This is a genomic window from Aeromonas lacus (assembly GCF_000764665.1).
Lineage (GTDB): Bacteria > Pseudomonadota > Gammaproteobacteria > Enterobacterales > Aeromonadaceae > Aeromonas > Aeromonas lacus.
Map to the genome: position 1 here is coordinate 1 of NZ_JRGM01000020.1, position 56,339 is coordinate 56,339.

At 60.3% G+C, this 56,339-nt stretch carries 54 protein-coding genes (1 of these 54 running past the window's edge); 21 read left to right on the forward strand and 33 right to left on the reverse strand.

Translation table 11 applies throughout. The features are described 5' to 3' along the window. Positions 1-596: 596 nt before the first annotated feature. The 9 genes from LG31_RS0103105 to LG31_RS0103145 form a co-directional block, all read right to left on the reverse strand. A complete protein-coding gene (locus LG31_RS0103105; RefSeq protein ID WP_033113047.1) occupies positions 597-2,225 on the reverse strand; it encodes a methyl-accepting chemotaxis protein in 1,629 nt (542 codons plus the stop codon). 270 nt (positions 2,226-2,495) lie between these two features. Continuing rightward, positions 2,496-3,368 (reverse strand): TIGR03899 family protein, encoded by an 873-nt coding sequence (locus LG31_RS0103110; RefSeq protein WP_033113048.1) that lies wholly within the window; start codon positions 3,366-3,368, stop codon positions 2,496-2,498. 104 nt (positions 3,369-3,472) lie between these two features. Continuing rightward, the gene (locus tag LG31_RS0103115; protein ID WP_033113049.1) at positions 3,473-3,952 is read right to left on the reverse strand and encodes a DUF3299 domain-containing protein; all 480 of its coding nucleotides are present in this window, start codon (positions 3,950-3,952) and stop codon (positions 3,473-3,475) included. Positions 3,953-3,984: 32 nt separating this feature from the next. After that, positions 3,985-5,232, reverse strand: a complete 1,248-nt coding sequence (locus tag LG31_RS0103120) for an ABC transporter permease (protein WP_033113050.1) — start codon at positions 5,230-5,232, stop codon at positions 3,985-3,987. After that, on the reverse strand, positions 5,226-5,915 hold the full coding sequence (locus LG31_RS0103125; RefSeq protein ID WP_033113051.1) for an ABC transporter ATP-binding protein: 690 nt from the start codon (positions 5,913-5,915) through the stop codon (positions 5,226-5,228). Before LG31_RS0103125 ends, LG31_RS0103120 begins: the two co-directional genes overlap by 7 nt. Before the next feature lie 4 nt (positions 5,916-5,919). After that, the gene (locus LG31_RS0103130; RefSeq protein WP_033113052.1) at positions 5,920-6,522 is read right to left on the reverse strand and encodes a DUF2796 domain-containing protein; all 603 of its coding nucleotides are present in this window, start codon (positions 6,520-6,522) and stop codon (positions 5,920-5,922) included. Between the two features lie 30 nt (positions 6,523-6,552). After that, positions 6,553-6,852, reverse strand: a complete 300-nt coding sequence (locus LG31_RS0103135) for a DUF2607 family protein (protein ID WP_033113053.1) — start codon at positions 6,850-6,852, stop codon at positions 6,553-6,555. A gap of 44 nt (positions 6,853-6,896) precedes the next feature. Beyond that, complete coding sequence (locus LG31_RS0103140) at positions 6,897-7,439, reverse strand: YtfJ family protein (protein ID WP_033113054.1); 543 nt, start codon at positions 7,437-7,439, stop codon at positions 6,897-6,899. A gap of 209 nt (positions 7,440-7,648) precedes the next feature. Next, positions 7,649-8,527, reverse strand: coding sequence for a hypothetical protein (locus LG31_RS0103145; RefSeq protein WP_033113055.1), 879 nt, complete (start codon positions 8,525-8,527; stop codon positions 7,649-7,651). A gap of 138 nt (positions 8,528-8,665) precedes the next feature. Between LG31_RS0103145 and LG31_RS0103150 the strand changes: the two genes are divergently transcribed. Next, positions 8,666-9,016 (forward strand): hypothetical protein, encoded by a 351-nt coding sequence (locus tag LG31_RS0103150; RefSeq protein WP_033113056.1) that lies wholly within the window; start codon positions 8,666-8,668, stop codon positions 9,014-9,016. Between the two features lie 27 nt (positions 9,017-9,043). Here LG31_RS0103150 and ppa read toward each other — a convergent pair whose 3' ends face one another. The 3 genes from ppa to LG31_RS0103165 all read right to left on the reverse strand — a co-directional run bounded on the left by ppa (position 9,044) and on the right by LG31_RS0103165 (position 12,342). Beyond that, positions 9,044-9,574, reverse strand: coding sequence for an inorganic diphosphatase (ppa, locus tag LG31_RS0103155; protein WP_005335667.1), 531 nt, complete (start codon positions 9,572-9,574; stop codon positions 9,044-9,046). 198 nt (positions 9,575-9,772) lie between these two features. After that, positions 9,773-11,353, reverse strand: coding sequence for a DUF3369 domain-containing protein (locus LG31_RS0103160; protein ID WP_033113057.1), 1,581 nt, complete (start codon positions 11,351-11,353; stop codon positions 9,773-9,775). Positions 11,354-11,460: 107 nt separating this feature from the next. Further along, positions 11,461-12,342 (reverse strand): LysR family transcriptional regulator, encoded by an 882-nt coding sequence (locus LG31_RS0103165; RefSeq protein WP_033113058.1) that lies wholly within the window; start codon positions 12,340-12,342, stop codon positions 11,461-11,463. Positions 12,343-12,502: 160 nt separating this feature from the next. Between LG31_RS0103165 and LG31_RS0103170 the strand changes: the two genes are divergently transcribed. Together LG31_RS0103170 and LG31_RS0103175 are read left to right on the forward strand one after the other, a co-directional pair. Next, complete coding sequence (locus tag LG31_RS0103170; RefSeq protein WP_081849381.1) at positions 12,503-12,907, forward strand: SMR family transporter; 405 nt, start codon at positions 12,503-12,505, stop codon at positions 12,905-12,907. Continuing rightward, a complete protein-coding gene (locus LG31_RS0103175; RefSeq protein ID WP_033113059.1) occupies positions 12,895-13,215 on the forward strand; it encodes an SMR family transporter in 321 nt (106 codons plus the stop codon). The genes LG31_RS0103170 and LG31_RS0103175 overlap by 13 nt, the downstream gene beginning before the upstream one ends. Positions 13,216-13,284: 69 nt before the next feature. Here LG31_RS0103175 and gloA2 read toward each other — a convergent pair whose 3' ends face one another. From gloA2 to hrpB, 3 genes are all read right to left on the reverse strand, one after another. Next, complete coding sequence (gene gloA2, locus LG31_RS0103180) at positions 13,285-13,686, reverse strand: SMU1112c/YaeR family gloxylase I-like metalloprotein (protein ID WP_033113060.1); 402 nt, start codon at positions 13,684-13,686, stop codon at positions 13,285-13,287. Between the two features lie 59 nt (positions 13,687-13,745). Then, the gene (gene mrcB / locus LG31_RS0103185; protein ID WP_033113061.1) at positions 13,746-16,064 is read right to left on the reverse strand and encodes a penicillin-binding protein 1B; all 2,319 of its coding nucleotides are present in this window, start codon (positions 16,062-16,064) and stop codon (positions 13,746-13,748) included. Between the two features lie 73 nt (positions 16,065-16,137). Then, positions 16,138-18,585, reverse strand: a complete 2,448-nt coding sequence (gene hrpB, locus LG31_RS0103190) for an ATP-dependent helicase HrpB (RefSeq protein ID WP_033113062.1) — start codon at positions 18,583-18,585, stop codon at positions 16,138-16,140. Between the two features lie 178 nt (positions 18,586-18,763). Here hrpB and thpR point away from each other — a divergent pair, with 178 nt between their 5' ends. The 10 genes from thpR (at position 18,764) to LG31_RS0103240 (ending at position 27,758) form a co-directional block, all read left to right on the forward strand. Further along, entirely contained in the window at positions 18,764-19,336 is a 573-nt protein-coding gene (gene thpR / locus LG31_RS0103195; RefSeq protein ID WP_050513393.1) for an RNA 2',3'-cyclic phosphodiesterase, read from the forward strand. After that, complete coding sequence (gene sfsA / locus LG31_RS0103200; protein ID WP_033113063.1) at positions 19,333-20,076, forward strand: DNA/RNA nuclease SfsA; 744 nt, start codon at positions 19,333-19,335, stop codon at positions 20,074-20,076. Before thpR ends, sfsA begins: the two co-directional genes overlap by 4 nt. Before the next feature lie 119 nt (positions 20,077-20,195). Continuing rightward, positions 20,196-20,645 carry an RNA polymerase-binding protein DksA gene (gene dksA, locus LG31_RS0103205; RefSeq protein WP_005335644.1) on the forward strand — a complete coding sequence of 150 codons (450 nt, stop codon included), beginning with the start codon at positions 20,196-20,198 and terminating at the stop codon, positions 20,643-20,645. A gap of 110 nt (positions 20,646-20,755) precedes the next feature. Next, positions 20,756-21,664, forward strand: a complete 909-nt coding sequence (gluQRS, locus tag LG31_RS0103210; RefSeq protein WP_033113096.1) for a tRNA glutamyl-Q(34) synthetase GluQRS — start codon at positions 20,756-20,758, stop codon at positions 21,662-21,664. A gap of 434 nt (positions 21,665-22,098) precedes the next feature. Then, entirely contained in the window at positions 22,099-23,589 is a 1,491-nt protein-coding gene (pcnB, locus tag LG31_RS0103215; protein ID WP_033113064.1) for a polynucleotide adenylyltransferase PcnB, read from the forward strand. Between the two features lie 11 nt (positions 23,590-23,600). Further along, the gene (folK, locus tag LG31_RS0103220; RefSeq protein WP_033113065.1) at positions 23,601-24,110 is read left to right on the forward strand and encodes a 2-amino-4-hydroxy-6-hydroxymethyldihydropteridine diphosphokinase; all 510 of its coding nucleotides are present in this window, start codon (positions 23,601-23,603) and stop codon (positions 24,108-24,110) included. After that, positions 24,107-24,901, forward strand: a complete 795-nt coding sequence (panB, locus tag LG31_RS0103225; protein WP_033113066.1) for a 3-methyl-2-oxobutanoate hydroxymethyltransferase — start codon at positions 24,107-24,109, stop codon at positions 24,899-24,901. The genes folK and panB overlap by 4 nt, the downstream gene beginning before the upstream one ends. A gap of 104 nt (positions 24,902-25,005) precedes the next feature. Next, positions 25,006-25,863, forward strand: a complete 858-nt coding sequence (gene panC / locus LG31_RS0103230) for a pantoate--beta-alanine ligase (RefSeq protein WP_033113067.1) — start codon at positions 25,006-25,008, stop codon at positions 25,861-25,863. A gap of 24 nt (positions 25,864-25,887) precedes the next feature. Continuing rightward, positions 25,888-26,238 (forward strand): putative quinol monooxygenase, encoded by a 351-nt coding sequence (locus LG31_RS0103235; RefSeq protein WP_033113068.1) that lies wholly within the window; start codon positions 25,888-25,890, stop codon positions 26,236-26,238. Positions 26,239-26,387: 149 nt separating this feature from the next. Beyond that, positions 26,388-27,758 (forward strand): cation:dicarboxylate symporter family transporter, encoded by a 1,371-nt coding sequence (locus LG31_RS0103240; RefSeq protein ID WP_167334749.1) that lies wholly within the window; start codon positions 26,388-26,390, stop codon positions 27,756-27,758. Between the two features lie 66 nt (positions 27,759-27,824). On the opposite strand, the gene LG31_RS0103245 is transcribed toward LG31_RS0103240, so the two are convergent. The 8 genes from LG31_RS0103245 to hpt all read right to left on the reverse strand — a co-directional run bounded on the left by LG31_RS0103245 (position 27,825) and on the right by hpt (position 33,607). Continuing rightward, on the reverse strand, positions 27,825-28,352 hold the full coding sequence (locus tag LG31_RS0103245; protein WP_033113070.1) for a rhodanese-like domain-containing protein: 528 nt from the start codon (positions 28,350-28,352) through the stop codon (positions 27,825-27,827). Positions 28,353-28,356: 4 nt separating this feature from the next. Beyond that, on the reverse strand, positions 28,357-28,791 hold the full coding sequence (locus LG31_RS0103250) for a MauE/DoxX family redox-associated membrane protein (RefSeq protein WP_033113071.1): 435 nt from the start codon (positions 28,789-28,791) through the stop codon (positions 28,357-28,359). Between the two features lie 14 nt (positions 28,792-28,805). Continuing rightward, entirely contained in the window at positions 28,806-29,114 is a 309-nt protein-coding gene (locus tag LG31_RS0103255) for a putative Se/S carrier protein (RefSeq protein ID WP_033113072.1), read from the reverse strand. Further along, entirely contained in the window at positions 29,111-29,893 is a 783-nt protein-coding gene (locus LG31_RS0103260; protein ID WP_033113073.1) for an acyl-CoA dehydratase activase, read from the reverse strand. Before LG31_RS0103260 ends, LG31_RS0103255 begins: the two co-directional genes overlap by 4 nt. A 9-nt stretch (positions 29,894-29,902) precedes the next feature. Next, positions 29,903-31,054: a double-cubane-cluster-containing anaerobic reductase gene (locus LG31_RS0103265; RefSeq protein WP_033113074.1), complete on the reverse strand. Its 1,152-nt coding sequence runs from the start codon at positions 31,052-31,054 to the stop codon at positions 29,903-29,905. Between the two features lie 226 nt (positions 31,055-31,280). After that, positions 31,281-32,054: an ABC transporter permease gene (locus LG31_RS0103270; RefSeq protein WP_033113075.1), complete on the reverse strand. Its 774-nt coding sequence runs from the start codon at positions 32,052-32,054 to the stop codon at positions 31,281-31,283. Continuing rightward, entirely contained in the window at positions 32,051-32,968 is a 918-nt protein-coding gene (locus tag LG31_RS0103275) for an ABC transporter ATP-binding protein (RefSeq protein WP_033113076.1), read from the reverse strand. Before LG31_RS0103275 ends, LG31_RS0103270 begins: the two co-directional genes overlap by 4 nt. Positions 32,969-33,076: 108 nt before the next feature. Further along, positions 33,077-33,607, reverse strand: a complete 531-nt coding sequence (hpt, locus tag LG31_RS0103280) for a hypoxanthine phosphoribosyltransferase (protein WP_005343302.1) — start codon at positions 33,605-33,607, stop codon at positions 33,077-33,079. Between the two features lie 201 nt (positions 33,608-33,808). Between hpt and LG31_RS0103285 the strand changes: the two genes are divergently transcribed. Further along, entirely contained in the window at positions 33,809-34,423 is a 615-nt protein-coding gene (locus tag LG31_RS0103285; protein ID WP_033113077.1) for a TetR/AcrR family transcriptional regulator, read from the forward strand. Positions 34,424-34,489: 66 nt separating this feature from the next. Here LG31_RS0103285 and LG31_RS0103290 read toward each other — a convergent pair whose 3' ends face one another. Both LG31_RS0103290 and mpl read right to left on the reverse strand, forming a co-directional pair. After that, positions 34,490-35,101: a flavin prenyltransferase UbiX gene (locus tag LG31_RS0103290; RefSeq protein ID WP_033113078.1), complete on the reverse strand. Its 612-nt coding sequence runs from the start codon at positions 35,099-35,101 to the stop codon at positions 34,490-34,492. Then, positions 35,098-36,468: a UDP-N-acetylmuramate:L-alanyl-gamma-D-glutamyl-meso-diaminopimelate ligase gene (mpl, locus tag LG31_RS0103295; RefSeq protein ID WP_033113079.1), complete on the reverse strand. Its 1,371-nt coding sequence runs from the start codon at positions 36,466-36,468 to the stop codon at positions 35,098-35,100. Before mpl ends, LG31_RS0103290 begins: the two co-directional genes overlap by 4 nt. 196 nt (positions 36,469-36,664) lie before the next feature. On the opposite strand from mpl, the gene LG31_RS0103300 reads away from it, so the two are divergent. Next, positions 36,665-37,366, forward strand: a complete 702-nt coding sequence (locus LG31_RS0103300; RefSeq protein WP_033113080.1) for a phosphatase PAP2 family protein — start codon at positions 36,665-36,667, stop codon at positions 37,364-37,366. Between the two features lie 63 nt (positions 37,367-37,429). Here LG31_RS0103300 and galE read toward each other — a convergent pair whose 3' ends face one another. The 7 genes from galE to barA all read right to left on the reverse strand — a co-directional run bounded on the left by galE (position 37,430) and on the right by barA (position 46,317). Continuing rightward, entirely contained in the window at positions 37,430-38,446 is a 1,017-nt protein-coding gene (galE, locus tag LG31_RS0103305; RefSeq protein ID WP_033113081.1) for a UDP-glucose 4-epimerase GalE, read from the reverse strand. An 85-nt stretch (positions 38,447-38,531) separates the two neighbouring features. Next, complete coding sequence (locus LG31_RS0103310) at positions 38,532-39,539, reverse strand: FAD-binding oxidoreductase (RefSeq protein WP_033113082.1); 1,008 nt, start codon at positions 39,537-39,539, stop codon at positions 38,532-38,534. A gap of 103 nt (positions 39,540-39,642) precedes the next feature. Then, complete coding sequence (gene hcp / locus LG31_RS0103315) at positions 39,643-41,292, reverse strand: hydroxylamine reductase (RefSeq protein WP_033113083.1); 1,650 nt, start codon at positions 41,290-41,292, stop codon at positions 39,643-39,645. A 205-nt stretch (positions 41,293-41,497) separates the two neighbouring features. Continuing rightward, on the reverse strand, positions 41,498-41,965 hold the full coding sequence (locus LG31_RS0103320; RefSeq protein WP_033113084.1) for a Dps family protein: 468 nt from the start codon (positions 41,963-41,965) through the stop codon (positions 41,498-41,500). 152 nt (positions 41,966-42,117) lie between these two features. After that, a complete protein-coding gene (locus LG31_RS0103325) occupies positions 42,118-42,999 on the reverse strand; it encodes an N-acetylmuramoyl-L-alanine amidase (RefSeq protein ID WP_033113085.1) in 882 nt (293 codons plus the stop codon). 30 nt (positions 43,000-43,029) lie between these two features. Continuing rightward, positions 43,030-43,509: a YehS family protein gene (locus LG31_RS0103330; RefSeq protein ID WP_033113086.1), complete on the reverse strand. Its 480-nt coding sequence runs from the start codon at positions 43,507-43,509 to the stop codon at positions 43,030-43,032. 96 nt (positions 43,510-43,605) lie between these two features. Continuing rightward, complete coding sequence (gene barA / locus LG31_RS0103335) at positions 43,606-46,317, reverse strand: two-component sensor histidine kinase BarA (protein WP_033113087.1); 2,712 nt, start codon at positions 46,315-46,317, stop codon at positions 43,606-43,608. Between the two features lie 76 nt (positions 46,318-46,393). On the opposite strand from barA, the gene rlmD reads away from it, so the two are divergent. From rlmD to LG31_RS0103365, 6 genes are all read left to right on the forward strand, one after another. After that, entirely contained in the window at positions 46,394-47,716 is a 1,323-nt protein-coding gene (gene rlmD, locus LG31_RS0103340; protein WP_033113088.1) for a 23S rRNA (uracil(1939)-C(5))-methyltransferase RlmD, read from the forward strand. 211 nt (positions 47,717-47,927) lie between these two features. Then, positions 47,928-50,141 (forward strand): GTP diphosphokinase, encoded by a 2,214-nt coding sequence (gene relA / locus LG31_RS0103345; protein WP_033113089.1) that lies wholly within the window; start codon positions 47,928-47,930, stop codon positions 50,139-50,141. 178 nt (positions 50,142-50,319) lie between these two features. After that, entirely contained in the window at positions 50,320-51,117 is a 798-nt protein-coding gene (gene mazG / locus LG31_RS0103350; RefSeq protein ID WP_033113090.1) for a nucleoside triphosphate pyrophosphohydrolase, read from the forward strand. A gap of 141 nt (positions 51,118-51,258) precedes the next feature. Then, the gene (gene pyrG, locus LG31_RS0103355; RefSeq protein WP_033113091.1) at positions 51,259-52,896 is read left to right on the forward strand and encodes a glutamine hydrolyzing CTP synthase; all 1,638 of its coding nucleotides are present in this window, start codon (positions 51,259-51,261) and stop codon (positions 52,894-52,896) included. 89 nt (positions 52,897-52,985) lie between these two features. Continuing rightward, on the forward strand, positions 52,986-54,287 hold the full coding sequence (eno, locus tag LG31_RS0103360; RefSeq protein WP_005335583.1) for a phosphopyruvate hydratase: 1,302 nt from the start codon (positions 52,986-52,988) through the stop codon (positions 54,285-54,287). A 135-nt stretch (positions 54,288-54,422) separates the two neighbouring features. Beyond that, positions 54,423-55,562, forward strand: coding sequence for a hypothetical protein (locus LG31_RS0103365; protein ID WP_033113092.1), 1,140 nt, complete (start codon positions 54,423-54,425; stop codon positions 55,560-55,562). Between the two features lie 170 nt (positions 55,563-55,732). Here the strand turns inward: LG31_RS0103365 and LG31_RS0103370 are convergent, their stop codons facing one another. Then, on the reverse strand, positions 55,733-56,339 hold the 3' portion of the coding sequence (locus LG31_RS0103370; RefSeq protein WP_033113093.1) for an LTA synthase family protein. It continues 1,358 nt past the right edge of the window; the window shows 607 of its 1,965 coding nt (coding positions 1,359-1,965); its start codon lies beyond the right edge, outside the window — the gene reads right to left on this strand; its stop codon occupies positions 55,733-55,735.

The window sequence follows — 56,339 nt, forward strand, 5'->3', positions numbered from 1 at the left end:
AAGTTATAATTGCTACCACTGTATGAAATGTGATTTAAATTATCACTTATAGTGATGCCATCAATAAGCCCAATAAGTTTTGAAAATCTTTCAACCCCACTGAATTGAAAATTTTTCTTGTCAAATAAAATCAGATAATTTACTTCCGTGTTCATGTTAGTTTCCATTATATGGAGCTGTTGATAAAATTCTATACATTATGGATATATAATACATCTCGTATGTTGGGCTATGCTCTGCGCCAACCAACAAAAACCACGCTACCGCCCCTGAATGACAGCCTCCAGTCTGCTGCTTGTTACTTGCGATATGGCACTGGCTTGGCTCATGGCTGACTCCGGCAAGAGGGTTGTCAAACGGCTATGTTACCGAACGGGGCTGAGTGGGAAAGTGGGCGCTGGCTGTTTTATGAGCAAGATCAACAAATTAATTTGTAACGGGCTGCGATATGGCCGTGCAACATCGGCAGCTATCTGCACAGAGGGAGATCGGACGGGGAAACGGCAGTGTCGCCTCTTGTTGGCGGGCATTAAAAAACCACATGGGCCCTTGGGCCCATGTGGTTTTTCTGCAGTGATTGCTTGTCTTTATCTGGCTTAGCGAACCGGCACCACGCGGGCGGCCGGCATCTCGTAGCGGCTCTGGGTTGCCGGAGCCCCTTTCTGGAACTGACGCACCAGACGGTTGAGGTCGCTCAGCTGGGTCACCAGCTGGGTGATGCCGTGGACGGCGTGCTGGCTGCCGACACTGGAGTCATCGGCCAGGGTCTTGATACTGAGCACGTTGCGGTTGATCTCGGCAGTGACGTGGGATTGCTCTTGTACTGCGTGGGCAATCTGGCTGCTGCCGGAGGCAACCTGCTGCAGCATGCTGTTGATTTGCTGCAGGATGGCGCCGGTGGCCGATGCCTTCTGCTGGCAGCTGTCCGCCAGCAGGCAGCCCTTCTCCATCGCCTGCTCTGCTTCGCCGGAGCTGTTCTGCAGCTCGGTGATCATCTTCTGGATTTCGCTGGTAGAGGACTGGGTCTTGATGGCGAGCGAGCGGATCTCGTCGGCGACCACCGAGAAACCACGGCCCGCCTCGCCAGCACGGGCGGCTTCGATGGCGGCATTGAGGGCCAGCAGGTTGGTCTGGTTGGCGATGTTGTTGATGACATCGAGGATGCCGTCGATATCGCGGCAGTGGCCGACCAGCGCGCTGATGACAGTTCTGGAGGTGGTCAGTTCGCTGTTCATGCCAGCGACGGCGGCGACGGTTTCGGTGACGCTGCTGTTGCCGCTCTTGAACAGGTCGGCGGTCTCGTCCAGCAGGCTGGAGGAGTCGGTCGAACTCTGCGAGACCTCGCGAATGGACTCGGACATCTCGGTGATGGCGGTCGCCACCTGATTGGTCTCGGCCTGTTGCTGCTGCAGGTTCTCGGTGATGGATTCGGCATTGCGCAGATCCCCCTCGGCGGCTTGCAGGATCCGGCTGCAGGTCTGCTGGGTGCGGGCCAGCACGGCGTTGAACTCGGCCTGATTCATCACCATCGAGAGCTCGATGGCGGCGATGTTGTCCACCTTGTTGGTGTAGAGCAGCTGCATCAGCGGGTTGTCAAAGCGGCTGCGGGCCATCTTGTTGAGCTTGCCGAGGCGGCGAGAGAGGGCGTTCAGGGTGATGGCGGCCACGGCCAGCGGAATGGCGGCCAGCGACAACTGCCAGCCCAGCGGGTTGGTGAAGGAGAGGCTGAGAATGGTCGCCAGACTCAGCAGCAGGCAGAGGTTGATAGCCAGGGTGTGGGAGAAGGTCGGCAGTTTCAGCGCCAGCGGCAACTTGTTGTTGCGCAGGTCGGCATAGACCTTCTCGGCACGCTGTTTGATCTCTTCACTCGGTGCGGTGCGTACTGACTGGTATTCGACGACCCGGCCATTGGCATCCTTGATGGGGGTGACAAAGGCGCTGACCCAGTAGTGGTCGCCATTTTTGCAGCGGTTCTTCACCGGCCCCATCCAGCTTTTTCCATCCCGGATGTGACCCCACAAATCAGCGAAGGCTTGTTTTGGCATGTCCGGGTGGCGCACCAGATTGTGGTGTTGTCCCACCAGTTCGTCCAGCTGGAAGCCGGCAATCTCGCAGAACTCGTCATTGGCGTAAGTGATACGACTCTCCAGATCCGTGGTGGAGATGAGGCTCTGGTGTTCCGGATAGAGACGTTCGCGTTGGGTAACCGGTTGATTGACTCTCATGGCGTTGCTCCCGAACTATGGTGGTTGAATTTTGATCTACATCAAAAGTATCTGCAAAGGATGGGCCATGTTCCGTTTTTAATGATTTTTATGTCATTAAAGGGCTGGCGAGCGTGGTGGTGGGGATTTTGTTTTGCAAGTTGCAAAAAATGGGGGCGGTGAGGGGGGCTCGATCTGCATTTTGCACATCATTTTGACGATGAGACCAATGCAGAGCGCTCTATTCGCAATAAGGGAGGGCTTGCCTCCCCGGGGTATTCAGGAACGGGTTCAGGGATGGCTTGCGGGAGTGGGCTCGGTGGTGGAGGGGGGCGGCTCGCTCGGTTGTTGCTGCACCTCTATCTGCATCCCCTGCACCAGCACGGTTTTCAGATCCTGCAGGTACTCATCCAGCGGCGCATCGGTGAGCAGCTGGGCCAGCTCGTTGCCCACCGGGGTGAGCCGGTAGTAGAGCAGGGTGATGTTGTTCTGCTTGCGCTGCAGCCGCCAGCGCTGGTTGCCAAACTCCAGCTCCACCCCATCGGCGGGCAGCGGGCCGGATTCCAGCTCGCCCTTGTGCAGCAGACCGAGCTCGAACAGCTGCAACAGGGCGCTGTAGGGGAGGCGATATTTGCCGAGCCCCAGCCGGGTTGCCTTGGCGCGGCTCAGCAGGCTGGCGCCCTTGTGCAGCCCCAGCAGCAGGCGCTGCTCGTCACTGCCCGCATAGTGGCAGGTGAGGGAGCAGATGCGCTGGAACAGCTGGGCTTCGCGCTGGGTCATCTCCTTCAGGGTGGAGAGCGCCCGAATGGAGAAGCGACCCGGGGTGGCGACCTCCAGCGCGAAGATCCGCCCCCACAGCTGCTGCATCGGCACCATGCTGATATCTTCCGCCAGTTGCAGGAAGCGGGTCAGCCAGTCGCTGTCCATCTCGCCGCCGGCGGCGGTCTCTTCACAGTGACGGGAAGCCATCACCATGATGGCTTCCAGATTGCGCTGGCGGGCGGCCTGATCCGCCAGATGGCGAAAGGTAGCGCGCTGTTCGAAGGTGCTGTCGCTGTTGCGGGTGAGCATGCCGTCGATGCCGCGGCTGCGTGCCAGACGCAGAGTCTGCTCCTGACTGCTCAGGATCGAACTCTCTTTCTTGGGGGGGGGCAGATCGGCCATGCTGACTCCATTCGCACAGGTGCAGGAGGTGAATGTTACTCCAAGCCAAGTTTGAAGATAACAAAGCGGCCTCCGTGGAGGCCGCTTTTTTTGCAAAGGGAGGATTACTCCTCGTAAACGCTCACCTCCACCGCATCCATGGCGTAGGAGGCGGTGGCCATTTCGTGGCTGGAGCTGACGGTGCGCATCTTGCCCTTGACCCAGATGGCGTCCCACAGGTCATCCACCGGCGCTCCCTTGGGGTAGCTCACATAGACCACCTGATTGGTGGGCGGGGGCGGCACGTGGATGCAGGCGCCAAAGTAGGGCACCAGCAGGAAGGCGGTGATCTTCTTGGCATCTCCTTCCAGCGGCACCACGAAGCCCGGCAGCCGCACATTCTGCTCATTCAGCTTCTTGTTCACACCACCCACAGGTTGCGGCACCGAGGCAAAGTTGCCGTCATGGTTGATCGCCGGGGGCGGCTGGATCTTCTCTCCCTGCGGGATGAGCACGTCCCAGTCGATGGTCTTGTAATCGTCTGCGGCCATGGCGGGCAGTGCCAGCAGGCTGGCGAGCAGCGCCACTATTTTCCACTTCATCATCTGTCCTTCTGTTTCTATTTTTGGGCGTCTCGCTAGACGCGAATACTCATGCCATCGCTCAGGCTGTAGCGGTAGGCGCGGGCGGCGGGGAGCAGGCCGATCACCATGCCCGCCAGCCACACCAGCCCCAGCAACTGCCACTCGTAGGCGCTCGGCAGCCCCAGACTCAGTTGCAGGCCATAGTGGCTGAGCAGCCAGGGGGTAGCAAGCCCCTGCCCGAGATAGAGCACAGCCACCCCGAACGCGATGCCAACCGTGGTCAGCGCCATTGCCTCCAGCGCCAGCAGCAGGAACAGGTGGGCGGGGCCGGCACCGAGGGAGCGCAATATGGCGAGCTCGCGGCGCCGTTCGTTAAGCCCGGCGAGCAAGGTGGTCAGCATGCCGATAAGGCCTGCCACCACAACGAAACCGGCGATGACCGACAGGGCGGTTTCCGCCACGCTCATCAGGCTCCACAGCTCCTGCAGGGCGGTGCCCGGCAAGATCGCCATCAGCGGCTCTCTGGGATAGGTGTTGATGGTGCGTTGCAGCTGGAACGCCAGAATGCGGTTGCTCAGCCCCACCATAAAGGCGGTGATGGTTTTTGGGGTGAGATCCTGCGCCAGCGCCTGCTCCGGGGTGACGTTCTTGCTGTGGCGGCCGGTATCCCAACCGAGATGGATCGCCTCGATCCCCGCCAGCGGCACATGGATGGTGCGATCGATGGGCGTACCGGTCGGCGCCAGAATGCCCACCACCTTGAACGGTAGGTTGTCGTGCTGGCTGAAGGAGGTGTTGCCGGCGCCGTGGGCGATGACGATGGACTGGCCAAGGTGATAGCCGAGCTTCTCGGCCACCTGGGCGCCCAGCACAGCTTCAAACGGCGTGTCGAATGGTCGCCCCTCGCGCAGTTGCAGCGACTGCTGCTGGCCGTACTTCAGGTGGGTGAAGTAGTCGCCGTTGGTGCCGAGCACCCGAAATCCCTTGTGGGAGTCGCCAAGGGAGAGCGGGATGGTCCAGGCGATGCCGGGGCGCTGCTTGATGGCCTGATAGGAGTCCCAGCCTACGTTGTTGGTGGGGTTGCCGATGCGAAACACCGAGTAGAGCAGCAGATTCACCTGACCGGAGCGGGCGCCGACGATGAGATCGGTGCCCGAGACGGTATTGGCAAAGCTGTCGCGCGCCTGATTGCGCACCCGCTCCACCCCGAGCAGCAGGGTGACGCTGATGGCGATGGCCAGCAGGGTGAGCCCGGCGGTGAGGCGACGGGCCCAGAGACTTTGCAGGGCGAGAGTCAGCATGATGCCCTCCGGTTGAGCTGTTGCAGGTTCTCCACCCGCGGGAAGAGCGGTTCGAGGTAAGGATCGTGGCTGACGAAGATGAGGGTCGAACCCTGCTTGTCGCACTCCTCGAACAACAGCTTGATAAAGGCGGCACGGTTGTCAGTGTCGAGGGCCGAGGTGGGCTCGTCGGCAATCACCAGCGGCGGCGAGCCAATGAGAGCGCGTGCCGCAGCGACCCGCTGCTGCTGGCCAATGCTGAGGGCGTGCACGGGACGATGCAGCGCTTCGTCCGGCAGTTGCAGCTCTGCCAGCAGGCGGCGCGCCTCCTGTTGTGGCGAGGCTTGCAGCCGGCTTCGCTTCTCGTGGGAGAAGGTGAGCGCAGCGGTGACGTTATCCAGCACCGAGAGAAACGGCAGCAGGTTGAACTGCTGGAAGATGTAACCGAGATTGGCCGCCCGGAAATGGTCACGAGCGCGGCCAGAGAGCCGGGCCAGTGGCTGGCCCAGCACCTCCAGGGTGCCGTGGTTGGCGGTCTGGATCCCGGCCAGCAGGCCGAGCAGTGTCGATTTTCCGGAGCCCGACGGCCCCTTGATAAAGACCCGCTCGCCCTTTGCAATGGTCAGGGTGGGCAGGTCGAGTACAACCTCGTGACCCGGCCAGGCAAAGGCCAGATCGCGGATCTCAACCACGGCGTTTTTCATGGCGTTACCAGCTCAGCTTGTTGGCGGACGGGGTCAGTTCGGCTGCGGTCTGGCCGGTGGGCAGGATCCCCTGCACGCTCAGCTTCTCAAGGCTTGGATAGACGCCGAACAGGGTCGCTTCAAGGCCGGTGAGTTTGGCCGGTGTGGCGCAGGTGTAGGTATACATGGCGCCCATATCGGCGTGACCCGCTTCGTCATGATCATGGTGGTGCTCATGCTCGCCGCTGGCAGCCTTGTCATGGTCATGGTCATGGTCATGGTCATGGTCATGGTCATGGTCGTGATCTTCTTTGGCGGCCTGCAGCTCCTGCCGGGTCAGCTTGCAGCCGGCGGCCGGGTCGAAGCGGAACAGGGTGTCAGGCTGCTGGAGGCGGGTGATAGACTTGGCGTATTGCGCTTTCTCTTCATCGCTCTTGGCTGCGTGCTCGAAGCCCACCAGATCGGCGGCAGGTGCTTGCAGCTCGATCATCAGCTGGTCGCCATCGACCACCAGATTGAGGTGGCCGTGGCCATGTTCGTGGGCGCCGTGGCTGTGACTTTCGTGTTCATCGTGATTGGCGTGCGCGGCAAAGGTGGCTACCGCCAGCAACAGGGTAACTGCTTTCATCTTGAATCCTTTTAATAACAAAAAGAGAAATTAAACAAAGGGATAGATAAAAGCGGAGAGCGGCGGCGCACGGATTGCGTAGCTGTGGGGCGGGGTGGCATCTGCCGAATGTTGCATGAGTGCAACAACAGGTGTGTCGGCCGTTTTATCAGCGTAACAATAAGGGGTAGGGGTGATCGCCTGTTTGCCATCCAGATGGAGGGCGCAGACCACACAGTGGTGGTTGTCGTGACCGGGCTGGGCGGAGTCAAGCTGATGCCGGGCAAGGGCAGGCTGCAGCCATAACCAGCCCAGCAACACGATCCAGATTTTCAGCTTGATACGACCCATAGACCCTTATGGAAAGGGCGCCATCAGCGCCCTTTCTCTCTGACTTAGAGATGGGACTTGATGAGCCCCATCACGGTTGCGATGTTGTTGGCATCGAGCTGGCCATCTTTGGCAAACAGCACCTTGCCCTCTTTATCCAGCAGGATGATGGCTGAACTCTCCGGCGCCAGATCCCAGGCGTTGCGCGCCATACCCTTGGCATCCAGCACGATGGCGGACCAGGGGAACTCTTTCTTGCTGCCCTCGGCACTGCTCGTCACAAAACCGGAGGTGCCCCAGATGGCGTCATTGCTGTTGATGATGGTGACGGTCTGGTACTTGTCATGGGGCAGATGAGCCGCCTTGATCGCCTCGATCATCGGTGCATTCAGCTCTTTGGCACTGGTGCGACCGGCGATGTGCTGGATCAGGAAGACCTTGCCGGTGAGCGCCTTGCTCTGCCACGGCTGGTAGCTGATCTCCTTGCCGCTGAGTACCAGCTCACCCTTGTCGCTGATATTGACCAGCGGAACCGGGTTCGCTTCCTTGATGTTGCTGGCGAAGGCGAGGCAGGGCAGCAGCGCCAAAGTAAGTACGAGATGTTTCATCCTGATGACACTCCATTTGTTATGTTATAACGAGTTTCAGATTGAGGGAATGGGCGAGCTTCATCCTAAACTGATCGGATCTGTTTAAAAAGTGTTAAATAGAATAGCAATTCGGAAGTGCCACCACCCCGTCGGTTTGACGAGGTGGGCTAGGATGGCATGACATCGATAAAAATCAATGAATTGGCAGCTGGTCTGAGCTCTCGGGTTCAGTAGAGCGGCTGGCTGACGAGGGGGATCCTGGCCAGCGCCATCTGCTGCACCATCAGCGGAGATCCGGTCAGCAATATCTGACGCTGGTTGTTGATCATCAGGGTATCGCCCTTGAGGCCGCTGTCGGCGGTGATGGCGAGCCAGGCGGGCGAGACGCTGCCGATGCTGATATCGGGATAGATGATGCTGAGCACATATTGCGGCGCCAGCTCTGCCAGCAGGCTGGCCATCAGCAGCGCCTTCTCGTCGCTGTCGGCCTTGTTCTCCTGCAGCGCCTGCAGCGGCGGCGCGAAGTGATCCATCTGTTCAGGCTGGGTCGGGATGGCGTTCAGCCACTCTTGCAGCAGGCTGACGCTGGTGGCGAGATCCTTGGCGGCAAACTGGCGGGCCAGCGGCTTGAGGGAGTCCTTGAAGTGGTAGAAGAGCCGCGAGTAGTCGGGCCGCACGCAGGGTAGCTTGCGATTGGAGGGATGCACGCAGGGCACCACCATCATCTGGTAGAAGGCATCATCCTGATACTGCTGGTACGCCTGCCAGAAAAGTTGCGACTCCATGCTGTCATCGTGCAGGGTGAAGGCCTGCTCCAGCGAGCGAAACTTGGTGGCGGTCTCGGGGCTGTACTGATTGATGAGATTGATGCTGTTGTAGAGCCTGGGCCCTATGTAGGCGTAGAGGGTCTCCAGCGGCTTGGTGAGGGAGGCATCGAGCAGCTGCATCTCGTGCTGGCTCGCTGCCAGGGTCTGGTCATCTGTGGTCAGCTGAAAGTGCTGGTGCTGACCCCCCGGCGATTGCCACTGCCAGCTCATCTGGATCTCGCTGGCATGAGCGGTGGTAGAGAGGGTCAAAGCGAGTAACAGCGCGGCGATTGGCTTCATGGCGGTGTTTCCTGCCGGGGATGATAATTAACAACTAGGTGAGACGGGGCCAGTTTGGCGATGTTTCGTTTTGTGAACCGGATAACAGACTGATGTGGCTTTAAATTTAATTGTGAAAAAAAGTCACGAGGAGGGGTTATGAAGCTGTGGCTCTTGGGATGGCTGGTGGCGATGAGCCTGCCTGCAGTGGCGGGGCCTGTCATCGTCAGCAAGGGAGATGACGGTATCGATGCCTTTGCCCTGCGCGACAAGCTGGCGCGCGAACATGAGTGGCAGGAGTGGTTGCGCTTCCAGCAGGCCATCAAGTGGCTGGAGGTGCTGCCGGTCAATTGCGAGCTGGTGAGTCAGAAGGAGGGAGGGTATCGCTGCGGGAGCGATTATTACCGTCCCTACCAGCAACAAGATGGTCGTGAAATATATATTCAGGGGGATCCTGCTGGCGAAACGCCCCCAAATTTGCCGCAACAACCCACTAAAAAGGCGCCATAAGGCGCCTTTTTTATCTGCAGGTTGCGCTTATTTTGCAGCGTAACGCTCGGCAGAGGTTTTGATCTCGGCTTCGGCAGCGGCCTTGTCGCCCCAACCTTCCACCTTGACCCATTTGCCTGCTTCCAGCTCTTTGTAGCGCTCGAAGAAGTGCTGGATCTGTGCTTTCAGCAGTTCCGGCAGATCGTTTACATCCTGGATGTGGTCGTACTGCTTGGTCAGCTTGGAGTGCGGGACGGCAACGATCTTGGCATCTTCGCCAGATTCGTCGGTCATCTTCAGCACGCCAACCGGGCGGCAGCGGATAACGGAGCCAGCCAGCAGCGGGTAGGGGGTCGGAACCAGTACGTCGACGGGGTCACCATCCAGAGAGAGGGTCGCGTTCACGTAGCCGTAGTTGCACGGATAGAACATCGGGGTGGACATGAAGCGATCGACGAAAATCGCGCCGCTATCCTTGTCGACTTCGTATTTGATCGGGTCGGCATTCTGCGGGATTTCGATGATGACGTAGATATCGTCGGGCAGGCTCTTGCCGGCCGGTACCAGGTTCAGGCTCATGATATTTCCTTGGTTTTAATATCGGGTTTGCAGGCCGACATTATAGCGATGTGATGTTAAATGACCATATTTCAGCGGATATCGCCGCCAAAGAGAGAGGATGTTTATCGTGTGGGGATAGTAGGTGTGCGGTAAATGCAACAAATCGGCAGTTTTCATGCCATACCGATGGGTTGTGTCACCGGTATGGCATGAGATTCAGAGCGAGTAGGGAAGCCGCGATTCGTTGACCAGTCGGGCGAGGGCCGCCACGACATGGGGGTCAAACTGGGTACCCGAGCGGCACTGGATGTACTCCATGGTCTGCTCCAGCGTCCAGGGCTCCTTGTAGGGGCGTTTGCTCAGCAGGGCATCGAACACATCGACCACCGCCACAATCCGCGCCGAGAGCGGGATCTGCTGACCAGCCAGCCGTTCGGGGTAACCCTTGCCGTCAAAATGCTCGTGGTGGCCACGGGCAATCTCGGCTCCGAGCGACAGGTAGCTGGTGCCTTCCACCATTTCGCCCGCCTTGTGCAGTATGTTGGCGCCAATGCCGGCATGCTGTTCCATGATGGCCCGCTCGTCGGGATCGAAGCGCCCCGGCTTGTGCAGGATATGGTCCGGTGTGCCCACTTTGCCCACATCGTGCAGGATGGAGGCCATACCGATCATCTCGACAAACTCGGGGGTGAGCTGCTCGGGGTAGGCGGCCATCTGCTGCAGCTCTTCCACCAGGGCATCGGAGAGCTTCTGGACCCGCAAGACGTGTTCGCCGGTGTCCGAGTCGCGGAACTCCGCCAGCGCAGCCAGCGCCACCACGGTCGCCTCCTGAGCTCGCAGCAACTGGTTGTAGAGATAGAGGTTGTCATAGGCGGCAGAGATACGCTGGCAGAACACATCCAGCAGATCGCACTCTAGGGGATCGAGGGGCTGGGTGGGGGTAAAGCTCAGCACGAACTCCCGGCCATTCTGGGCAGCTATATAGAGCGAGTCTTGCGGGTGTTCAAAGCGGTTGCAGCGGGCAGCCAGCGCCTTGGTCACCGATTCGTTGAGGGTCGGGAAGTCGGTGAGACTACCCTGGCTCAGCAGGGTTTCATAGTCACCGGTTGCTGCCAGGATTTCCAGTTTCTGCTCGCCCGGGCGGCGTTCGGCGCAGATGGCCCCTTCGGTACCGACGTCCAGAATCGCGCTGATCTGTTTGAGCACGCCGGAGGCAAACTCCCTGAGCGAATGGAGATGATAGAGGTCTCCCGCCCCTTCCAGGATCTTGCCAAGACCTTGCCGGCTCTTGTCGATGGCACTCAGCGTTTCATATGAGCGCAGGGAGGCGATGACGGTGGTGTAGAGCTTTTGTACCGTCAGCTCGGTCTTGGTCTTGTAGTCGTTGATATCGTAATCGAGGATCACCCGCTGCTCTGGCGCCTGACCGGGCTGGCCGGTCCGCAGCACGATACGCACCAGCGAGTTATGCATTTCATTGCGGATCTTGTGCACCAGCCGCAGGCCGGCGTCTTCGGTCTCCATCACCACATCCAGCAGGATCAGGGCAATTCTGGGATTGGCTTCCAGCATGGTGGCGGCTTCAGCACCGCTGTAAGCGTTGAGCAGTTCGAGCGGGCGGGATTTGTACTGAATATTGGAGAGGGCAAGGCGGGTAGCATGATGAATGTCGGGTTCATCATCCACGATCAGCACCTGCCAGGGGTTGAGTGCCTTGGGGGTAACGACTTCTTCGTCATCGAGTTCGATGATGTCGTCATCCAGCCAAATGTCGTCCTTGTCTTGGGCACTGCTCATATCGGTTACGCCTCCGGCGTTCAATGAGTATGTAAACAGTATGCACGATCATGCTCGGTAGACGCATCAGCTTAAATGCAGATCGTGAGCTTGCTCTGCCATTGCGCCTACTCGAATGGTTCCAGATATGTCTGGATTGAGCGCTTCAACCAGGCCAGTGCCTTGCCGTGATAGGCATTCTGCGCCAGATAGACCCCGTAATCCCGCCACTGCAGGCTGAACTTGTGTTTCAGGGTCAGTAGCGAACCCTGCCTCAGCTGGCTCTGTATGAGGGGTGAGGGGAGCACCGCCCAGCCAAGGCCGTCCAGCACCGTATTGCGCATCAACTCGAAGCTGGAGAGACCAATATGCTTGCCGCCCACTGGCAGCAGGCTTTTTACAGAAAACTCATCCACATAGGAGAGTGTAACCTGAGTGTGATCGGTGAGATCCTGCTGCACCACCCGTTTCAACGTTGCCAGCGGGTGGTTGGGGGCGACCACCATCAGGGTGCGGATCGGGTTGAGCAGATCGATGTGGAGGCCGCTGCGCTCCTGATCTTCGGTAATGAGGCCGAAAGCGGCATCGACAAATCCCTCCTCGACCAGTGCGGGTAATTCGGGCGGGGAGGCGAGCACCAGCGAGATGCTGGTACCGGGAAACTGGCTGTGCAGTCCAGCCAGCATCTCGCGCCATACCTGTTCGGGGATGGCGTCATCGCGGGCGATCCGCAGCGCCACTTCGGCGCCCGAAGCGTAGTGCTCGCATTTCTGTTGCAGGCTGTTGGCGGCCTGCAGCAGGCGGGTGCAGTCATCCAGCACCAGCTCGCCGATCTCGGTCAGCCGACTCTGGTTGGCACCGCGTTCAAAAAGTTCGACGCCAAGCTCGACTTCAAGAGCCGCAATGGCGGTACTGACGGCACTGCGGCTCTTGCCAAGACGGCGGGCAGTGCTGGCGATGGAGCCACTATTGGCGGACTCGACAAAGAGTTCTATCTGATAAAGTTTCATGGTTTACGGCATATGACACAGATGATCCCATCTTCACCTTACCCTGCCCCCGACTGACAAGGCAAACGAGTAGCGTCGATATTGTCGACGCTCAGCGACTCCCGCCAAAGAGAGTGCCCGAGCTACCATCTCTCCCGTCGCAGCAACAAAAGGAAATTTTATGTTATTCAGTCGCATGCTTTTAGCTCGAATATTTTTGACGGGCGCCATAGTGACCGAGGTGGCAGGCACCTCGAGTATGGCGATGATCCCCGAGAACGATGCCGGATGGCTCAACTATTTGCCGATGTGGGTGCTGATTTCGCTCTCGTATCTGCTACTGGCCAAAGCCGCCAAAACAATCTCCATTGGTATTGCCTTTGCGTTGTGGGAGGGGCTGGGGATTGCGCTGATCACCGTCGTCTCCGTGATGTTCCTCGACTACAACCTGAGTGCTCAGGAGTTGATTGGTCTGGGGCTGGCGATAGTGGGTATTGTTATGGTGACCATGGGGGAGTGCCACGATGAGCCGACAAGTGCTCACGGTGACACCCGCAATGGCGAGGAGGTTGTATGCACCCGTTAATTATCGTTTTTGGCGCAGCTCTGCTGGATATCGGCGCCAACATGGCGATCAACCGCTCGGTCGGCTTTCGCTACAAGAGGTGGGGTTTCCTCGGCATCCTGCTGGTGCTGATGGCCTTTACCCTGCTCTCCGAGGCGGTTAGCGGTGGCAAGATCGACCTGGCCGTGGCCTACGCGACCTGGGGTGCCATCGGTATTCTCGGTACTGCGCTGGGTGGCTTGCTCATCTTCCGCGAGCGCCTCAAGCCCATCGGCTGGGCCGGCATGATGGTGATGGCACTGGCTGTCGCCATGCTGACCACCGCCTGATAAAGCGCCAGCAATAAATAAAAAAGCCGCCCGGTTCGCCGGGCGGCTTTTTGTTTGGCCGATGCAGACTCAGCGCGGCGCTTCGTAGAGCTCCAGCGGCAGGCCGTCGGGGTCAGCGAAAAAGGTGAAGCGCTTGCCGGTCAGCTCATCCACCCGCACCGGCTCCACAGCGACTTGGTGGGCATGCAGATGGGCGATGACGCGGTCAAGGTCGCCGACCCGAAAGGCCAAATGACGCAGTCCGCATGCCTCTGGCGTAGAGGGGCGCTTGGGGGTGATAGGGAAGCTGAACAGCTCCAGCTGGCTGCCATCCGGCAGGGCCAGATCCAGTTTCCACGACTGGCGCGCCTCGCGCAGGGTCTCTGCAATGATGGGCAGGCCCAGCACCTCGTGATAGAAGTGGCGCGAGCGAGCGTAATCGCTGGCGATGATGGCAACGTGGTGGATGGCCTCAAACAGCGGCTGGTTCATGGTGACTCCTTGTAAGCGGGATGGTGAGACGGGCAGCCCGGGCTACCCGTCCCCCTCGGTCAGTTGAAGAATCCACCGAACCAGTCGTCCAGCGCGCTGCGTGGCGTACCCGGGCTGCTGCAGCTGGTCGGTGAGCCCATGGTCGAGACCTTAGCCGGCACCTGCAGGCTGCCAGGGCAGTCGCTGGTAACCCGGGTGCCACTGGCGCGTGAGAAGTTGGCCCAGGTAACCCCTTCCGGGATCTGTAGGCTCAGGCTGTTGACGCCGCGCTGGCTCATGTAGCCAGTAAAGAGCTGCAGGGCGCCGCTGGCACCGGTGAGGCCTGCCGGGGTGTTGTCATCGCGGCCGACCCAGATGCTGACCAGCTCGTTGTTGTCGAGCCCGGTAAACCAGGAGTCACGCAGCTCGTTGGTGGTGCCGGTCTTGGCCGCCATGGTGGCGCCCGGGAACTTGGCACCCAGCGAGCGCGCCGTCCCCTGGCTCACTGTCTTGGTCATGGCGAACAGGGTGAGCCAGCTCGCCTGACTGTCGGTGACCCGTTTGGCGGTTTGATCATGCTGATAGAGCAGGCTGCCATCCCCTTTGACCACGGCGCGGATCGCCGACAGAGGCTGGGTCAGCCCCTGATTGGCGATGGGCAGGTACATCTGGTTCACCTCCATCGGCGAGAGCGCAACGGCCCCCAGCACCAGCGACGGATAGGGCTGGATCTCCTGCTGCACCCCCAGCTTGTGCAGGGTGTCGACCACCTTCTCCAGCCCCACCTGCAGACCGAGATTGACGGTCGGCACGTTGAGGGAGCTGGCCAGCGCATCCATCAGCGGCACGCTCTGGCGGAACTTGCGATCGTAGTTTTGCGGCGTCCAGACCTGACCATCCTGACCGCGAATGCGGATCGGCTGATCTTTGAGCGGGGTCGCCAGGGTCAGACCGTTGGAGAGGCCGGTCAGGTAGACCGCAGGTTTCACCAGCGAACCGATCTGGCGGCGGGCATCGAGCGCCCGGTTGAAACCGGCGTAGCGGGGGTCGCGGCCGCCGACCAGCGCCACCACTTCGCCCTTGTGCCAGTCGGAGACCACCATGGCGGCCTCCAGCTTCTTCTTGCCGCGCAGTTTTTCGATGTCGGCGAGGCCAGAAGCGACCGCCTGTTCGGCGGCATGCTGGGCGATGGGGTCGAGGCTGGTGAAGATCTTGAGGCCGGACTGTTTGAGCAGATCCGGGCCGAAGCGGCTCTGGATCTCGCGCTTGAGCAGCCCCATGAAGGCCGGGGTGCGGCCGTAGCTCATCTGGCCGCGGGCGATGATGCCGAGCGGCTGCTTGCTGGCCAGATCATATTCGGCCTGGGTCAGGCTGCCGTGATCCATCAGCAGTTTCAATACCAGATCGCGGCGCACCTTGGCCCGATCGGGGAAGCGCCACGGATCGTAATAGGAGGGGCCTTTTACCAGACCGACCAGCAGGGCGACCTGATCGATATCCAGCTCGTTGACCGGAATGCCGAAGTAGAAGTAGGAGGCGAGGCCGAAGCCATAGACCCCTTGCGAGAAGTTCTGCCCCAGATAGACCTCGTTGAGGTAGGACTCCAGGATCTCGTCCTTGCTGTAGCGGTAGTCGATCAGCACCGCCATGTAGGCTTCCTGCAGTTTTCGCCACAGGCTGCGCTCACGGGTCAGGAAGAAGTTCTTAGCCAGCTGCTGAGTGAGGGTACTCCCGCCCTGCACGGTGCGACCGGCGATCAGGTTGGCAAACATGGCGCGCATGATGGCGATGGGAGAGACGCCGCCATGCTGATAGAAGTCGCGATCCTCGGTGGTGAGCAGGGTCACCAGCAGGCTGTCCGGCACCTCGGCGAGGCGCACCAGCAGGCGATCTTCCCGATCCTCGGTGTTGAGGCGATCGAGCAGCACCGGGTCCATCTGGGCGTAACCAAGCTGGCGCTGGTTCTCCAGCGACTGGATCCCCTCGAGGCGCGGGCCGTTGAAGGTGAGGCGCAGGCCGCGGGCACCATCGGTACCATCGTAGAAGGCGAAGGGTCGGCGAATAAGCTCGATGCGGTTGCCGATGATGGTGTATTCACCCGGGGTATGGGGCTGGCGCACCTGCTTGTAGCTCAGCATGTTGAGCTCGCGCAGCATCTGGTCGCGCGACAGGCGCTGACCCGGATAGAGCTCCAGCGGACGGCTGTAGACCATCACCGGCAGCTGCCACTTCTCGCCGTCAAATCGCTCGCGCACCTGGGTATCGAGGTAGATGCCAAACACCACCATGAAGGCCGCTACCACCAGCGAGAGCTTGAAGCCAAGCCAGAACAGCTTGCGCCAGATGGTACGCTTGGGTGGCGCTTTCTTGGGGGCGCGCTTGCGTCGTTGGGTTGCCATAAATCCTCTTTGCTTTCCTTTCTACTTGTTATGTCGCATTCGCGAACGTCCGATCGGGCCTGGCCAATCGAACCTAGATACCCATCTTCTTCTTGGTGACCCTGGTCGGCATCGCCTCCAGCGGATTGTCCGGCCAGTAGTGGCGGGGGTAGCGCCCCTTCATCTCTTTTTTCACCTGCTCGTAGGAGCCAGCCCAGAAAGCGGCCAGATCGGCGGTGATCTGCAGCGGTCGCTGGGCGGGGGAGAGCAGCTCCACCACCAGTGCCACCCGGCCAGCGGCTACGCAGGGGGTTGCCGCCTGACCGAACATTTCCTGAATTCGCACCGGGATCACCGGGGCCTGCCCCGGCTGATAACGGATCCGTACCCGGCTGCCGGTCGGTGCCGTGAAGTGGCCGGGCAGTGCCTCGTCCAGCCGTTTGGGCAGTGGCCAGGGTAGAGATTGGCGCAGGATGTCGCTCATATCGAGCTTTTTCAACTGCTCCAGTCGGGTCATACCGCTCACCGCCGGCAGCAGCCACTGTTCGAGGGTGGCCAGCAGGCTGTCGTCATCCATGGCTGGCCACTCCTCATCGGGCAACCAGTCGCGTGCGCAGCGCAGACGGGCCAGCAGCCCTTCGCTGCTCTCGTCCCACGGCAGCACATGCAGCCCCTTGCGGCGGATGCCCTGCAGCAGGCAGCGCCCCTTCTGTTCATCCGAAAGCTCCGTCAGCGGTCGCTGGCTCAGCACCAGCTCACCGATCACTTGCTGGCGTTCGGCTCGCACCCGCTCCTCGCGCTCGTCCCAGTCGAACCACTGGCGCTCGCTTACCAGCTCCGGCAACAGACGCGCCAGCTCGTCCAGCTCTATCGGTTCGGCGATAAAGATGCGGCTGCCGCGCTCGTTCTGGCCCATCTCCACCGCAATCAGCGCACTCTGGCCCTGACAGGGGTGGCCCTCGATCAGATCGCAGCTCACCCCGCCACTGAGCTGGTAACGGCTGCCGCTGCGCAGCTTGCCGATGCGATCCGGCCAGGCGAGGGCGCAGAGCAGCCCGAGCCACTGACCCTGCGCATTGGCCGGGCGAGTGCCAAGCCGTTCAAACCAGCGGGTCGCACTCTGGCGCAGGGCTCCCTGACGGCGGTGGAACAGCACCGAGAGGCGCTCCGATCCTCGCAGATCTTCTTCCAGCAACGCCACCAGATATGCGGCATCGGCGACAATCCCTGTCAGACCTTCAGCTTCCAGCTCGCGGGCGCGCAGCAGCATGCGGGCAAGCCGGGGATGGGTACCGAAGGCCGCCATGGCGCGGCCAGCCGGGGTAAGTTGTTGCTCACCCTCCGGCTTCATGGCGCCGAGGGCGACCAGCAGCCGCTGGGCACAGGTAACGGCCGCAGCTGGCGGCATATCGAGCAGTGGCAGATCTTCCACCTTTGCCCCCCATTGGGCAGCATCCAGCAGCAGGCCGGTCAGCTCCTGAGTGAGGATGTCGGGCGGACTCTGCTCGGCGAGCCGCTCCTGCACTTCGTTGCTCCAGAGCCGGTAGCAGACGCCGGGACCGAGGCGGCCAGCGCGGCCCGCCCGCTGGGTGGCGGAGGCTTTGGCTATGGGGCGGGTCTCCAGCCGGGTGACGCCGCTTTTCAGATCGAACGAGGCGCGCCGCTCCAGCCCGCTGTCGATAACGACAGAGACTCCTTCGATGGTGAGAGAGGTCTCCGCCACATTGGTGGTGAGCACCAGCTTACGGCGGCCCGCAGGTGCCGGCTCGATGGCCGCTTGCTGGGCTGCCATGTCGAGGCGGCCGTAGAGGGGGGCGAGGGTCACATCATCCGGCAGCCGTCCTTCCAGCCACTGCGCCAGCCGCTCGATCTCGCCCTGTCCCGGCAGAAAGACCAGCAGGCTGCCATCTTGCTCGGCCAGCGCTTCGAGCACCACGGCGCCGACTTGCGGCTCCAGCCACTGCTGGCGATTGGCGGGGCGGTAGTGGTAGTCGATGGGAAAACCGCGCCCTTCCGAGCGGATCACCGGCGCATCCGGCAGCAACGTTTCGAGCGCCATGCCATCCAGGGTGGCAGACATCACCAGGAGCTTTAGGTCATCGCGCAATCCCTGCTGGCTCTCGATGGCGAAGGCCAGCGCGGTATCGGCGTGCAGGCTGCGTTCGTGGAACTCATCGAAGATGACCAGCGAGACGCCGCCGAGCTCCGGATCCTGCTGCAGCATCCGGGTCAGCACCCCTTCGGTAACGATCTCGAGCCGGGTCGCGGAGCTGGTACGGCTCTCGCCCCGCACCCGCAGGCCGATGCGCTCGCCTACCTTCTCCCCGAGCTGGCGCGCCAGAAAGCTGGCGATATTGCGCGCCGCCAGCCGTCTTGGCTCCAGCATGATGATGCGGCCGGGCAGCCGGTTCTGGCGCACCAGCTCCAGCGGCAGCAGGGTCGATTTGCCCGCGCCGGGGGGCGCCTGCAGGATCACGCTGCTGTGGCAGTCGATGGCGGCAAAGAGTTCGGGCAGCACCGAAACGATGGGGAGTGGGGACAAAACGATCAACACCTTCTGTTGCAACCGGTAAAACGGCGCCTATTCTGCCACAGCCAGCCCGGCCACCGTGAGCAGATGTGGGGGGCGGATGGCCCTCGGCCCGGATGGCGAGACAGGAGGAGATGGCTGCCATAGAATGGGCCACCCTCTCTGTCTGGAAAAAGGCATCTTCACCCGAATGGCCAAACTCTTCTTTGCCCTGCCCGTCGGGGAGCTCGCTCCCGAACTCATCAGCTGGCGTGATCTGCGCCCCTGGCCCGGTCAGCCGGTGCCGCAAGCCAATCTTCACCTGACCCTCGCCTTCCTCGGTGAAGCGGACGAGGTGACCACCCGCCGCCTGATTGCCGCCGTTGAGCGCCAGCACTGTCCGCCGCTAACCATCAGGTTGGATGAGACCGGCTGGTTCAGCCGCGCCAAGGCTGGCTGGGTTGGCCCGAAGGAGTGGCCCAATGAGCTGACCGTGCTGGCGAAGGCGTTGCGTCGTCACGGCGAGAAGCTGGGGCTTGGCAATGGCGAGCAGGGTTATCGCCCTCACGTCACCCTGTCGCGCAAGGCGGGCGAGGCGCCGGTCACCCTGCCGGCTCCTGATTTTCTGCTTAAGGCCGATCAATTTTGTCTCTATGAGTCGATCTCGACTCCGGACGGGGTGCGCTACCAGCCGCTCGCCTGCTGGCCGTTGCGGGCCAGAGCCAAGGATGAGGGCGCTCGCGATGAGTGGGACAACGAACAAGCGCGGAGGGCGAACCCGTGATATTCGATCCGCCGCTGCAATCCGGGCAGCTTATCGCCCGCTACAAGCGCTTTCTGACCGATGTCGAACTGGCCAATGGCGAGGTGATCACCATCCACTGCGCCAACACCGGCGCCATGACCGGCTGCGCCGATCCGGGCACCCGGGTCTGGTACTCCACATCAAGCAACCCCAAGCGCAAGCTACCCCATAGTTGGGAGATCGCCGAGAGCCCGGCCGGCCACTTTATCTGCGTCAACACCGCGCGTGCCAACCAGATCGCCCGCGAGCTGATCGAGCAGGATGCCATCGCGCCGCTGTGCGGCTATGCCAGACTGCGCACCGAGGTGAAATATGGTGAAGAGAACAGTCGCATCGACCTCTTGCTGGAAGATGAGGAGAAGGGCAACTGTTACATCGAGGTAAAATCGGTCACCCTGCTCGACGAGCGGGAAGAGGCCGGCATGGGCTACTTCCCCGATGCGGTAACTGCCCGTGGCGCCAAGCATTTACGTGAATTGATGGCCATGAAGGCGGCCGGTCACAGAGCCGTGCTGCTATTTATGGTGTTGCACTCCGGAATAAGCCGGATGCGCCCTGCAGCGCACATAGATCCGCACTATAGTCTGCTAATTGAACAGGCAATTGCGGCGGGGGTTGAAATTTTATGCTATCGGCCCCATGTTGGGGTGCAAGGCATGGTGGCACAAGGATTTATCCCGTTTGAATCCAGCCACCTGTTACCCGAGGGGAGTTCATAAATATTGGAGTGGGTAACATTATTGGTACGGCTCGTTTGCTTACCCGTTACCCTTCTGCTATAGATGTCGCCCTCAATTTATGGATGGCACGGGTAGCGTGCTGAATTAGGAGACAGGGCATGCCAACAGGCGAAAACAGGAAATCTCTGGGCCCCCTGGCCATTGCGGGTGTCGCGCCTTACCAGGAAAAGCCGGGTGAGGAGTACATGAATGACCAACAGAAGGCGCATTTTCGCAAGATCCTGGGTGCCTGGCGCAACCAACTGATGCAGGAAGTTGACCGCACCGTTGATCACATGAAGGACGAGGCTGCCAACTTCCCGGATCCCGTGGATCGTGCCGCGCAGGAAGAGGAGTTCGCTCTCGAACTACGTACCCGCGATCGTGAACGCAAGCTGATCAAGAAGATCGAGAAGACCTTGCAGCTGCTGGAAGATGACGACTTCGGTTACTGCGAGCACTGCGGTATCGAAATCGGTATCCGCCGTCTGGAAGCCCGTCCGACCGCCGACCTCTGTGTCGACTGCAAGACGCTGGCCGAGATCAAGGAAAAGCAGATGGCCGGTTGATACCGACCCGCTGCAATATGAAAAAGGGAGCTTGCGGGCTCCCTTTTTTATTGAGCTTTTGAGCGGGTCGTCCCAAAATGCGCCTCACTGAACTGCTTATCCGAACCGTCATGGCTGTGAATACCCCTTCCTCCCCTCAAATTCGCCCCTATGTGGGCCGCTTTGCGCCGTCCCCTTCCGGCCCGCTCCACTTCGGTTCGCTGATTGCGGCCCTCGGCAGCTTTTTGCAGGCCAGAGCGCAGCAGGGGCGCTGGCTGGTGCGCATCGAGGATATCGATCCGCCACGGGAGATGGCGGGGGCGGCCGACCTTATTCTCAAGACCCTTGAGGCATACGGTCTTGAGTGGGATGGCGAGGTGATGTTCCAGAGCGCGCGCCACGGCCGCTATGACGAGATCATCGAGCAGCTCTACCGGGCGGGCGATCTCTACTGGTGCCGCTGTACCCGGCGCGAAATCATGGCGAGCGGTGGCTTTTACAACGGCCACTGCCGCACTCTGGGGCTGACCGCAGAGGGCTCTGCCGCCCGCTTGCGCCAGCACCATCCGGTCTACCACTTCGATGACCGGTTGCAGGGCCATATCGCGGTGCCGGCGGTGCTCGCCGAGGAGGATTTCATCATCCGCCGCCGCGACGGGCTCTACGCCTACAACCTGGCGGTGGTGGTGGATGACATGGACAGCGGCATCACCGAGATAGTGCGCGGCGCCGACCTGCTGGAGCCGACGGTGCGTCAGATTGCCCTCTACCAGACGCTGGGGGCAGCGGTGCCGGACTGGGTGCATCTGCCGCTGGCGGTACAGGCTGATGGCAACAAGCTCTCCAAGCAGAACCATGCGCCGGCGCTGGCGCTGGATGAGGTGCGCCCGGCCCTGTGGCAGGCGCTGCACTTTCTCGGTCAGTGTCCGCCGCCTGAGCTGATGGCAAGCCGGATCGACGAGATCATCGGCTGGGGCATCGCCCACTGGCAGCTGGCACGGGTGCCCGCCAGCGAGAAGATCCCGTTGGCTGCCGGCTAAATCTGGCAGCCAAAGCAAGGTGAAGCGCTGCGCTAGTCGGTTTGAGCGGATCGGGCTAAGGCCTTCGAGAGCAGGCAAGCGAGAACAACGGACGCTGCGCCGCGGATCCGGTTCGGTATAAGGTGAAATTGGGTCATTTCCCGAAAAGCCATAAATTAAATTTATAGTGACGGGGTTGGCGCCATAGTCGCCTTGTTGCCGTGCCGACCGGCCTTAAAAAGGCTTTGGCCGGTGAATTCCTGTGAACATGCCGCTATTTTTTCCGGCAACGCCGATTCAAACGGGATCAATTGCCGTCACGGTTTTTCATTTGGTCAGGCGTGAGCTATCGGAATAGACCGCTATTTTTTCCGGCAACGCCGATTCAAACGGGATCAATTGCCGTCACGGTTTTTCATTTGGTTAGGCGTGAGCTATGATAGGCCGCTATTTTTTTGGCCTCCCGTCAATTTGAAGTCATAACGAGGTGTACCATTTTTTCCCAGATCGCAAACTTTTGCCGCAAAGTGCTCGGCAAGGATGAGGGCGAGCAGTCGGCGGAGTCCCCCATTCCGGCCCGTGTTGCCGGACAACGTCGAACCCTGAGTCGTGACCAGCACCCGATTTCGCGCAAAGAGATCAGCGAGAATGCACTCAAGGTGCTCTATCGCCTGAACAAGGGCGGCTACGAAGCCTACCTGGTCGGCGGCGGAGTCCGGGATCTGCTGCTCGGGAAGACGCCCAAGGATTTCGACATCGCCACCGATGCGACGCCGGAGCAGATCAAGGCGCTGTTCAGCAACTGCCGCCTGATTGGCCGCCGCTTCCGCCTGGCCCACATTGTGTTTGGTCGTGACGTGATCGAAGTGGCCACCTTCCGGGGTCACCACCATCAGGTCAATACCAGCAAACATGTGTCGGCCCAGTCCGATGAAGGCATGCTGCTGCGCGACAACGTCTACGGCACCATCGAAGAGGATGCCGAGCGCCGCGACTTTACCGTCAACGCCCTCTACTACAGCGCCAAGGATTTCACCCTGCACGATTTCGAGGGTGGGTTGGAAGACTTGGCCGAGCGCAAGCTGGAGCTGATCGGCGATCCCGAGACCCGTTATCGTGAAGATCCGGTGCGGATGCTGCGCGCCGTGCGTTTCGCCGCCAAGCTCGACATGACCATCAGCCCGCGCACCGCCGCCCCCATCAGGGAGCTGGCGCCGCTGCTGCAGGATATTCCGGCGGCTCGCCTGTTTGAGGAGACCCTCAAGCTGTTCCTGGCTGGCGACGGTCTGGCAACCTACAAATTGCTGCGCGAGTACGGCCTGTTCCAGCAGCTCTTCCCGCAAGTGGCGGCGCTGTTTACCCCGCACGGCAACTCGCCCTACGAGCAGTTTATCGAGCAGGCGCTGATCGATACCGACACCCGCGTTCGTGAAGATAAACGCGTCACTCCCGCCTTCCTCTACGCCACCCTGCTGTGGGGCTGCGTCGAGGCCCGTGGTCGGGTGCTGGAGAACGAGAGTGGTTTGCCCTGGTATGACGCCTTCATGCTGGCGATCAACGAGGTGCTCGACAATCAGGTGCGGATCATCGCCGTTCCCCGCCGTTTCACTACCGATGTCCGCGACATCTGGGCACTGCAACAGCGGCTGACCCGTCGTCAGGGCAAGCACCCCGAGCGCGCCATGGAGCACCCCAAGTTCCGCGCGGCGTTCGACTTCCTGTTGCTGCGCAACCGGGTCGAGCGCGGTCTCGGTGAGCTGGCCAGCTGGTGGGAGCGCTATGTTGCTTCCAATCCGGATGTGCGCCCGCAGCTGCAACGGGAAGCGACCCGTCGCCCGGCAAGCGGCGAGCGCGGTGAGGCCCGTAGCCACGATGGCGAGAAGCGCAGCAGCAACAGCCGCAATCGCCGCCGCCCGCGCCGTCGCAAGCCGAAAGCGGCCGAGTGATCACAGACGTGATGACCGAGGTCTTCATCGCCATTGGCTCCAACCTGTCTGACCCGCTCGGTCAGGCGCGCCGCGCGGTCGCCGCGCTGGCGACGTTGCCGGAATCTGTGCTGGTGCAGGCCTCGTCGTTTTACAGCAGCCGCCCCATGGGGCCTGCTGATCAGCCGGACTACGTCAATGCCGTGGCCCGGCTCAACACCCGGCTGACGCCGCTGGCGCTGCTGGATCAACTACAAAAAATCGAGCTGGAACAGGGACGTGTGCGCAAAGAGGAGCGGTGGGGACCCAGAACCCTGGATCTCGATCTGCTGCTCTTTGGCGATCAGGTGATCCACCACGAGCGCCTGATCGTTCCCCATTACGGCATGAAGGAGCGGGAGTTCGTGCTGCTGCCCCTTGCCGAAATCGCGCCCGCTCTGGTGCTGCCCTGCGGCACCCCGCTCGCACAACTGGTTGCCCGCTGCCCGAGCAATGATCTCGCTATCATTGCCCCGCGTGCAGACGTACAGGAGCCTTTATGAGCAAGATCACCACCGCCAGCCTGCTGAAGATGAAGCAGGATGGTCAAAAGTTCACCGCCATCACCGCCTATGATGCCACTTTTGCCAAGCTGTTCGACGACGAGGGGGCCCACGCGCTGCTCATCGGCGATTCGCTGGGCATGGTGCTGCAAGGGGGTCAGGATACCCTGGCGGTCAACATGGATGAGATGGTCTATCACACCCGCTGTGTGGCTCGCGGTGCCAGCAATGCGCTGATCATCGCCGACATGCCCTTCATGAGTTACGCCACCCCCGAGCAGACTTACCAGAACGCCGCCCGCCTGATGGCAGCCGGCGCCCGCATGGTCAAGATGGAAGGGGGCGACTGGCTCTGCGACTCCATTCGCCACCTCACCCGCAACGGGGTGCCGGTATGCGGTCACCTCGGCCTCACCCCGCAATCCGTCCATGTCTTTGGCGGCTTCAAGGTGCAGGGGCGCGACGAGTTTCAGGCCCAGGAGATCTACCGTCAGGCCCTCGAACTGCAAGCGGCCGGCATCCAGCTGCTGGTGCTCGAGTGCGTGCCGAGCTCGCTCGCCGAGCGCATCACCAAGGCGCTGCGGATCCCGGTGATCGGTATCGGTGCCGGCCCCGCGACCGATGGTCAAATTTTGGTGATGCACGACGCCTTTGGCGTCACTTCCGGCTATGTGCCCAAGTTCACCAAGAACTTCCTGGCCGAGACCGGCGACGTACGTGCCGCCGTGCGCCTCTATGTGCAGCAGGTGAGCGAGGGGAGCTTCCCCGGCCCGGAACACTGCTTCAACTGATGTGATGCCCTATCGATGAGAACGGGGGCCTGAGCCCCCGTTTCGTCATCCTGTCAGGCTGATGTAACCCGTATCTTTTTGATTCATCTGAAGGTGAACTGCCGATGTTGGTTGTTAACAATCCTGCCGCTCTGCGTGAGCAGATCGCTCAATGGCGCCGTGAAGGGCGTGCCATCGCATTCGTGCCCACCATGGGCAATCTGCATCAGGGCCACCTGACGCTGGTGAAGGAGGCGCACAGCCACGCCGAAAAGGTGGTGGTCAGCATCTTCGTCAACCCGATGCAGTTCGACAAGGCAGAGGATCTTGCCAACTACCCGCGCACCCTGGAGCAGGATTGCGCTGCGCTGGAAGCGGCCGGTGTCGATATGGTGTTCACTCCGACGCCGGAGATCATGTATCCGCAGGGGCTGGCCAGCCAGACCTTCGTCGAGGTGCCCGGTCTCTCCAATCTGCTGGAGGGGGCGCTGCGTCCGGGTCACTTCCGCGGGGTCAGCACCGTCGTCACCAAGCTGTTCAATCTGGTACAGCCGGATGTGGCCTGCTTTGGCCAGAAGGATTACCAGCAGCTGGCGCTCATTCGCAAGATGGTGGTCGACATGGCGATGCCCATCGAGATCGTCGGTGTGCCAACTGTACGTGCCGAAGACGGGCTGGCGCTCTCTTCGCGTAACGGTTACCTGACGGCCGCCGAGCGGGCCATCGCCCCCGAGCTGGCGCGCACCATGAACTGGATTGCCGAGCAGATCGAAGGGGGTGATCACCACCTGCCGTCGCTGGTGGCGCAGGCCAGCCAGCGCCTCGACAACGCCGGTTTTCGTACCGATGCCATCGACATCGTCGATGCCACCAATCTCGAAGCGGCCACCGACCAGAGCAAGCAGCTGGTGATCCTGATGGCTGCCTATCTGGGCAAAGCCCGTCTTATTGATAATCGCGTGGTGACGCTGCCCCGCGCGTGATCCTGTTCTGACAAGGAGAATCTCATGTCCAAGAAAGTCTATTGTATCGCCCAGTTTCAACCTAAAGCCGGTCAGGAGCAGGCCCTGTTTCAGGTGTTGCAGGCGCTCGAGCCCAACACCCTGCGTGAGGATGGCTGCCTGCAATATCGGGTAACCCGCCACATCGCCAGCCCGTTTGCCGAGGGGGAGAGCTTCCCCATCGTGTTCAACGAGATTTGGCAAGATATGGCCTCTTTTGAGGCGCACTGCCAGCGTGCGGAGATCAATGCGTTCTTCGAGCGTTACTGTCTGGCCGATGATGGCCTGGCTGCCAAGTGGAACGTCTGCGTCTATAGCGACGAACCCGAACAGTACGACGCCCCCGTAAAGAAGTAATTCCCCCGATTGCCAGCGGACGCCTTCCCGGGCGTCCGCTGTTTTTTCACGCCTGCACTCTCCTGCATTCCGGCGTTTTGTTCCGCGGCCCTGCCCGCATCCCCCTTCGTTTCTATCCACTTTCGGCCTGATGGCCGCTACAGGTATTCATGATGTTTGTCCTGATTGCATCGCTTGTTTTCTGTCTGCTCTGTTTTGTTCTCACCCGGTTGCCCACCGGGTTGCCGCTCTCGCGCAAGGTGCTTGCGGGTCTGCTGGTTGGTGCCCTGTTCGGGTTGGCCCTGCAACTGGGCTGGGGAGCCGATGATGCCGGCGTTCAGCAGACTCTGGAGTGGGTCAATATCGTCGGCGGCGGCTATGTCAGCCTGCTCAAGGTGGTGATGATGCCGCTGGTGTTTACCTCCATTCTCTCCGCCCTCAACAAGCTGGAGCAGGCCCAGTCCCTCGGCAAGATCAGCGCCGTGCTGATCGGCTCCATGCTGACGCTGGTGATGATTGCCGGTGTGGTGGGGATGACCATCACCCACCTGAGTGGCCTCACCGCCGAGGGGTTGCTGAGCCACGGTAGCGACAGCGCCGCCCTGCAACAGAGCATGAGCACCATCGACAGTGCCCAGAGTTTGCCGGCCCTGCTGCTCTCGCTGGTGCCCACCAACTTTGCCGCCGATATGGCGGGTAGCCGTGGCCTATCGGTGATCGGGGTGGTGATCTTCACCGTGCTGGCCGGGGTCGCTCTGCTGCAGCTGAAGGCGGAGCATCCACAGGCCGATGCTCGCGCCGCCGTGGCCATCGACACCTTGCAGCTGTGGGTGATGAAGATGGTACGGGTGGTGATTGCGCTCACCCCCTATGGCGTGATGGCGCTGATCGCCCGGGTGGTGGCCCACTATCCGCTGAGCGAGATCCTCAGCCTGTTCGGCTTTATTCTGGTCTGCTACGTCGCCATTCTGGCGATGTTTGCGGTACACATGGTGATCTTGCTGCTGATCGGCCAGAACCCGCTGCACTATCTGCGCGAGGTGTGGGGCGTGCTCACCTTCGCCTTTATCTCCCGCAGCAGCGCCGCCTCCATTCCGCTCAGCATCGAGACCCAGCAGCGCCTTGGGGTGCCCTCGAGCATCGCCAACTTTGCCGCCTCCTTTGGTGCCAATTTGGGGCAGAACGGCTGCGCCGGCATCTATCCGGCCATGATGGTGGCGATGATTGCCCCCATGCTCGGCATCAACCCGTTTGACCCGCTGTTCCTGCTGACCCTGCTGCCGGTCATCGCGCTGGGCTCCATCGGGGTGGCTGGCGTCGGCGGTGGCGGGACGTTCGCCGCGCTGATCGTGCTCTCTACCCTCAACTTCCCCATCGCGCTGGTGGGGGTGATGATCGCCATCGAGCCGCTGGTGGATATGGGGCGTACCGCCCTCAACGTCAACGGCTCCATCATGGCGGCAATGATCACCAAGCGCCTGCTTGGCGAACAGGCGCAGAGCGATGTTGCGGAAGGTGAAGCGTCCCGAGTCGCCAGCTGACAGCCAGCATCGAAATGAGAGAAGCCCGCAGTTGCGGGCTTCTTTTTTTGGCAGCGGAAGGGCGGGTTACTCGGCCGTGACGGGGTAGCCGGCCCCTTTCCAGGCGAAGATGCCGCCCGGTACCCGATAGACCTGCTGATAGCCCTGATTGACTGCCCAGGCGGCAGCATTGTGGCTGCGACCGCACTTGACGAAGCCGCAGTAGATCACCACGGGGCGGGACTTGTCTTCACCCAAGAGCGCCTGGAACTGCTCAGGTGTGCCGCTCCCCTCGACAATCTCGCTCCAGTTGTCGCCCGCTTTCGCCTCTTTCACGAAGGCAAAGTTCTTGGCGCCCGGGATGTGCTCCTTCTTGTAGGAGTCCTCATAGGGCATGGTGTCGATGATCACCAGCTCCTCGCCCTTGTCCATCCGGGTTTTCAGCTCGGCCACGGTCAGCAGCTGATAGCCCCCCTGCTGCGCCTCCTGTGCCAGCTGCACTGCCGATTGCTCGAGCTTCACCTCCTGCTCGAACTGGTTGTCGCCACAGCCACCGAGGGCAAAGCTGGCGGCGATCAGCGAGGCAACCAGAGTGCGGGATCGCAATGTCATCATGTCACTACTCCTTTAGAACGGGAAAAACGGGAACGGAAAAAACGGGGCGGGAGGTTCGCAGCAGGGCGCCCGCAAGCGTCAGTAGCAGCAGATCCCGCACAATGGCCTCCGGCAGCGAGCTGAGATCAGCCCTGCCCAGACAGCCGCAAGAGATGTTGAGCCCGATGGCTACGCCATAGCCCAACACCGGAATAAACAGGGTGAGCAGCCCGATCACCAGCCATAGTCCCCAGCGCCGGTTGGCGATGACCGCAAGCCCTGCACAGAGCTCAAGGGCGATCAGTCCCCAAGCCGCGAGCGGGAGAAGCGGTGGCCAGATCAGGCCAAAGGCGCCGATCTGCTCGACGAACAGGGCGGGGGAGGCCAGTTTGAACCCGGCGGAGGCGAGGAAGAATCCCCCCAGCGCCAGATTGGCCAGCATGCGCAGATAAACGGCCATGGGATAGCTCTTTATCATCCATGACTCCGACTGCCAACCACAGGGCTTTGCTTCGCCATGTCCTGACTATCGGCTGGGTAGCGGGCCAGCTCCTGATAGTCGCCGTCCGCTTCGCAGCGAAAGACGGCGGCCGTTTCGCCGCTCTGACACCAGTTCTGCCACTGGTTGGGCAGGCAGTGGAGGCGAATGGCGAGGCCGCAGCCGGCGCTGAGCTGGCGCGGCACATCGCAGACCCGAAACGACTGGTCGTGTTGCTCCAGACGCTTGCGCAGCCTCACCGTACCTAGGGTGGAGTGGAACAGGTAGAGGAACTCTTCGTTCATGGCTTGCCTCCCGTGCTGGCGTGCGCGCCGAACAGGGCGGCCCCCAACGCACCGGCAAACTGGGCATCCGGATGGGTGGTCACTTCGTAGCCCAGACCTTCGGCCAGATAGTGGCGGAAGGTGGCGCAGTGGCTGACGCCGCCGGTAAAGAGCACCACGGGTCTGGCGCCGAGGCGGCCGATAAAATTGGCACTGCGCCGGGCCATGGAGCGGACGATGCCGGCCAGGATCGACTCGGCGGGAATGCCCGCCGAGCGCAGGCTGATCGCCTCCGATTCGGCAAACACGGTGCACATGCTGCTGATGTCGTGGGGCTCGGCCCCTTGCAGCAGTTCGTCAAGCTGTTCGACCCGCGCCCCCAGAGTGCGGGTGATCACCTCAAGAAAGCGGCCGGTACCGGCGGCGCACTTGTCGTTCATCAGAAAATCGGTGAGGTTGCCGTCGCCATCGAGCTGGATCACCTTGCTGTCTTGGCCGCCGATGTCGATGACGGTGTGTACCGACGGGCAGAGCAGGCGAGCGCCCAGCCCGTGGCAGGAGATCTCGGTGACCCGCCGATCGGCGAACGACGCCAGATCCCGGCCATAGCCGGTCAGGGTCAGGTGGGGACGCGTTGGCAAATCGGCCGAGAGCTCCTCCCAGCCTTGCTCGATGGCGGCCAGCGGACGAAAGGGGGTCGGCACCAGAAAACGGCGGACGATGCGCCCGCCATCCTTGTGGTCGAACAGGATCCCCTTGGTCGCGGTGGATCCCGAGTCAATCCCGATGGAGAGTGACACGGCGCCTCCTTACAGCATTTCGATAAAGGCGGCCAGCCGGGTCGCCAGTTGTCCCTTGTCGGCGCTGGAGTAGTCAGTCTCGACCGCCATGTAGGGGATGCCATGGCGTTCGCGCACGTGGCGCTTGATGGCCAGCGACTCCACCGCATAGGTGTGGCAGGCCTGCAGGATCACGTCGATCACTCCGTCCGCCTGATACTCCTCCACCATCTGGCTCAGCAGATTCATGCGCTGGTGGTTGGGGGAGATGCAGGAGCAGCCGATGGCCAGATACTTGTCGGTCAGCGCATCGAATGGGTCACCCTGTTCCCTGACGCACTGCTCGGTCGCCTTGGCGCCGGTGCAGTTCTCGTAACCCACCACCCAGCCGCCATGTTCCTCGATAAGGCGCACCACCTTGTCGGCGGCGCCGCCGATGGGACAGCCGGTGATGAGGATGCGTGGGCGGCCATCGAGCCGCTTGCCCTCGGCATACTCGGCCTTGATGCGGCGGGTCATCTCCTGCAGCTCGCTGATGAGCTGCTCCTTGTCGAAGCGGAAGGTAGCGCCATAGACCACCTTGAGAATGTCTGTGCCGCTGAGTGCCGGAGGATTGAGTTGACCCAGCCGGTAGAAGTTGGCCAGCGCGCGGCGTTCGCGGTTTTTCAGCGCGATGGCGTCTCGCAGCGCCTGCTCGCTGATGGGTTGGCCAAACTGCTGCTCCAGCAACTCCTTGAAGCGGACGATTTCGCTGCGCCACAGGGTGCGGGAGGCCTCGTCATCGGCGCGGTTGGGCAACTGCATCACATGCACCGATTTGAACTCGGCCATGTACTCGTACATCTTCTTCTTGCCGTCACAGGTGGTTTCACCCACCACCAGATCGGAGAAGTAGAAGTAGGGGCACTTGTCGGTCTTGCCGAAACCGTAGCTGCTTTTGATCAGCGGGCAGAGGTTGCGGGGCAGGTCTTTCTCGGCCTCCTCGATGGTCTCATCGCTGGTGGAGCAGAGCGATACCACCACGGCGCCGGCGGCCATCGCCACCTCCTGCGGCATAAAGGTGCAGTAGGTACCGACCAGGGGGATCTGTCGCTCCTTGAGTGCCATCACAGCCAGAAAGCCCTGACGACGGGCATCTGAAAAACTATCGAAAATGGCTGGCAACTCGGTGATAAGTGACATAGGCGATCCTGCCCTGATGAGAGAAATGAAGAGACGGACGAGCCATCCGTGACGGCACATCCAACCGCGAGAATTATACCTTTGGGGGTAATTCGAAAATTGCGGTGGATCACAAGGTGTCAGGTAAATCCTTAATAACAGGCAGGTTATTGCGAAGGGGGCTAGCTGGTTGAAGGGGCTACTGGGGGAATAAAAAACGGGCACCGCGAGGTGCCCGTTTTGGCCATCAGTGGCGCAGGCCGGTGCCGCGCGAAATAAGCCACCAGGCCAGACCGTAGAGGGCCACGATGAAGCCGATGATGATGAGGTAGGCGGTGCCGAGCGGCACGTCGGAGATACCGAGGAAGCCGTAACGGAACGCGTTCACCATGTAGATGATGGGGTTCACCTGGGAGACGCCCTGCCAGAAGGGGGGCAGCAGGCTGATGGAGTAGAACACTCCGCCCAGATAGGTGAGCGGCGTCAGCACGAAGGTTGGGATGATGCTGATGTCGTCGAAGGTCTTGGCAAACACCGCGTTGATGAGGCCGCCCAGCGAGAAGAGGATGGCGGTCAGCAGCACGGTCACGCAGACGCTGAACAGATGGTGGATCTGCAGCGGCACGAAGAAGAGCGACACCAGGGTGACGATAAGGCCGACGCAGAGGCCGCGCGCCACACCACCACCCACGTAGCCGGCGATGATGACGTAGTTGGGCACCGGCGCCACCAGCAGCTCCTCCACGTTGCGCTGGAACTTGGCGCTGAAGAAGGAGGAGGCGACGTTGGAGTAGGAGTTGGTGATCACCGACATCATGATGAGGCCGGGTACGATGAACTCCATGTAGGTGAAGCCGCCCATGTCACCGATACGCGAACCGATCAGGTTGCCGAAGATGACGAAGTAGAGGCTCATGGTGATGGCGGGCGGCACCAGGGTCTGGATCCAGATCCGGGTAAAGCGGCTCACCTCTTTGGCCAAGATGCTCTTGAAGGCGATGTAGTAAGTGGTCAGGTTCATGCTTTTCTCCCCTCTTCGACCAGGGTGACAAACAGCTCTTCCAGCCGGTTGGCCTTGTTGCGCATGCTCAGCACCTGCACCTGCTGGTTTGACAGTTGTTCGAACAGGCTGTTGAGGGACTGGCTCTTGTCGAGATCCACCTCGAGGGTGCGCTCATCCGACATGCGGCCGTTGAACTCGGGCACGTTTGGTACGGCAGAACCTGGCGCCAGATCGAGCAGGAAGGTCTCGCGACCCAGCTTGCCCAGCAGGTTTTTCATGCTGGTGTTCTCGATCAGGCGACCCTTGTCGATGATGCCGATGTTGCGGCACAGCATCTCCGCCTCTTCCAGATAGTGAGTGGTGAGGATGATGGTGACGCCCTGCTCGTTGAGATCCTTGAGGAAACTCCACATGGAGCGACGGATTTCGATATCCACCCCGGCGGTCGGCTCATCGAGGATCAGCAGCTTGGGCTCGTGCATCAGGGCGCGGGCGATCATCAGGCGGCGCTTCATGCCGCCGGAGAGGGTGCGGGCCGGCATGTCGCGCTTCTCCCACAAATCGAGCTGGCGCAGGTACTTCTCGGCGCGAATTTTGGCTTCCGCCTTGGGCACGCCGTAGAAGCCGGCCTGATGGGTGACAATCTGGATCACCTTCTCGAACTGGCTGAAGTTGAACTCCTGCGGCACCAGCCCTAGCTGGGCCTTGGCCTCTTCCAGATGGGTGTCGATGTCGTAGCCGAATACCTTCACCTTGCCGCCACTCTTGTTCACCAGCGAGCTGATGACGCCGATGGTGGTGGACTTGCCCGCTCCGTTGGGGCCGAGCAGGGCGAAGAAATCCCCCTGCTTGACGGTGAGATCGATGCCTTTCAGGGCTTCGACGCCCCCCTGATAGGTCTTTTTCAGGCCGCTTATTTCCAGTGCGTTCATTGCAACCTCTAACTGGCTGAACCCGTCTTGATACAGAAAAGGCGGCCGAGGCCGCCTGAGACAGAAAATGGCGCAGCGCCACCTTGTTCGGTATGTTTTTTAACCTTTTTACTCTTGCGGTACCACTTTGCCGATGAAGGGCAGGTTGCGGTACTTCTGTGCGTAGTCGATGCCGCAGCCGACCACGAATTCATCCGGAATAGCAAAGCCGACCCAGTCAACCGGCACCTGCACTTCGCGGCGGGAGGGTTTGTCCAGCAGGGTACAGATGGCGAGGGATTTCGGCTCGCGCAGGGAGAGGATCTCTCGCACCTTGTTGAGGGTGTAGCCGGTGTCGATGATGTCTTCGACGATCACCACATCCTTACCCTTGATGTCGTCATCCAGGTCTTTGAGGATACGCACGTCACGGGTGCTGTGCATGCCGGAGCCATAGCTGGAGGCGGTCATAAAATCCAGGGTGATGGGCAGCTGGCACTGACGGCAGAGGTCAGCCAGGAAGACGCAGGAGCCGCGCAGCAGACCGATCATTACGACTTCGTCGGAACCCTGGTAGCGGGCGGTGATCTCTTCACCCAATTTGGCGATCCGGGCGGCGACTTCAGCCTCGGAGATCATCACCTCGACAGTGTGTTTCATCACTTACTCCCATATGGCCAAAGGGAAACTGGCCGTTCATGAACATCAAAATCGATGATTCTACCACCCGTGTCGAGAGGCGCCAGATATACGTGGTGCTTTTATCGGCTTATTTTAATTGATAGAGTTAGCAGGCACTCAGGCATGATTAGTTACAATACTATAAACACCATAATCAATAACTATTAGATGATAAAAACTATGGAACCACGCGCAGAAATAAGACGTCGTACCCGGTTGTCGCCGGAGGCTCGTCGCAATCAACTGATGGAATGTGCCATCGAAGTGTTCTCCCGCCGCGGTATCGGTCGTGCTGGTCACGCCGAAATTGCCGAGCAGGCCAAGGTCTCTGTTGCCACCGTCTTCAACTATTTCAACACTCGCGAGGAGTTGGTAGATGAGGTATTGGCCGAGATCGAACGCTTCGTGAATCAGATGTTGTCGCAGGCATACAGCGGCAATGGTTCAATCTTCGACAAGATCAAGCGCCATGTGAGCTTGTCTGTCGATGCGGCCTACGACCAGCCCGATTACGCAGGTATCTGGCTGGAGTGGAGTTCCTCGGTTCGGGAAGAGGTATGGCCTCGCTATACCCGGCTGCTCGATCAGTGCCTTGAGCTGATCGCCAGCGAGCTGCAAACCGCCATGGATGCAGGGGAGATCACCAGCGTGCTGTCGGCACAGGATCTGGCCCGCTCTCTGACCGGTTTTGGCTATGTGATGATGCAGATGATCAATCAACCTCAGCGCCCGGCGCGCGAAGAGGTGACTGATTTCCTGTTCAAGTACGTGACGGCACCTATTCAGGCTTGCTGATACGGCTTAACGAAAAAAAGCGCCCCTCATCGAGGGGCGCTTTTTTATCCGGTTTGTCTGGTCAGCTCAGCTGTGGCCATAGCCCCAGCGGCTGGTCAGCTCATGCTCGACACCCAGATGATCGAGGATCCGCGCCACCATAAAGTCCACCAGATCCGCGATGCTTTTCGGCTCATGATAGAAACCCGGCGCGGCGGGCATGATGGTCACGCCAAGACGAGCCAATTTCAGCATATTCTCCAGATGGATCGCCGAGAAGGGGCTCTCGCGGGGCACCAGAATAAGCTGGCCGCGCTCCTTGATCACCACATCCGCCGCCCGCTCCAGCAGGTTGTCGGAGGTGCCGTTGGCAATGGCCGAGATGGTGCCCATGGAGCAGGGGCAGACCACCATTTGCTTGGGGGCCGCCGAGCCGGAGGCGACCGGCGAGAACCACTCCTCCTTGCCGCAGGCCACTATCTGACCCTCTTTGGCGCCATATTGGCGACAGAGATAGGCAGAGAGCTCTTTCGGCGAGCCGGGCCACTCCTGCTGCTGCTCAGTCTTGAGTACCACTCGTGCCGCCGAGGAGGCAAGCAGGTAGACCCGATAGTCCGCCTGCACCAGACACTCCAGCAGGCGTAGGGCGTAGGGGGCGCCGGAGGCACCGGTCAGCGCCAGGGTGATCGCTTTGTTCATAGTTCGCCGTGGTAATCCTTGAGGCGGGCGATCAGCTTGTCATGAATGCCGCCGAAGCCGCCGTTGCTCATGATCAGAATATGGTCGCCATCGCGGCTCTCGGCCACCAGCCGGTTGATCAGGGTCTCCAGATCGTTGAACACCTTGGCGGGTCGGGTCATATGAGCCGTTACCTCGCCGAGATCCCAGCCAATGTTGGGCGGCTGGAAGAAGAACACCTCGTCGGCACCGTCGAAGCAGCCTGCCAGCTCCTCCTTATGGACACCCAGCTTCATGGTGTTGGAGCGTGGCTCCAGCACCGCCAGAATGCGGGCCTTGCCCACTTTAGCACGCAGACCGCCAAGGGTGGTTTCGATGGCGGTGGGGTGGTGGGCAAAGTCGTCATAGACGCTGATGCCGGCCACCTTACCCTTTAGCTCCATCCGCCGCTTGGGGGATTTGAACTGACAGAGGGCTGCGATGCCGTGCTCCACCATCACGCCAGCATGGCGGGCGGCGGCGATGGCCATCAGACCGTTGTTGACGTTGTGCTCGCCGATGCACTCCCAGTGCACCTCGCCCTGCTTCTGCCCATCCAGCCACACCTCGAAGGCGGAGCCGTCATCGGCCAGTTTGACCGCTTTCCACTTGGCGTCGTCCTGACCCACCAGCTCCACTTCGCTCCAGCAGCCCATCTTGCGTACCGCGGTGAGGTTGTGATCTGCTTGTGGGAACAGCACCCGGCCGTTGCTCGGTACGGTACGCATCAGGTGGTGGAACTGGCGCTGAATGGCGGCAAGATCCGGGAAGATATCCGCGTGGTCGAACTCCAGATTGTTCATCACCAGAGTGCGCGGGTGGTAGTGAACGAACTTGGAGCGCTTGTCGAAGAAGGCGCAGTCATACTCGTCTGCTTCGATGACGAAGAAGGGGGCTGAGCCGAGACGGGCCGAGACCGGGAAGTTGCCCGGCACGCCGCCAATAAGGAAACCGGGCTCCAGCTTGGCGTACTCCAGCACCCAGGCCAGCATGCTGGCGGTGGTGGTTTTGCCGTGGGTGCCGGCAACGGCCAGCACCCAGCGATCTTGCAGCACGTGTTCCAGCAGCCACTGGGGGCCGGAGATGTAGGGCAGATTGCGATCCAGCACATATTCAACACAGGGGTTACCCCGGCTCATGGCGTTGCCAATCACCACCAGATCCGGCGCCGGATCAAGCTGGGAAGGGTCATAGCCTTCGGTCAGTTCGATGCCCTGTTGCTCGAGCTGGGTGCTCATGGGGGGATAGACGTTGGCGTCTGAACCGGTCACCCGGTAACCAAGCTGTTTTGCCAACACCGCCAGACCACCCATAAAGGTGCCGCAGATCCCGAGAATGTGAATATGCATACCGCTTCCTTTCGCAGTAAAGGGAAGTGCGCATTCTAGCAAGGTAACAGAAATTTGGCAGACCCAAGGGGGAGGCTGGCAGGAATTAAGTTGGTGCGGATGGGGCTTGATTTCAGATGAAAGCGCTTTAAAATGCCTCGTTTTTGTGACGGCGATAACATATTTTCGGCCGTTACCCTTTCCGAGGAGAGTCTGCATGGGCAAGTTTCTGCTTTGCTATCTGGTCGGTGGTCTGGTGGCCATCAGTTGGGCTGCGCTGCCGGCTCATGGACCCTGGGATCAATGGGATCTCGCGATTTTTCACACCGTCAACGGCTGGCTGGGCGATTCAGCCCGCTGGGCAGATCTGGTGGCCATCACCAACAACCGGCTGTTCGATCTGGTAGTGCTGGGCTGCATGGGACTGATCCTGGCCCGCAGCTTTTTTGCCCGTGATATGGCGGGTCGTCGTCAGCTGGTGGCGATGGGCATTGTCATGTTGCTGAGCGCACTGGTGATTAACCAGCTTGGCCACCAGTTGCCGGTTGAGCGGCCCAGCCCGACTCTGATGGTGAGCGACGCCCTGCGAGTCACCCATATCAGCGAGATCCCGACCAAGGACTCTTCCGGTGACAGCTTCCCCGGGGATCACGCCCTGTTCCTGATGATCTTTGCCGGCTTTGCTCTGCGCTACCTGCCGCGCTGGGCGGGGGTTACTGCGCTGCTGATGGTACCGCTTTTTTCCGCCCCCCGGATTTTCTCCGGCGCTCACTGGTTCACCGATGTCTATGTCGGCGCGTTGGGGTTGGCGACCCTCTGCCTGCCTTGGGTGCTGCTGACGCCGCTGGCGGATCGCCTGATTGCGCGAATCGTTCCCTATCTGGCCCCTCTGCCGCTGCTGCGCAGCCAGAGCAACTGAATTCTCTGCGGCAAAAATAACAACGCCCCGGCATGCCGGGGCGTTTTGCTATCTGACCATGGATCAGCCGGCCTGATAGCCGTTGGGGTTCTGGCTTTGCCAGCGCCAGGTATCGATCATCATCTGCTCCAGACCACGCTCTGCCTGCCAGCCCAACTCGGCACGGGCCTTGTGCGGCTCGGCCCAGCATTCGGCGATGTCGCCGGGGCGACGGGGCTTGATCTGGTAGGGAATGGAGCGACCGCTGGCTGCTTCAAACGCCTTGATCATCTCCAGCACCGAGTAACCCTGACCGGTACCCAGGTTATAGGTAAAGACGCCGGTATCCGATTCGATGCGGGCCAGCGCTTTGAGGTGACCGATGGCCAGATCCACCACGTGGATGTAATCGCGTACTCCGGTACCGTCCGGCGTCGGGTAGTCGTTGCCAAACACCCCCAGCTCCTTGAGCTTGCCCACGCCTACCTGACTGATATAGGGCAGCAGGTTGTTGGGAATGCCGTTGGGATCTTCGCCAATCAGGCCGCTTTCGTGGGCGCCGACCGGGTTGAAGTAGCGCAGCAGCACGATGGCCCAGCGGGGATCGGATTTGGCGAGATCGCGCAGGATCTCCTCCACCATCAGCTTGGAGCGGCCATAAGGGTTGGTGGCGCTAGTGGGGAAATCTTCCCGCAGTGGCACCGAGGCGGGATCGCCATAGACGGTGGCCGAGGAGCTGAATACCAGCCGGAACACGCCGGCCCTGGCCATTTCCTCGCACAGCACCAGAGTGCCGGTGATGTTGTTCTGGTAGTAGGTGAGCGGGATTTGGCTCGACTCACCGACCGCCTTGAGTCCGGCGAAATGGATCACTGACTCGATCTTGTAGGCGGCAAACAGCTGCTGCAGACAGGCTCTGTCCAGCACATCCCCTTCGACGAAGATGACCGGCTTGCCGGTGATCTGCTCGACCCGTTTGAGAGACTCGGGGGAGGAGTTGGAGAGGTTGTCCAGCACCACGACCTGCTGCCCGACATTCAAGAGTTCAACCAGGGTATGGGAGCCGATATAGCCGGCGCCCCCTGTAACCAGAATTGTCATTTTTTATCCCGTCTTCGACTGAAACTGGGGCTGAGTCTACCTGCTCGGCCCACTCGGGAAAAGTACGGGATGCCAGGAACGCGCCTCAATAGTCGACGCTGACATCTCCGCTGGCGGTGCAGGAACAGGCCAGTGCCACTCCACTCTCGAGATCCTGCGCACTCAGGGTCATCACGCTCTGGCGCTCGATATCGCCTTCCGTGGTGCAGCGGCAGGCACCGCATACCCCGGCGCGGCAGGCGGCCACTATGGTCTCGCCCGCTGCTTCCAGCGCCGCCAGCAGGGTTTGACCCGGCAGGATCTTCACCTTCTTGCCGCTCTTTTTCAGGGTTAGCCAGAAGTGGTCGCTGCTGGTTGCAACTGGCACCGTACTCGATGTGACTGCAGGCAGACCGAACGACTCCTGGTGCAACTGATCTGCTGGCAACCCCAGCTCCGCCAGCATGCGGCAGACCGCCGCCATGTAAGGCGCGGGCCCGCACAGATAGACGTGGCGAGCGAGCAGGTCAGGTACCAATTCCCTCAACATGTCCGCTGTGAGTCGGCCCACCCAGGGGTGAGCCGTTGGTGTCTCTTCCAAGATCAGGGCATGGCGCGCACCAGCATGGGCCGTGGCCAGCGCAGCCAAGTCGTCTGCGAAGATCACATCCTCCGGCGAGCGGGCGCTGTGAATAAAGCGGATATCGGCGTCCGGCCGTGTGGCCAGCTTGTCCCGCAGCATGGCCCACATGGGGGTGATGCCGGAGCCGGCGCTCAACAGCAGCGGCCGCTCGCAGGGCAAGGCAGTCAGATTGAAATCACCGAAGGGGCCATCCACCCGGATCTCGTCCCCCACTTGCAGGGTCTGGTGCAGATGGTGGGAGACCAGCCCGACATCCTTGATGGTGACCTGCCAGCAGGCATCCTGCGGGCTGGAGGAGAGGGTATAGGCACGGCAGTGGGGCTTGCCGTCAATCTCGGTATGCAGCGTCATACACTGGCCAGCCAGCACGGCTGGCAAGGTTCCCGCCACTGGGTAAAATTGCCAACTCGCCACGTCGTGGGTATCTGCCCGGCGACCGATGCAGCGCAGGGTCAAAGAGGTGGAGGTCATCGCAAGGCTCCTCTTGCTCGGAAATGGCTTTGAAAAAAGGCGAGCTCAATGGCTCGCCAAAGGCTTACAACATGCTGAGCGTGTAAGGCGGATATGGCGCCGATCAGGCCGCCAGGATCTCGGCCAAGTCAGCCTCCGCCGTGGTGGTCCCTTTCAGGCCAAACTGCTCCTCCAGCACCTTGAGCAGGGCCGGGGTGAGGAAGGCGGGGGCGGTCGGGCCAGTACGGATGTCCTTCACCCCGAGGGAGAGCAGGGTGAGCAGAATGACGATGGCTTTCTGCTCGAACCAGGAGAGCACCAGCGTCAGCGGCAGATCGTTGACCCCGCACTCGAACGCCTCGGAGAGCGCCAGCGCCAGCTGAATGGCCGAGTAGGCATCGTTGCACTGACCCACGTCCAGCAGGCGCGGAATGCCGCCGATGTCGCCAAAGTCGAGCTTGTTGAACTTGTACTTGCCGCAGCCCAGCGTGAGCAGCAGGCTGTCGCGCGGCGCTGCCTTGGCAAACTCGGTGAAGTAGGCGCGCTCTGCCTTGTCGCCGTCACAGCCACCCACTAGGAAGAAGTGGCTGATCTCCCCGGCTTTGACCTTCTCGATCACCGCGGGTGCGGCCTGCATCAGGGCGTTGCGGGCAAAGCCGATGGTGATGAAGTGCTCGAGCTCGGTGTGTTTGAAGCCATCAAGTGCCAGAGCCTTGGCGATCACGGCGGAGAAATCATCCCCTTCCAGGTGGGTCACGCCCGGCCAGCCGACGATGGAGCGGGTGAAGATGCGGTCACTGTAGTTGCCCACGTTCGGGTCGATGATGCAGTTGGAGGTCATCACCACGGCGCCCGGGAAGTTGGCAAACTCCTTCTGCTGGTTTTGCCAGGCGGAGCCGTAGTTGCCCACCAGATGGGGGTACTGCTTGAAGAAGGGGTAGGCCAGCGCGGGCAGCATCTCGCCGTGGGTGTAGACATGGATGCCGGTCCCCTTGGTCTGCTCCAGAATGAGCTTGAGATCCATCATGTCGTGGCCGGAGACCAGAATGCACTTGCCGGGAATTGGCGTGACCCTGACCCGGGTCGGTTCCGGGTGGCCGAAGGCGCTGGTTTCACCCAGATCCAGCATCTCCATGATTTTGAAGTTGAGCTGACCGATCTCCATGGCGCAGCTGAACAGCCGGCCCATTTCGCTCGGGTCTGTGCTGAGCCAGCTCATGATGCGGTGGAATTCGGCAGCCACCTCATCGCTCTGCTGAGCTAGCACCCGGGCGTGCTCCATGTAGGCAGCGGCGCCCTTGAGGCCGTAGAGGCAGAGCAGGCGCAGCCCCATGATGTCCTCGTTCACCTCATTCTTGCCCCGATTGGGGGCGGCTGGCGCGGCATGAGCGAGTTGTTCCAGCAGCTCGGCACCGGGCTCAAAGTAAGCGGACTGTGGTAAATCGTTCACCTGCACCGCCATCCCGGCCAGACGATCGGCCAGCTGCTGGCGATAGGCGAGGGCCTGATTGACGTACGCCACGATACGGGCGGAGTCGAAGTTGACGTTGGTGAGGGTGGCGAAGAAGGCCTTGGGGACGAAGGCGTCGATCTCGCGGTCGATGATGCCCTGCTCGCGGGCAGCCAGCGCCCAGGCGCTGAGCCCCTGCAGGGTATAGATCAGCACATCCTGCAGATCCGAGGTTTCCGCCGTCTTGCCGCACATACCTTGTGCGTAGGCACAGCCGTTGCCAGCCGGGGTACGAATTGTCTGTTCACATTGCACACAAAACATCATGCCTCTCCTAATTGGACATTTCAGTTGTCTGTTTTGTGGCGATTCTATTCCCCTCGCGAAAAACTTAATAGGCATTCAATTTGCCAATTAAGTTTCCCTTGATGCAGATCAAAAACAAAAAAGCCGCCCAAACAGGGCGGCAACCGGGTGGATAAAAGGAGAGACAACTCGGGTTTGCAACAAAGCTCACTTCAACAATGGGTCAGGCCAGGTAGGCGCGCAGCATCCAGACCAGTTTCTCCTGCTGCTGCACGTAGTCGGAGAGGATGGACGCAGTCCCTTCATCACCAGCATCGGCGGCCTGAGCCAGAATGCGGCGCTGAGCCACCAGCAGTTCACGGAAGCTCCCCAGCAGGGATTCGACACAGGCACGACCGTCGTGCAGCCCTTTCTGTTCGGGAATGGCGGAGACCTTGATGTAGTCGCTGAAGCTGTGCAGCGGCACGCTATCCAGGGTCAGGATGCGTTCTGCCAGAGCATCGACTTTCAGAAGCAGGTCGTTGTAGATCTCTTCGAACTTCAGGTGCAGCTCGAAGAACTGGTTGCCGCGAATGTTCCAGTGGAAGCCACGGACGTTCATGTAGAGGATCTGGTAGCTGGCCAGCAACTTGTTCAGCTCGGCAGCCAGAGCTTGTGATTGAGCGGTATCAAGACCAATCGGGCTTTTCATCATTCACCTCCAGATAAGGAAATCGGGTTTGACAATCTGTCTTGGAACGAACTCAGATTAACCCCTTGTTATTTGAAGGGATAATCGCTCGTACCTAACAGTTTGATAGCGAGTGGCTATCAAAGCGGGGAGGGAAATGGTCAAAAGGCGGGTTAGCCTGGGTACTTCTCGAGCAGGGCCATCAGGATGGCCTGACACTCGCTATCCGGTTCGCTATCGACTTTGCTGGCGCGAAAGTGGAGCTGGAAGGCACGCATAACGGCGCGGCTTTGCTCGTCCCACTGGCCGCTCTGTGACAGGCCATAACCGTAGCGAGCAAGCTGCTGCTGCCACATGGTGAGACTCCATTCGGGCAGAGGGCTGGCAAGCAGCTCTGCCACCCGGCTTTCATCTGGCCAGGCGCCGACGCCGTACTCCTGATAGAGCTGACGCCAGGGGAAGTGGGGGCCGGGATCCTGCTTACGTTCGGGGGCGACGTCGCTGTGAGCCAGCACCTGGGTCGGCGGGATCCGGTAACGGTCGACCAGCTTGCGGCTGAGTGCGCCGACGGCGGCAATCTGCGCTTTGGTATAGGGCTGCCAGTGCCGTTGGTGAGGTGGCAGCCGCTCATCTTCCGGCGGATAGCCGAGGTTGACGATCTCGATGCCGAGCGAGCTGGCATTGAGCCCGGCATATTGGTGCCAGCGGCTACGGCCGGCATGCCAGGCACGCTGGCTATCCGGCACCAGCTGATAGACCGGGAGCGGTGTGTCACGGCTGTCACGAGGGATCAGGTAGTGGGCGCTCACCTTGTGCTCGGGCTCTGTAAGTAGACGCAGGGAGTGGGCGTCATCCTCATCGGTGTAGTGCAGGATAAGAAAGGCGATGCGCTCGTTCTGATTGGCGCTCTGATAGCGAGTGGAGAGCTGGTAGCTCTGCTGGTTGCAGCCTTGCAGCAGGGTGCCAAGCAGCGCACCGAGAAGCAGCGATGCGGCGATGCGCCATCCCCCGACTGCTCGCAGTGCGGACAGTTTAGTGGAGAGGCGCTTCGTCATGGCTGCTGGCCTGCCGGTTGAGCGGTGCAGTTAGTTGCGGTATTTGGCGGTGAGGCCGAGCAGGAAGTTGCGCAGGATCTGATCCCCGCAATCCTGATAGTGCTTGTGATCCTTGGCGCGGAACAGGGCGCTGAGCTCGGACTTGGAGAGGTTGAAATCGGCGAGCTTGAGCGTGCCGAGCATGTCCTCTTCCTTGAAGTTGAGGGCGATGCGCAGCTTGCGCAGGATCAGGTTGTTGTTGATCCGGTTTGGCACCACCTGGGGTGGCGCATCTTCCCGCACACCGCGGCGAGTGACGATGAGACCGTCGAGGAACTGGCTCAGGGCGGAGTCGGGACAGGCGGCATAGCCCGCTTCCTGTACTTCTCCCTCTTCGGCCTCTTTCATCAGCCAGCCGTGCAGTTGGGCATGGTCGATGGCCAGATTGCCCTTGGCAAACATCTCGACCATCTCGTCGTTACTGATGGTGAGGGCGTAGCGCAGGCGGCGCAGAATATCGTTGTTGGTCATGCTGACTCCTGTTTAAACGGCGCAACTTTACCATCTGTCGGCCCCCGCGTCAGAAAAAGCGGGGGAACGATATCCCCGGGCACGTACCAGTCTGGCTTAGCTCAGGTAACGTGGCGCCTCCTGGCGCACCAGCTCAAGGGCATCCTGCAGCTCCAGCAGCTCGGGCTCCAGCTCACTGACCGGCACGCCGTCGCGCAGCTGTTGCTCCAGCTGTGACAGCAGCCGCTGCAGACCGGGCACCCCCGAGTAGGCGCAGCCGCCGTTGAGACGGTGGAGCTGGGCCAGCACTTCACTGTCGTCGATGGCGCCAGCAAGGGCGGCATCCAGCACAGGTTCCACCTCGTCGAAGCTCGCCAGCAGCATGGTCAGCATCTCTCTGGCCAGATCCTCCTTGCCGGCCGCCTGACGCACCGCCATCGCCCAGTCGATCTGCTGATCGCCAACGATCTGGTGACGGCGATGGGCAAAATCGGTGATGAGTCTGGCCAGCATGCTCTCGTCGATGGGCTTGGCCAGATAGTCATCCATCCCTTGCCGGATCAGGCGCTCCCGCTCGCCGGGAATGGCGTGAGCAGTCACCGCCACGATCGGTGTTTCGGTATTGAGGGACTGGCTGCGGATCGCCTGGGTGGCGCTGATGCCATCCATGATCGGCATCTGGATATCCATGAAGATGATGTCGAACGGCTGGCTCTGAGCCTGTTTGACCGCCTCCTTGCCGTTCTTGCAGAGCACGACCTGAGTCACCATCTCCCTGAGCATGGCGGCGATCAGCTTGAGGTTGGCAGCGTTGTCATCCACCGCCAGTACCTTGATCGGCTGCAGCTGGCGAGCAGATTGCTGGGCCGGCAGCTGCTGGCGGCTCGCCTCCGGCGTGAGCAGTGCGTGCAGCAGCTTGCGATGGTTGAGCGGCTTGGAGAGACAGTGCTGGGCACCGTGAGCCAGCATCGCCTCGTAGAGCGCCGGTTCATGGCTGCTGAGCAGTACTATGGTGTTCTGCTGCTGGCCATTCAGGCTGTCGAGTCGGCTGATCACCTGTTGCGGAGTATGCAGGGTGCTGCTGCCAATGAGCACAATGTCCTGTTCACTCATCTCTGGCCAGGGGGCGTCGTTTGTCAGCAGTTGCACATCGAGCTGCCACTCGGCCAGCAGCGCCAGCAGTGCGGCGCGAGCAAAGGGATCTGGCTCCAGCAGCCAGAGCCGTTTGTTGCGGATGCGATCCAGCGGCAGCTGATCGGTCTGCGGCAGGGGAGAGACCTCCAGATCCAGGCTGAAAGAGAAGATAGAGCCCTTGTCCAGCTCCGACTCGAAGCGGATCTGGCCGCCCATCTGCTGCACCAGCTTCTGGGTGATGACCAGACCCAGTCCGGTGCCGCCATAACGGCGCGAGATGGAGGAGTCGGCCTGATTGAAAGCCTGGAACAGCTGGCGCTGCTGCTCTTCCGAGATGCCGATGCCGGTATCCCGGATCCGGACGTTGAGCTTCACCTTGTGGTTGCCGCTGCCGAGCTGCTCGATATGAACATCCACGTTGCCGCGCTCGGTGAACTTGATGGCGTTGCCGGTGAGGTTGGTCAGCACCTGCTGCAGACGCATGGGATCACCGGTGAGGGTATCGGGGACATCCGCATCGACCCGCAAAGAGAGCTCCAGCTGCTTGTCGTGGGCGCTGGGGCCGAGCAGGTGCATGGTCTCGTTGAGGGTGTCGCGTAGGCTGAAGGGAATATGCTCCAGCTGCAGTTTGCCCGCCTCCAGTTTGGAGAAGTCGAGGATGTCGTTGATGATGCCAAGGAGATTGCGCGCCGACTTCTCGATGGTCTGCATGTAGTCGGTCTGGCTCGGCGTGAGGCTGGTTTTGAGCAGCTGACGGGTAAAACCGATGACGCCGTTGAGCGGAGTGCGCAGCTCGTGAGACATGTTGGCGAGGAACTCCGATTTGACCCTTGCCGCCTCCTGCGCCCGCTTCTTGGCCATGTCGAGCTCGACGTTCTGGATCTCGATCTGCTCCAGCGTCTCGCGCAAATCCGAGGTGGCCTGATCGATATTCTGCTGCATCTCCTCGTGATATTCGGAGAGTGCCTTGGCCATGGCATTGATGCCGTTTTTCAGCATGTCCAGCTCGCCGGTCAGCTCGCCGCTGACCCGGGTATCGAGCCGCCCTTCCCGGATCTTGTGCACCGCCTGCACCATGTTGGTGATGGGCTGGGTCACGCTCTTGACCAGTCGGAAGCCAAACAGGGTACTGACGGCGACCCCGATCAGCACCATGATGATGGCGAAGAAGGTATCGCGGTAGTGGAGCAGCATGGCACGATCCGTGGTCATCTGCATCGAGATGTAACCGATCATCGGCGGCTCCACATCGCTGGGCAGCGGGAAGCCATCCATGGTGGTTTCGGCCTGGATCGGGGTGCGCAATATGATGTCGTCACCGTAGAGGGTGATGCTGGTCAGCTCCGGAATCGGCTCGCCATCGGGCAACTGCAGCCGGGTGAAGTCCCTGTGATAGTTGGACGTCACGAATAGCTGGTTGTCCTGAGTGAAGACGGCGATGGACTTGATGAGCGGCGAGTTCTTGCGATGGGTCAGACCAATCAGGCGCTTGAGGGATTCGCGGCTGTGCTGGGTCATACCATATTCACTGGCGATGGCCAGTGGCTCTATGATGTTGATCCCTTGATCGATCAGGTTGTTTTCCAGCTGCTGGTAGCGATGGAAGGTGAAGTAGCCGGCCATCAGGCCACCGATGATCAAGGTGGGTAATATGGTAAATGCCAGCACCCGCGCCCGAAGGCCGTATTTGGTCATACTATTATTCTTGTGGGACAATAGCCTGCTGCAGATTCCACAATCATGACATAGCCACCTATAGGCACCAAGTTTTATGGCCCAGTTTTTCAAGCCCCAAAAGAAATCCACCCAGCCCCAACGCATTGAATTTACGGTAGACACCCTCGATCACCACTGTGTCGGGATCGGTCGTCATCAAGGCAAGGCGATCTTTGTTGAAGGGGCGCTGCCCGGCGAGACCATCAAGGCCCGCATCACCGAAGACAAAAAGCAGTATGGCCATGCCGCCCTGCAACAGGTGCTGACACCAGCCGCCAACCGCATTGCCCCCTTCTGCAGCCACTACCGCGAGTGCGGTGGTTGCAGCGCCCAGCATATGTCGGTGGCGGATCAGCAGGCAGCCAAGGCGGCCGGGCTGGTCAATCTGTTCGAGCGTCTCGGCAATATCAGTGCACCGGCACTGGAGCCGGTGCTGACTGGCGAGGAGCGTGCCTATCGCCGGGTCTGCCGGCTGGCCATCAAATTCGACAAGAATGGTCGCTGTACCCGGGTCGGTTTTCGTCGCCGCAACAGCAACGATCTGGTGGAGATCGAAGGGTGCCCGGTGCTGGCCGAACCGCTCTCTGCAGTGATTGCACCGCTGCGCGAGTGCCTCAATCGCTTGAAGAGCCAGCGCGAGCTGGGTCATGCCGAACTGATTCAGGCGGAGCAGGGGATCATGATGCTGCTCCGTCATACCGGTCGTCCCAACGAGACGGATCGGGCGCAGCTGGTGGAGTTTGCAACCGAGCAGGGTATCGACCTCTATCTGCTGGCGGCTGACGACAAGATAGTGCCGCTGCATCAGCAGTTCGAACCCTCTTACTCGCTGGATGGCCTGTCTCTTGCATTTGCTCCGGGTGACTTTATTCAGGTCAACGGCCCCGTCAACCAGCAGATGGTCGATCAGGCGCTTTCATGGCTTGGGGCGAGCAAGGATGACAAGGTGCTCGATCTCTTCTGCGGTATCGGCAACTTCACCCTGCCGCTGGCCCGTCAGGCCCGCGAAGTGGTGGGGGTGGAAGGTGAGCTGGCCATGGTGGCGCGCGCCGAAGAGAACGCCCGTCGCAACGGCATCAGCAATGCCCGTTTCTACAAGGCGGACTTGAGCGGCGATATCGTCGGCATGTCCTGGGCGCGGGAAGGGTTCGATCTGGTGCTGCTGGATCCGGCTCGTCCCGGTGCGCTGGAGGTGATGGAGCTCGTAGTGAAACTTTCACCCAAGCGGGTGGTCTACGTCTCCTGTAATCCGGTGACGCTGGCCCGCGATAGCCAGGTGCTGGTGAAGGGCGGTTATCGACTGGTACGGTTGGGCATGCTCGACATGTTCCCCCACACCGGTCATCTGGAGTCCATGGCTCTCTTCGAGCGGGGCTAGCGAGTGCTCATCAGCAACCTGAACTGAAGCTGTTTGAGCAGACGTGATTGGGGTAACCTAGCCCCTCGTAATTCGGCTGGGCCTGCCGGAGAGACCTATTGTCTTTTTTGACAATATGCCTTGAAACCCTCTCCGGAAATCCCCATTTGAGGCGATCTCACAAGGGGTGAAAGTGACTACTTTCGGCCAAACACTTTAAAGGATTGATACCATGGTTGCGGTTCGCGATATTCATTTGAAAGACAACTTCACCCTGGAGGAGTGGGTCAGCTCGCTCACCCTGAGTGACAGTGACAAGGAGCAGTTGCGAACCGTCTACCAGTATTGCCTGACGCTCGGCGACGAGGCCCTCACCAGCAAGCTGCTGGTGCGCGGCATCGAGATGGTGGGCATCCTGCTGATGCTCAGCATGGATCTCGGTACTCTCAAGGCCGCCATCATCTACCCCTTTGTCGAAGCCGGTCTCATCAGCCAGGAGCGGATGGACGAGGACTTCGGGCCTAAGATCGCCAAGCTGGTGGAAGGGGTGCTGGAGATGGAGGCCATCCGCTCCCTGCAGACCCTCCATCGCAGCGAAACCTCGCCGGAGCAGGTCGACAATGTGCGCCGCATGCTGCTCGCCATGGTCGAGGATGTGCGTGCCGTGGTCATCAAGCTGGCCGAGCGGATCGCCTGCCTGCGGGAAGCGAAAAAGGCGGATGAAGAGACCCGGGTGCTGATGGCCCAGGAGATCACCAACATCTATGCGCCGCTGGCCAACCGTCTTGGCATCGGTCAGCTCAAGTGGGAGCTTGAAGATCTCGCCTTCCGCTACCTGCACCCGGAAACCTACAAGCAGATCGCCAAACAGCTGGATGAGAAGCGGCTCGATCGGGAGCGCTACATTCAGGAGTTTGTGCGCTCCCTGCGCGATGCGCTGAAAGAGGCGGGAGTCGAGGCCGAGGTCTATGGCCGACCGAAACACATCTACAGCATCTGGCGCAAGATGCAGAAGAAGCATCTCGAATTCAACGAACTGTTCGACGTGCGCGCGGTGCGGGTGGTAACCAAGCGGCTGCAGGATTGCTATGCGGCGCTCGGCATCGTTCACACCCACTTCCACCACATTCCCCGCGAGTTTGACGACTACGTCGCCAACCCCAAACCCAACGGCTACCAGTCGATCCACACCGTAGTGGTGGGGCCGGAGGGCAAGACGGTCGAGATCCAGATCCGTACCGACCAGATGCATCAGGATGCCGAGCTCGGTGTCGCTGCCCACTGGCGCTACAAGGAGGGTCCGCAGGCTGGCGGCAAGGCCAACACCTTCGAAGACAAGATCGAGTGGCTGCGCAAGCTGCTCGCCTGGCAGGAGGATCTCTCCGAGAGCGGCTCGCTGCTGGAAGACCTGCGCAGTCAGGTGTTCGAGGACAGGGTCTATGTCTTCACCCCGAAAGGGGATGTCATCGACTTGCCGGCGGGCGCCACCCCGCTCGACTTCGCCTATCACGTCCACAGCATGATCGGCCACCGCTGCATCGGCGCCAAGATTGATGGCCGCATCGTGCCGTTCACCTATGCACTGCAGACCGGCGATCAGGTGGAAGTGATCACCCAGAAGGAGCCGAACCCGAGCCGCGACTGGATGAACCCCAACGCCGGCTTCCTGCGCTCCAGTCGGGCGCGGGCCAAGGTGGCGACCTGGTTCAGAAAGCTGGATCGGGACAAGAATATCGTGGCCGGTCGCGAGCTGTTCGAGAAGGAGCTGGATCGCCACAACCTCAGCATGTCCAAGATCGACAAGGGCAACATGCTGCGCCGCTTCAATCTGGAGAGCACCGACGATCTGCTGGCTGGTATCGGCAGCGGCGATATCCGCATCAACCAGGTGCTCAACTATCTCGACACCTGCTACAACAAGCCGACGGCGGAAGAGGAAGATCGTCGCCTGCTGGAGAGGCTGGAGCAGAAGGCCAATGCGCCGATGCGCCACAAGCCCAAGGATCACATCGTCGTGGAAGGGGTCGGCAACCTGATGACCCATATCGCCCGCTGCTGTCAGCCGATCCCGGGCGATGCCATCCAGGGCTTCATCACCATGGGGCGCGGCGTCTCCATTCACCGTGAAGATTGCGAGCAGTTGAAAGAGCTCTCCCGTCGCAACCCCGAGCGGCTGATCGATGCGGTGTGGGGCGAGAACTACTCCGGCGGCTATGGCCTCACCATCCGGATCATCTCCAACGATCGCTCCGGCCTGCTGCGTGATATCACCACCGTGCTGGCCAACGAGAAGATCAATGTGATGGGGGTGCGCTCACGCTCCAACGTGCGTGAGCAGACCGCCGAGATCGACATGGAGCTGGAGATCTACAACATCAACGCCTTCAACCGGGCGTTGGCCAAGCTCAGCCAGCTCAACGACGTGATCAGCGCCAAGCGGCTTTGATAGCGAACCGACCGGCCCCAGTGGCCGGTCTGTATTTGCGACCCTTTTTGAACGAATCGAAAGCGAATATCCCATGTCCCCACGTTATGACCTCTCCCAACTGCTCGACATGAGATTGCTCGACTGCGCGGCTTGATGTCGTTTCCTCCCCATTTAACGAATCGAAAGTGAGTAGCCCATGTCTCAACGTTACGATCTGCCCCAACTGCTCGACATCATGGCTCGCCTGCGCGATCCGCAAAACGGCTGCCCCTGGGATCTGAAACAGAACTTCCAGACCATAGTGCCGCACACCCTGGAAGAGGCCTACGAAGTGGCCGATGCCATCGAGACCGAAGATTGGCAGGGGCTGAAAGGGGAGCTGGGTGACCTGTTATTTCAGGTGGTGTTTTACGCCCAACTGGGTAAAGAGCGTGGTCTGTTCGACTTCGCCGACATCGTCGATACGGTGAGCGAGAAGCTCATTCGCCGTCACCCCCATGTTTTCTCGGATGCCGACCTTGCCAACGAGCAGGCGGTAAAAGCGAACTGGGAAGCAGAAAAGGCCAGGGAGCGGGCGGCGCTCGACAAGGAGAGCGTGCTGGACGATATCCCCCTCTCGCTGCCGGCCCTGACCCGTGCCGCCAAGATCCAGAAACGCTGCGCTACCGTCGGTTTTGACTGGAAGACGCTGGGGCCGGTGGTGGACAAGATCCACGAGGAGATCGACGAGGTGATGGAAGAGGTGCTGATGGTCGATGTGGACGAGGCGCGGGTGAGCGACGAGCTCGGCGATCTGCTGTTTGCCACCGTCAATCTGGTGCGCCATCTGGGCAAGGATCCCGAACAGGTACTGCGGGGCGCCAACGCCAAGTTCGAGCGTCGCTTTCGTCAGGTTGAGCAGATAATCGCCGCAGAAGGGCTGAAAATGAGCGATTGCACCCTCGAAAAGCTTGATGCAGCCTGGGACAAGGCGAAGGAAACCGAGCAAAGTTGATTTGGCGCAAGATGGGGCGGCAAGGAGCCTGATAGATTTTTGCTCATTGTTTGGGAGAGGGGTTTTTGGTATACTGTTTCCCCGTCCTGCTTCATCCCCGAAGCACCCCTTAAAATTCCCTAAACTTCTTTCAGGTTCAGCATGACGACCAAATATATTTTTGTTACTGGTGGCGTTGTTTCATCCCTCGGCAAAGGCATTGCCGCAGCTTCTCTGGCAGCCATTCTGGAAGCCCGTGGTCTGGATGTGACCATCATGAAACTGGACCCCTACATCAACGTGGATCCGGGCACCATGAGCCCGACCCAGCATGGTGAAGTGTTCGTAACCGAGGACGGGGCCGAAACCGATCTGGATTTGGGTCACTACGAGCGTTTCATCCGCACCAAGATGACCCGTCGCAACAACTTTACCACCGGCCGTATCTACGCCGACGTACTGCGTAAAGAGCGTCGTGGTGACTATCTGGGCGCCACCATTCAGGTTATCCCGCACATCACCAACGCCATCAAAGAGCGGGTGATTGCCGGTGCCGAAGGCCATCAGGTTGCCATCGTCGAAGTGGGCGGTACCGTAGGTGACATCGAGTCCCTGCCGTTCCTCGAAGCCATTCGTCAGCTGGCTGCCGAAGTGGGCCGCAACAATGCCATGTTCATGCACCTGACTCTGGTTCCTTACCTGGCTGCTGCCGGTGAAGTGAAGACCAAGCCGACCCAGCACTCCGTCAAAGAGCTGCTCTCCATCGGTATCCAGCCGGATGTGCTGATCTGCCGCTCCGACCGTGCCATTCCGGCCAACGAGCGCGCCAAAATTGCCCTGTTCTGCAACGTGCCTGAGCGCGCCGTCATCTCCATGAAAGACGTCGACTCCATCTACAAGATCCCGGCACTGCTGAAATCCCAGAACTTGGACTCCTACTTCACCGAGCGTTTCGGTCTGGAGTGCAAGGAAGCCGATCTCTCCGAGTGGGAACAGGTTATCTACGAAGAGGCCAACCCGACTGGTGAAGTGACCATCGGTATGGTCGGCAAGTACGTCTCCCTGCCGGACGCTTACAAGTCCGTCAACGAGGCGCTCAAGCACGGTGGTCTCAAGACCCGTCACTCCGTCAACATCAAGTACATCGACTCTCAGGATATCGAGACCCGTGGCTCCGAGCTGCTGGAAGGTCTGGACGCAATCCTGGTGCCGGGTGGCTTCGGTGAGCGCGGCGTGGAAGGCAAAATCCTGGCTGCCCAGTATGCCCGCGAGAACAAGATCCCCTACCTGGGTATCTGCCTCGGCATGCAGGTTGCCATGATCGAATTCGCTCGCAACGTGGCGGGCATGGAAGGGGCTCACTCCTCCGAATTCAAGAAAGATTGCGCGTACCCGGTCGTCGGCCTCATCACCGAGTGGGTGGATGAAGAGGGCAACATCGAGACCCGTACCGAGAAGTCCGATCTGGGCGGTACCATGCGTCTGGGTTCCCAGCTCTGCCATCTGGTCGAAGATTCCAAGGTGCGTCAGATGTACGGCAGCCCGACCATTTACGAGCGTCACCGCCACCGTTATGAAGTCAACAACAAGCTGCTGCCGCAGATCGAGGCAGCCGGCCTGAAAGTGACCGGTCTCTCCGCTGACAAGAAGTTGGTGGAAATCATCGAGATCCCGGATCACCCCTGGTTCGTGGCCGCGCAGTTCCACCCGGAGTTCACCTCAACTCCTCGTGATGGCCACGCCCTGTTCGCCGGTTTTGTGAAGGCGGCAGGCGAGTATCAGAAGCGTAATTTGAAGTAATTGAAAATAAATGCGGTTGGGGCACTGTGCCACAGCCGCTTTTTTTGGCATATTTTTGTTGTTTTTTTACGAAACCTGAGGAAATACACATGTCCAAGATCGTTAAAGTGATCGGTCGTGAAATCATCGACTCCCGTGGTAACCCGACCGTTGAGGCCGAAGTTCACCTGGAAGGTGGTTTTGTTGGTATGGCAGCCGCTCCGTCTGGCGCGTCCACCGGTTCCCGCGAAGCGCTGGAACTGCGTGACGGCGACAAGAGCCGTTTCCTGGGTAAAGGCGTGCTGAAAGCCATCGAAGCCGTAAACGGCCCGATCGCTCAAGCTCTGCTGGGTAAAGATGCCAAGGACCAGGCCACTGTTGACCAGATCATGATCGACCTCGACGGTACCGAGAACAAATCCAAGTTCGGCGCCAACGCCATCCTGGCTGTTTCCCTGGCTAACGCCAAAGCTGCCGCTGCTGCCAAAGGCATGCCGCTGTACGCCCACATCGCCGAGCTGAACGGCACCCCGGGTGTTTACTCCATGCCGCTGCCGATGATGAACATCATCAACGGTGGTGAGCACGCCGACAACAACGTCGACATCCAGGAGTTCATGATCCAGCCGGTTGGCGCCAAGACCCTGAAAGAAGCCGTTCGCATGGGCGCAGAAGTGTTCCACAACCTGGCCAAAGTGCTGAAGTCCAAGGGCTACAACACTGCAGTTGGTGACGAAGGTGGTTTCGCTCCGAACCTGAAATCCAACGCCGAAGCGCTGGAAGTTATCGCTGAAGCCGTTGCCGCTGCCGGTTACAAACTGGGCACCGACATCACCTTGGCTATGGACTGCGCTGCTTCCGAGTTCTACGACGCAGAGAAGAAAGAGTACAACCTGAAAGGCGAAGGTCGTGTCTTCACCTCCAACGGTTTCTCCGACTTCCTGGCTGACCTGACCACCAAGTTCCCGATCGTCTCCATCGAAGATGGCCTGGACGAATCTGACTGGGAAGGTTTCGCCTACCAGACTGCTGAACTGGGCAAGAAAATCCAGATCGTTGGTGACGACCTGTTCGTAACCAACACCAAGATCCTGAAGCGCGGTATCGACAACGGCATCGCCAACTCCATCCTGATCAAGTTCAACCAGATCGGTTCCCTGACCGAAACTCTGGCTGCCATCAAGATGGCCAAAGACGCTGGCTACACTGCCGTCATCTCCCACCGCTCCGGTGAGACCGAAGACGCGACCATCGCCGACCTGGCTGTTGGTACCGCTGCTGGCCAGATCAAGACCGGTTCCATGAGCCGTTCTGACCGTGTTGCCAAGTACAACCAGCTGATCCGTATCGAAGAAGCTCTGGGTGCCAAAGCTCCTTTCCGCGGTCTGAAAGAAGTTAAAAACCAGGCTTAATTGCTTGTTTTGCTAGCGCTTGCGTTGGCATGATGAAAACCGGAATCGTATGGTTCCGGTTTTTTTTCATCTACAGTTTGCCCTTTCGGTGAGCGAGAACTTAATGGGTCGTTCTGATGAATGGGCTGAGTGAGGATGGACGTCGTCGCCACAATACGGGAGATAAGCGTGATAACGAGGTTTTTGTTGGGGTTGGGTTGTCTGCTGCTGGTCATGGCTGCGCAGGCTGGCGAGGTGTATCAGGGCAAAGTAGGGCGGATGCCGGTAGTGATGACCCTGGATACATCGTCAGATGGCACGGTCAGCGGGCGATATTTCTACCGTAAGTATCGAAAGGATATTCCCCTGTCGGGCAAGTGGGAGGGCAAGAGTCTGTTGCTCTCTGAAGGATGGGATAACTCAGAACCCGAAAAGGTTGCCATGCGCCTCGAGCGATCCGGTAATGGGCTGCGTGGCGAATGGGTCGGCAAAAAACCGCTCTCCATCATATTGACGGTAATCGATGGCCGCGCCATTGAAATACCTGATCCGGTGCTTGCCGGCTGGCGTCAGCGTGATCCTTATGAACTCTTGCGCCTTGAGGGACTCTCACTTAAGACGAACAAGAGCGAGACATTTCAGGGTTATGGCTTGCAATGGCTACAAGAGCCGCAAAGCAATATTACGCATTTTCGCATTACATCAGGGCTACCGGCGGAGCAGCTTGGGAAACTCAATCATATGCTGGCAAAACGCCAGTGGAGTGAGGTAGAAAGCTATTTCCAGTGTATGAGCACCCCGATGGGGGGGGAATTTGGCCAGACGGTTACGCCCCATTTGATCAGTCCGAACTTGCTCAGCGCCAGCATTTTTACCGGTTATTTTTGCGGCGGTGCACACCCTGATTTTGGTGATTCGCCATTGAACATTAATGTTCTCACAGGAGAGGAGCTGACACTTGAAGACCTGCTCTGGGTGGGTAGCGGTGCTCCGGTAAAGTTCGATAAGTCATATGATCGCGCAGAATCCGAATACAGGAACAAGCTCCTGGCTCCCTGGCTTGTACAAGAGTTCCAGCGACTCTATCCCGATGAGATGACCTCAGATCCGGAGGAATGTAACTATGCGGACTCATCGGTATGGGAGGTTAACTCGTGGTATATGACAGAGAAAGGCATAGTGTTTGAGCCCTATTTTCCGCGCATTGCGCGTAACTGTGAACTGACCGAGTGGAGCCTTCTGCCCTGGTCGGTTATCAAACAGCATCCGGGGCGATTACCGCAACTATTGCCTTGAGCAAGAGACCGGGGCCCTTGTGGCTCCGGATTTTTTTATGGCTGTTTTTCGTCGGCGTTGCCGGCGTGGCAGAAGTTGGCAGCGCAGCTGGCCAGCCAGAGTCAGCAATCCCTGACCGGCAACAGATACAAAGAAGCCCGCATGATGCGGGCTTTTTGCTTGGGGTTGGCTTAGCTCTTGGCGTGGTCAGCCTTGCTGCGGGGTTCAACTCCCGCAGTCGTGGCGGTAGCTGGGGTGCTCTGATCGGCCAGCTGGGGGGCAAGCAGGCTGGCTGGCGCGAGCTGGCCATAGGCGCGCGACTTGCCATCAAACAGCAGGCTCTGCTGATACCAGGTGGTGGCCCAGCTGAAGTCCCGCTCGCGGGCCGCCGCGTCGTCGCAGGGCTGCGGCCGGTGCAGTTGCAGATCCCTCTTCCAGTTAAAGCAGGTGAGCTTGTCCGGCTCGCGCATCGGGTACTCGACGATCTGCTCGCCGTAGACCCGCCCTATGGTGCCGCTGGCGGCATAGATCCCCCCGCGCGGCGCTTTGCTTAGCAGCGAGTGGCCGGTAAACCAGGGCGCCTTGCCCCCCAACAGGTCGAGAATGGTGGGGGCGATATCCTGCTGGGCGCCGATACCCGGCTGATGGCGCGGGGCGATGGAGCCATCGGTGGCAAACATCAGGAAGGGGATCCAGTACCGCCCCATATGGCCGCTGCGCTCGCCAGCGGTGTGGTCGGCGGTGATGACGAACAGGGTCGGGCCAAGGTCGGCCTGCTTGTACTCCTCGATAAAGCGG

Coding starts and splice junctions, on each gene's coding strand:
- LG31_RS0103235 (WP_033113068.1), top strand. CDS start 25,888: ATGTCCAAGAAAGTCTATTGTATCGCCCAGTTTCAACCTAAAGCCGGT.
- LG31_RS0103330 (WP_033113086.1), bottom strand. CDS start 43,509: ATGACCAACAACGATATTCTGCGCCGCCTGCGCTACGCCCTCACCATC.
- LG31_RS0103160 (WP_033113057.1), bottom strand. CDS start 11,353: ATGAGCAGTGCCCAAGACAAGGACGACATTTGGCTGGATGACGACATC.
- relA (WP_033113089.1), top strand. CDS start 47,928: ATGGTTGCGGTTCGCGATATTCATTTGAAAGACAACTTCACCCTGGAG.
- LG31_RS0103125 (WP_033113051.1), bottom strand. CDS start 5,915: ATGAAAAACGCCGTGGTTGAGATCCGCGATCTGGCCTTTGCCTGGCCG.
- hcp (WP_033113083.1), bottom strand. CDS start 41,292: ATGTTTTGTGTGCAATGTGAACAGACAATTCGTACCCCGGCTGGCAAC.
- LG31_RS0103130 (WP_033113052.1), bottom strand. CDS start 6,522: ATGAAAGCAGTTACCCTGTTGCTGGCGGTAGCCACCTTTGCCGCGCAC.
- LG31_RS0103150 (WP_033113056.1), top strand. CDS start 8,666: ATGAAGCTGTGGCTCTTGGGATGGCTGGTGGCGATGAGCCTGCCTGCA.
- LG31_RS0103120 (WP_033113050.1), bottom strand. CDS start 5,232: ATGCTGACTCTCGCCCTGCAAAGTCTCTGGGCCCGTCGCCTCACCGCC.
- LG31_RS0103140 (WP_033113054.1), bottom strand. CDS start 7,439: ATGAAACATCTCGTACTTACTTTGGCGCTGCTGCCCTGCCTCGCCTTC.
- LG31_RS0103365 (WP_033113092.1), top strand. CDS start 54,423: ATGGACGTCGTCGCCACAATACGGGAGATAAGCGTGATAACGAGGTTT.
- LG31_RS0103290 (WP_033113078.1), bottom strand. CDS start 35,101: ATGAACAAAGCGATCACCCTGGCGCTGACCGGTGCCTCCGGCGCCCCC.
- thpR (WP_050513393.1), top strand. CDS start 18,764: ATGGCCAAACTCTTCTTTGCCCTGCCCGTCGGGGAGCTCGCTCCCGAA.
- LG31_RS0103145 (WP_033113055.1), bottom strand. CDS start 8,527: ATGAAGCCAATCGCCGCGCTGTTACTCGCTTTGACCCTCTCTACCACC.
- LG31_RS0103170 (WP_081849381.1), top strand. CDS start 12,503: ATGTTATTCAGTCGCATGCTTTTAGCTCGAATATTTTTGACGGGCGCC.
- LG31_RS0103250 (WP_033113071.1), bottom strand. CDS start 28,791: ATGGCCGTTTATCTGCGCATGCTGGCCAATCTGGCGCTGGGGGGATTC.
- pyrG (WP_033113091.1), top strand. CDS start 51,259: ATGACGACCAAATATATTTTTGTTACTGGTGGCGTTGTTTCATCCCTC.
- LG31_RS0103165 (WP_033113058.1), bottom strand. CDS start 12,342: ATGAAACTTTATCAGATAGAACTCTTTGTCGAGTCCGCCAATAGTGGC.
- mrcB (WP_033113061.1), bottom strand. CDS start 16,064: ATGGCAACCCAACGACGCAAGCGCGCCCCCAAGAAAGCGCCACCCAAG.
- LG31_RS0103285 (WP_033113077.1), top strand. CDS start 33,809: ATGGAACCACGCGCAGAAATAAGACGTCGTACCCGGTTGTCGCCGGAG.
- LG31_RS0103135 (WP_033113053.1), bottom strand. CDS start 6,852: ATGGGTCGTATCAAGCTGAAAATCTGGATCGTGTTGCTGGGCTGGTTA.
- rlmD (WP_033113088.1), top strand. CDS start 46,394: ATGGCCCAGTTTTTCAAGCCCCAAAAGAAATCCACCCAGCCCCAACGC.
- LG31_RS0103245 (WP_033113070.1), bottom strand. CDS start 28,352: ATGATGACATTGCGATCCCGCACTCTGGTTGCCTCGCTGATCGCCGCC.
- folK (WP_033113065.1), top strand. CDS start 23,601: ATGACCGAGGTCTTCATCGCCATTGGCTCCAACCTGTCTGACCCGCTC.
- barA (WP_033113087.1), bottom strand. CDS start 46,317: ATGACCAAATACGGCCTTCGGGCGCGGGTGCTGGCATTTACCATATTA.
- LG31_RS0103115 (WP_033113049.1), bottom strand. CDS start 3,952: ATGATGAAGTGGAAAATAGTGGCGCTGCTCGCCAGCCTGCTGGCACTG.
- dksA (WP_005335644.1), top strand. CDS start 20,196: ATGCCAACAGGCGAAAACAGGAAATCTCTGGGCCCCCTGGCCATTGCG.
- LG31_RS0103310 (WP_033113082.1), bottom strand. CDS start 39,539: ATGACCTCCACCTCTTTGACCCTGCGCTGCATCGGTCGCCGGGCAGAT.
- LG31_RS0103255 (WP_033113072.1), bottom strand. CDS start 29,114: ATGAACGAAGAGTTCCTCTACCTGTTCCACTCCACCCTAGGTACGGTG.
- mazG (WP_033113090.1), top strand. CDS start 50,320: ATGTCTCAACGTTACGATCTGCCCCAACTGCTCGACATCATGGCTCGC.
- LG31_RS0103105 (WP_033113047.1), bottom strand. CDS start 2,225: ATGAGAGTCAATCAACCGGTTACCCAACGCGAACGTCTCTATCCGGAA.
- LG31_RS0103110 (WP_033113048.1), bottom strand. CDS start 3,368: ATGGCCGATCTGCCCCCCCCCAAGAAAGAGAGTTCGATCCTGAGCAGT.
- hpt (WP_005343302.1), bottom strand. CDS start 33,607: ATGAAACACACTGTCGAGGTGATGATCTCCGAGGCTGAAGTCGCCGCC.
- LG31_RS0103270 (WP_033113075.1), bottom strand. CDS start 32,054: ATGAACCTGACCACTTACTACATCGCCTTCAAGAGCATCTTGGCCAAA.
- gluQRS (WP_033113096.1), top strand. CDS start 20,756: ATGGCTGTGAATACCCCTTCCTCCCCTCAAATTCGCCCCTATGTGGGC.
- LG31_RS0103325 (WP_033113085.1), bottom strand. CDS start 42,999: ATGACGAAGCGCCTCTCCACTAAACTGTCCGCACTGCGAGCAGTCGGG.
- LG31_RS0103175 (WP_033113059.1), top strand. CDS start 12,895: ATGCACCCGTTAATTATCGTTTTTGGCGCAGCTCTGCTGGATATCGGC.
- LG31_RS0103275 (WP_033113076.1), bottom strand. CDS start 32,968: ATGAACGCACTGGAAATAAGCGGCCTGAAAAAGACCTATCAGGGGGGC.
- LG31_RS0103320 (WP_033113084.1), bottom strand. CDS start 41,965: ATGAAAAGCCCGATTGGTCTTGATACCGCTCAATCACAAGCTCTGGCT.
- eno (WP_005335583.1), top strand. CDS start 52,986: ATGTCCAAGATCGTTAAAGTGATCGGTCGTGAAATCATCGACTCCCGT.
- LG31_RS0103300 (WP_033113080.1), top strand. CDS start 36,665: ATGGGCAAGTTTCTGCTTTGCTATCTGGTCGGTGGTCTGGTGGCCATC.
- gloA2 (WP_033113060.1), bottom strand. CDS start 13,686: ATGAACCAGCCGCTGTTTGAGGCCATCCACCACGTTGCCATCATCGCC.
- ppa (WP_005335667.1), bottom strand. CDS start 9,574: ATGAGCCTGAACCTGGTACCGGCCGGCAAGAGCCTGCCCGACGATATC.
- mpl (WP_033113079.1), bottom strand. CDS start 36,468: ATGCATATTCACATTCTCGGGATCTGCGGCACCTTTATGGGTGGTCTG.
- galE (WP_033113081.1), bottom strand. CDS start 38,446: ATGACAATTCTGGTTACAGGGGGCGCCGGCTATATCGGCTCCCATACC.
- LG31_RS0103265 (WP_033113074.1), bottom strand. CDS start 31,054: ATGTCACTTATCACCGAGTTGCCAGCCATTTTCGATAGTTTTTCAGAT.
- panC (WP_033113067.1), top strand. CDS start 25,006: ATGTTGGTTGTTAACAATCCTGCCGCTCTGCGTGAGCAGATCGCTCAA.
- panB (WP_033113066.1), top strand. CDS start 24,107: ATGAGCAAGATCACCACCGCCAGCCTGCTGAAGATGAAGCAGGATGGT.
- LG31_RS0103240 (WP_167334749.1), top strand. CDS start 26,388: ATGATGTTTGTCCTGATTGCATCGCTTGTTTTCTGTCTGCTCTGTTTT.